This is a genomic window from Candidatus Neomarinimicrobiota bacterium (genome assembly GCA_021157965.1).
Taxonomy (GTDB): Bacteria; Fidelibacterota; Fidelibacteria; order Fidelibacterales; family Fidelibacteraceae; genus Fidelibacter.
Map to the genome: position 1 here is coordinate 1 of JAGGVO010000040.1, position 44,863 is coordinate 44,863.

38 protein-coding genes and 1 tRNA gene are annotated in these 44,863 nt (G+C 50.7%); 7 read left to right on the forward strand and 32 right to left on the reverse strand.

What is annotated here, in order from left to right; genetic code table 11:
- Positions 1–304: 304 nt before the first annotated feature.
- Together J7K63_05115 and tnpA are read right to left on the reverse strand one after the other, a co-directional pair.
- Entirely contained in the window at positions 305–1,621 is a 1,317-nt protein-coding gene (locus tag J7K63_05115) for a U32 family peptidase C-terminal domain-containing protein (protein MCD6234397.1), read from the reverse strand.
- 184 nt (positions 1,622–1,805) lie between these two features.
- Entirely contained in the window at positions 1,806–2,186 is a 381-nt protein-coding gene (gene tnpA / locus J7K63_05120) for an IS200/IS605 family transposase (protein ID MCD6234398.1), read from the reverse strand.
- A 208-nt stretch (positions 2,187–2,394) separates the two neighbouring features.
- Here tnpA and J7K63_05125 point away from each other — a divergent pair, with 208 nt between their 5' ends.
- Positions 2,395–7,056, forward strand: a complete 4,662-nt coding sequence (locus J7K63_05125) for a hypothetical protein (GenBank protein MCD6234399.1) — start codon at positions 2,395–2,397, stop codon at positions 7,054–7,056.
- A 4-nt stretch (positions 7,057–7,060) separates the two neighbouring features.
- Positions 7,061–8,545: a T9SS type A sorting domain-containing protein gene (locus tag J7K63_05130; GenBank protein MCD6234400.1), complete on the forward strand. Its 1,485-nt coding sequence runs from the start codon at positions 7,061–7,063 to the stop codon at positions 8,543–8,545.
- Between the two features lie 26 nt (positions 8,546–8,571).
- Here J7K63_05130 and tmk read toward each other — a convergent pair whose 3' ends face one another.
- The 23 genes from tmk to J7K63_05245 form a co-directional block, all read right to left on the reverse strand.
- The gene (tmk, locus tag J7K63_05135; GenBank protein MCD6234401.1) at positions 8,572–9,204 is read right to left on the reverse strand and encodes a dTMP kinase; all 633 of its coding nucleotides are present in this window, start codon (positions 9,202–9,204) and stop codon (positions 8,572–8,574) included.
- Positions 9,194–10,084: a hypothetical protein gene (locus J7K63_05140; GenBank protein MCD6234402.1), complete on the reverse strand. Its 891-nt coding sequence runs from the start codon at positions 10,082–10,084 to the stop codon at positions 9,194–9,196. Before J7K63_05140 ends, tmk begins: the two co-directional genes overlap by 11 nt.
- Positions 10,074–10,973: a hypothetical protein gene (locus J7K63_05145; GenBank protein MCD6234403.1), complete on the reverse strand. Its 900-nt coding sequence runs from the start codon at positions 10,971–10,973 to the stop codon at positions 10,074–10,076. Before J7K63_05145 ends, J7K63_05140 begins: the two co-directional genes overlap by 11 nt.
- A gap of 44 nt (positions 10,974–11,017) precedes the next feature.
- On the reverse strand, positions 11,018–13,408 hold the full coding sequence (gene priA, locus J7K63_05150) for a primosomal protein N' (GenBank protein ID MCD6234404.1): 2,391 nt from the start codon (positions 13,406–13,408) through the stop codon (positions 11,018–11,020).
- Between the two features lie 115 nt (positions 13,409–13,523).
- Positions 13,524–13,967 carry a 50S ribosomal protein L9 gene (gene rplI / locus J7K63_05155; GenBank protein MCD6234405.1) on the reverse strand — a complete coding sequence of 148 codons (444 nt, stop codon included), beginning with the start codon at positions 13,965–13,967 and terminating at the stop codon, positions 13,524–13,526.
- A 14-nt stretch (positions 13,968–13,981) separates the two neighbouring features.
- Positions 13,982–14,212 (reverse strand): 30S ribosomal protein S18, encoded by a 231-nt coding sequence (locus J7K63_05160; protein MCD6234406.1) that lies wholly within the window; start codon positions 14,210–14,212, stop codon positions 13,982–13,984.
- Positions 14,213–14,243: 31 nt separating this feature from the next.
- Positions 14,244–14,687 carry a 30S ribosomal protein S6 gene (rpsF, locus tag J7K63_05165; GenBank protein ID MCD6234407.1) on the reverse strand — a complete coding sequence of 148 codons (444 nt, stop codon included), beginning with the start codon at positions 14,685–14,687 and terminating at the stop codon, positions 14,244–14,246.
- A 118-nt stretch (positions 14,688–14,805) separates the two neighbouring features.
- The gene (locus J7K63_05170) at positions 14,806–16,866 is read right to left on the reverse strand and encodes a sodium-translocating pyrophosphatase (GenBank protein MCD6234408.1); all 2,061 of its coding nucleotides are present in this window, start codon (positions 16,864–16,866) and stop codon (positions 14,806–14,808) included.
- Complete coding sequence (locus tag J7K63_05175) at positions 16,863–17,477, reverse strand: aminoacyl-tRNA hydrolase (GenBank protein MCD6234409.1); 615 nt, start codon at positions 17,475–17,477, stop codon at positions 16,863–16,865. Before J7K63_05175 ends, J7K63_05170 begins: the two co-directional genes overlap by 4 nt.
- Before the next feature lie 9 nt (positions 17,478–17,486).
- The gene (locus J7K63_05180; GenBank protein ID MCD6234410.1) at positions 17,487–18,119 is read right to left on the reverse strand and encodes a 50S ribosomal protein L25; all 633 of its coding nucleotides are present in this window, start codon (positions 18,117–18,119) and stop codon (positions 17,487–17,489) included.
- Between the two features lie 30 nt (positions 18,120–18,149).
- Positions 18,150–19,094: a ribose-phosphate pyrophosphokinase gene (locus J7K63_05185; GenBank protein ID MCD6234411.1), complete on the reverse strand. Its 945-nt coding sequence runs from the start codon at positions 19,092–19,094 to the stop codon at positions 18,150–18,152.
- Between the two features lie 53 nt (positions 19,095–19,147).
- Positions 19,148–19,218, reverse strand: a tRNA-Gln gene (locus J7K63_05190).
- A gap of 3 nt (positions 19,219–19,221) precedes the next feature.
- Positions 19,222–20,061 (reverse strand): 4-(cytidine 5'-diphospho)-2-C-methyl-D-erythritol kinase, encoded by an 840-nt coding sequence (gene ispE, locus J7K63_05195; protein MCD6234412.1) that lies wholly within the window; start codon positions 20,059–20,061, stop codon positions 19,222–19,224.
- Positions 20,061–21,485: a glutamate--tRNA ligase gene (locus tag J7K63_05200; protein ID MCD6234413.1), complete on the reverse strand. Its 1,425-nt coding sequence runs from the start codon at positions 21,483–21,485 to the stop codon at positions 20,061–20,063. Before J7K63_05200 ends, ispE begins: the two co-directional genes overlap by 1 nt.
- Before the next feature lie 128 nt (positions 21,486–21,613).
- Positions 21,614–22,090, reverse strand: a complete 477-nt coding sequence (locus tag J7K63_05205; GenBank protein ID MCD6234414.1) for a 2-C-methyl-D-erythritol 2,4-cyclodiphosphate synthase — start codon at positions 22,088–22,090, stop codon at positions 21,614–21,616.
- A complete protein-coding gene (ispD, locus tag J7K63_05210; protein ID MCD6234415.1) occupies positions 22,062–22,784 on the reverse strand; it encodes a 2-C-methyl-D-erythritol 4-phosphate cytidylyltransferase in 723 nt (240 codons plus the stop codon). Before ispD ends, J7K63_05205 begins: the two co-directional genes overlap by 29 nt.
- A gap of 5 nt (positions 22,785–22,789) precedes the next feature.
- A complete protein-coding gene (queA, locus tag J7K63_05215) occupies positions 22,790–23,860 on the reverse strand; it encodes a tRNA preQ1(34) S-adenosylmethionine ribosyltransferase-isomerase QueA (protein MCD6234416.1) in 1,071 nt (356 codons plus the stop codon).
- Positions 23,847–24,881, reverse strand: coding sequence for a Holliday junction branch migration DNA helicase RuvB (gene ruvB, locus J7K63_05220; protein MCD6234417.1), 1,035 nt, complete (start codon positions 24,879–24,881; stop codon positions 23,847–23,849). The genes queA and ruvB overlap by 14 nt, the downstream gene beginning before the upstream one ends.
- 4 nt (positions 24,882–24,885) lie before the next feature.
- Complete coding sequence (locus tag J7K63_05225; GenBank protein MCD6234418.1) at positions 24,886–25,857, reverse strand: transketolase family protein; 972 nt, start codon at positions 25,855–25,857, stop codon at positions 24,886–24,888.
- Positions 25,854–26,708, reverse strand: a complete 855-nt coding sequence (locus J7K63_05230; protein ID MCD6234419.1) for a transketolase — start codon at positions 26,706–26,708, stop codon at positions 25,854–25,856. Before J7K63_05230 ends, J7K63_05225 begins: the two co-directional genes overlap by 4 nt.
- Before the next feature lie 71 nt (positions 26,709–26,779).
- Entirely contained in the window at positions 26,780–27,064 is a 285-nt protein-coding gene (locus tag J7K63_05235; GenBank protein ID MCD6234420.1) for a peptidyl-prolyl cis-trans isomerase, read from the reverse strand.
- Positions 27,065–27,081: 17 nt separating this feature from the next.
- The gene (locus tag J7K63_05240; GenBank protein MCD6234421.1) at positions 27,082–29,250 is read right to left on the reverse strand and encodes a cation:proton antiporter; all 2,169 of its coding nucleotides are present in this window, start codon (positions 29,248–29,250) and stop codon (positions 27,082–27,084) included.
- On the reverse strand, positions 29,243–29,647 hold the full coding sequence (locus tag J7K63_05245) for a hypothetical protein (protein ID MCD6234422.1): 405 nt from the start codon (positions 29,645–29,647) through the stop codon (positions 29,243–29,245). The genes J7K63_05240 and J7K63_05245 overlap by 8 nt, the downstream gene beginning before the upstream one ends.
- A gap of 109 nt (positions 29,648–29,756) precedes the next feature.
- Here J7K63_05245 and J7K63_05250 point away from each other — a divergent pair, with 109 nt between their 5' ends.
- Both J7K63_05250 and J7K63_05255 read left to right on the forward strand, forming a co-directional pair.
- Positions 29,757–30,539, forward strand: coding sequence for an MBL fold metallo-hydrolase (locus J7K63_05250; GenBank protein MCD6234423.1), 783 nt, complete (start codon positions 29,757–29,759; stop codon positions 30,537–30,539).
- Positions 30,540–30,642: 103 nt separating this feature from the next.
- On the forward strand, positions 30,643–31,485 hold the full coding sequence (locus tag J7K63_05255) for a peptidylprolyl isomerase (protein MCD6234424.1): 843 nt from the start codon (positions 30,643–30,645) through the stop codon (positions 31,483–31,485).
- Positions 31,486–31,537: 52 nt separating this feature from the next.
- Here the strand turns inward: J7K63_05255 and J7K63_05260 are convergent, their stop codons facing one another.
- Complete coding sequence (locus tag J7K63_05260) at positions 31,538–32,632, reverse strand: ATP-binding protein (GenBank protein MCD6234425.1); 1,095 nt, start codon at positions 32,630–32,632, stop codon at positions 31,538–31,540.
- Between the two features lie 80 nt (positions 32,633–32,712).
- Positions 32,713–33,543, reverse strand: a complete 831-nt coding sequence (locus tag J7K63_05265; protein ID MCD6234426.1) for an aldo/keto reductase — start codon at positions 33,541–33,543, stop codon at positions 32,713–32,715.
- Positions 33,544–33,836: 293 nt separating this feature from the next.
- Here J7K63_05265 and J7K63_05270 point away from each other — a divergent pair, with 293 nt between their 5' ends.
- Positions 33,837–34,202, forward strand: a complete 366-nt coding sequence (locus J7K63_05270; protein MCD6234427.1) for a helix-turn-helix domain-containing protein — start codon at positions 33,837–33,839, stop codon at positions 34,200–34,202.
- 10 nt (positions 34,203–34,212) lie between these two features.
- Here J7K63_05270 and rnr read toward each other — a convergent pair whose 3' ends face one another.
- From rnr to J7K63_05295, 5 genes are all read right to left on the reverse strand, one after another.
- Positions 34,213–36,369 carry a ribonuclease R gene (gene rnr / locus J7K63_05275; GenBank protein ID MCD6234428.1) on the reverse strand — a complete coding sequence of 719 codons (2,157 nt, stop codon included), beginning with the start codon at positions 36,367–36,369 and terminating at the stop codon, positions 34,213–34,215.
- 322 nt (positions 36,370–36,691) lie between these two features.
- A complete protein-coding gene (locus J7K63_05280) occupies positions 36,692–37,912 on the reverse strand; it encodes a hypothetical protein (GenBank protein ID MCD6234429.1) in 1,221 nt (406 codons plus the stop codon).
- 97 nt (positions 37,913–38,009) lie between these two features.
- On the reverse strand, positions 38,010–41,168 hold the full coding sequence (locus J7K63_05285) for a hypothetical protein (GenBank protein MCD6234430.1): 3,159 nt from the start codon (positions 41,166–41,168) through the stop codon (positions 38,010–38,012).
- Entirely contained in the window at positions 41,165–41,968 is an 804-nt protein-coding gene (locus J7K63_05290) for a hypothetical protein (GenBank protein ID MCD6234431.1), read from the reverse strand. The genes J7K63_05285 and J7K63_05290 overlap by 4 nt, the downstream gene beginning before the upstream one ends.
- 4 nt (positions 41,969–41,972) lie before the next feature.
- Complete coding sequence (locus J7K63_05295) at positions 41,973–42,773, reverse strand: zinc ribbon domain-containing protein (protein MCD6234432.1); 801 nt, start codon at positions 42,771–42,773, stop codon at positions 41,973–41,975.
- Positions 42,774–42,893: 120 nt separating this feature from the next.
- On the opposite strand from J7K63_05295, the gene J7K63_05300 reads away from it, so the two are divergent.
- Both J7K63_05300 and J7K63_05305 read left to right on the forward strand, forming a co-directional pair.
- A complete protein-coding gene (locus J7K63_05300; protein MCD6234433.1) occupies positions 42,894–43,403 on the forward strand; it encodes a flavodoxin in 510 nt (169 codons plus the stop codon).
- A gap of 156 nt (positions 43,404–43,559) precedes the next feature.
- On the forward strand, positions 43,560–44,594 hold the full coding sequence (locus J7K63_05305; protein MCD6234434.1) for a dipeptide epimerase: 1,035 nt from the start codon (positions 43,560–43,562) through the stop codon (positions 44,592–44,594).
- The last annotated feature ends 269 nt before the right edge of the window (positions 44,595–44,863 follow it).

Genomic DNA, 44,863 nt, shown 5'->3' on the forward strand with positions numbered 1-44,863 from the left:
CCTGATGGTCCTGTCTGTTCTATCTTTAATATGAGTTAATTGAGAGTAATTTCTGTCAACACTATTCAGGGATGGTCATTGGGCCACTCGTCACGCGTCACGCGTCACTATTAAGTCGGCAGTCATCAGTCGGCAGGATTGGTCAACTGTCACGCGTCACTTTCTTACACACCCAACCAAGCCCATGCGCCGAAATCAATGACGAAGACTTTGGGGCCACGTTGACCCAGATGTATATATTTCATGGAATTCTCCTTAAAATTTTCTGTCAGTTAATGGGTTGAAGAAGATCCCCGTTACAGATTCACTCTGTTTTCTGCCGGAGGAAAGCATAATCGCCGGGATTTTTCGGCAAAAGAATCCGGACATTCCCGGCGCCGCCGTGGGCTGTCTCCAGTTTTTCCCCTTTCAGATTTTCCATGACCTTCAGGGTGAAGGGGATGGTTTCTTCGGGCGTGACAAGCTCCAGGATTGATCCGGTTTTCATCCGGTTTTTAACTTCAAAGATTCCCATGGAGGATGTGTCGTCATATTCTTTCAGAATGCCCGTCACCTGATAGAGAAAGCCGACGGAGTAGCCATCCTCAAAATTCTCTCCGTACTGCCTGGGATTCCGGGTGTAGAAACCGGTGGTGTAGGTCCGGGAGCTGAGTGTCATGAGGTCCCGGAGGTGTTCCGGATTGAAGGATCTGCCTGCCGTCATATCGTCAATAGCCCGCCGGTAACTCCTGGCCGTCATGGCGGCATACCAGGCGGATTTGGTCCGCCCTTCCACCTTGAAACTCATCACACCCGCTTTCACCAGATCGGGGAGGAGTTCAATCGCGCAGAGATCCCGGGAATTCATGAGATAGGTTCCGAATTCATCCTCAAAAATCGGCATTTTTTCGTTGTGGCGTTTGGGTTCGGACAGGGTAAAACCATCCGGAAGCCGGGTGTTAGATTCATAGGTATAAGGGGATTGGGAATTTTCCACCTCAAGGATGGAGCCTTTTTCCCAGGCCAGTTTATATTCCCAGCGGCAGCTGTTGGTGCATGTCCCCTGATTGGCATCCCGGTGGTTCAGGTAGTTGGAAATCAGGCAGCGACCGGAATAGGCAATGCAGATAGCGCCGTGGACAAAGGCTTCCAGTTCAACATCCGGTACTTTTTGGTGCATGTGGGCAATTTCATTCAGGTGGAGTTCCCGGGAGAGGATAATGCGCCGGATTCCCAAATCCCGCCAGAAACGGACAGTGGTCCAGTTGGTGGTATTGGCCTGGGTGCTCAGGTGGATGGAAATTTGGGGATAGCGTTTCAGGGCCAGGGCAATGAGTCCCGGATCGCTCATAATGAGTCCGTCGGGTTGCCACGCTGCTACATAGTCCAGCTCTTTCAGAAAACCGTCCACCTTCAGGTTGTGGGCGTAGATATTCATTACCAGGTAGATTTTTTTGCTCAATCTGTGGGTGTATTCCACAGCTTCCCGCAGGTTCTCCCGGCGGAATCCGATTTCCCGGGTCCGCAAGGAATACTTCGGAACTCCGGCATAGACCGCATCGGCTCCAAAGGCCAGAGCTACCCGGAGCTTTTCCGGGTCGCCGGCCGGGAGGAGGAGTTCGGGAGCTTGAGTTGGTTTCATGAAAAGAATTTACATGTTTCAGCGAAAGAAAAGAAGTTTCATTCAGCAGGGACTGCCGGGAGTGGTTGGGACTCTCCTGGACTGAAGTCCCGGGTTGGGGGCGCCGCCTCTGCGCTGCTCCGGGACTGAAGTCCCGGGTTGGGTGTGTTCCTGCCTTCGAGCTGCCCGGGACTGGAGTCCCGGGTTAGGGTGGTGTAAGGGAGTGGTGTTCTTTTTGGTGAAGGATGTATCGGATAACCGTTTTTTTGTGGTGTGGACAGATTGTTGCAATGTAGTAGCCCGGTTGCCAACGAAAAGGAGCTTCAAAAAGTTTGTTCTTGTTGATCCATCGGGATGATTCTCCCTTGATAGCTTTTATGGCATCTGATACGGCTATGTAGACAGGAATCGTAGCAAAAATGTGCAGATGATCCTGATATCCGTTTATGGCATGTATTTGAATGCCTTTTGTTGATGCATATGTACGTATGTGTTGTATTAAAGCCATTAACCGTGGTTGATTCAGTCGTTTTTCACGGTACTTGGTGATTATCACAATGTGATAGAAAATATCTCTGTACGGCATTTTTACCCCGCATGTACAAAAGAATAAAAAAATTCACCAGGAATTACAATATTATTCATTAATACGTATATTCGACAATCCTAATGGGTGGCACACAACTCAACCAAGGACTTCAGTCCCGGGTTGGGTGGAACCGGGATTGTTCCTCATCACATGTCCGAAGGCATGAGTTGTTGTTTAGACAGAAAAATCTTCGGAAATTATGTAAATGACCAAATCCTGTGTAAAAAAAACCTCCATGGCGGTTTTGATGGTTTTTGCGATGGTGGCAGGACTTTTTCCTGCGCCGGTGTTTCTTTCGCCGGCGGAAGGAGAGATTCCTGTACAAGCCCGGAGAACAGCACCGGGACGGCTTCAATTGGAGATTCACATTCCCCGGCTTCGCCTGGAGTCTGTATCCGCACCGGACGGAGAAAGCTATACCCAAATTCGGATTGAAGGTGAATACACCACACGGGAAGAGGGACACCCCGAACTCCCCGTCATCCGTCGTCTGATACGGGTTCCGGCAGACCGCTTTCTAAGTGTGAGTCTGGACGATTCGTCACATACCCGCCTGTTCTTAAGCCGGTATACCCTGCCGGACAAAATCTGGCCGGTCCAGCCCTCTCGTCCCAAACGGCCGGACGTAAAACTCCTGTTTCAAAATCCCGACATCCGGGCGTACAGCCAAAAGACCCGTTTCCCGGCGGTGCGGCTGACCGATCTGGGCATCCTGCGGCAGGAACGGATTTACCGGCTGGATGTTTTTCCCGTAAATTATGATCCCAAAAACGGCAGCCTGGACCTGCGAAAATCCCTTTCGTTGACCCTGTCCGAATCCCCCGGCAAGGGAGTCTACACTCCGCCACCCTCTCCCTTCTTTTCCAAACTCACGGCGCCGCTTCCCGCTACCAGCGACAATCCTCCATCTCTTATTCAATCCCCCCCGGAATATCTGATTGTCACCCCCTCAGCCTTCGAACCGGCCCTGGAGCCTTTCATCACCTGGAAAACGCGCCGGGGCTTTCAGGTAGATGTGCTTATTTTGGAAAGCCTGGAAAATCCGGATACAGCAAGCATCCGCCAGGCCATTCACGACCGGTATCTCAATCCGCCGGCAGGGCACTTCGCCCCTTCCTTCCTCCTGCTGGTGGGTGATGAAGATTATATCCCCGTTTTTAAAGGGGAAAAAAACGACCATTTTACCGATCTGCCCTATGTGACGGTGACGGAAGGGGATTACCTGCCTGATCTCTATGCCGGCCGACTGCCGGTCCGCTCCGCCACGGAGCTGTCCCGACTTATCGAAAAAATACTGTGGGTTGATACCTACACCTATGATGATCCCGGCCATCTGAATAACGTGATGCTCATCGCCGGCTGGGATGCCAACTGGGCGGAAATGTACGGCTATCCGGCGGTGAATTATGCCCGTGATCACTACTTGAACGAGACGGCGGGTTTTAACACCTATACTTTTCTGTCCAGCCGGGCAGGAGAATTTACAACAGCCGTCCGGAACCGACTCAATACAGGATTCAGCCTGATTTACTATACCGGCCACGGGTCTGCCACATCCTGGCAGGATCCGGCCGTAAGTACCCTTGAGCTTTACGATATGCAGTCCTGGAATACCGCACCCCTGCTCATCACCAACGGCTGCCAGACCTCCAACTTTGCCATCAACAACAGCTTCAGCGAAACCTGGGTCCGCCTGGAAAACCGGGGTGCATCCGCCGCTATCGGCGCCACCAACGACACCTACTGGGATGAAGACCTGTGGTGGGCAGTGGGACTCTATACGATCGGGCCGGACGGTCGGACCCCCACGCCGGAAGAGACCGGTACCGGTATGTTTGACATCCCCTTTACACGGACGGATCTGGATAATCCTTCCGCCCTTATCTACACAGGCAATCTGGCCGTCAGCCAATCCGCTTCTTCTTTTTCCCGCTATTATTGGGAAATCTACACCCTTTTCGGCGATCCATCCATGACCCTCCGCTTCGGCGAATCAGAACCCCTTGACGTATTTTCCGAGAATTGTATCGCCTGGGGTACCGTGAATTTTCAGGTGGATGTAAACGGGGTCCCCAATGCTTTGGTGGGACTCTCCCGGGGGGATTCCCTTATCGCCGCAGCTTATACCGACGACTGGGGACTGAGCACCCTCACCTTTCCGCCGTTAAACAGTCTGGAGAATCTCCACCTCACGGTCACAGCTCCGGGATATATCCCCTATGAAAAAATTATCACGGTGATTGAACCGTCTCAACTGATCACGGATAAGGATACCCTGGCCATCCAAACGACAGATACTCTGTCCGTAACGGTCCTGGATACGGATGGCAATCCCCTGGAAAACATGGAAATCCGGGCACTGTCCCCGGGATACAGCTCGGATACGGTAATGACGGACCAGAACGGCCTTGCCATATTGCCCCTCTGTGTTCCCTACGGTCCCTCACTTACTCTGCTTGCCCGGGATCCGGCGGCCCGTTATCCTCTCAAACGGGAAACGCTGATCATCACCGGAGGTCAGGATTTTACGGCACCGGAACTGCATTTGTACTCCCGGTATGGTGTGGCGGATTCCCTTCTGCTGAGGATTCCCTTTACCCTGACAGGATCAGCTGCAAATACGGCTGTCCAGACTTGGTATTCTCAGGATGGGCTTCATTATGAAGGTGGAAACGACACCCTGAGAGTAGAGAGCGATATTCCTGAGCCCCTGTCCGCTGCCCTCACGGCGCCGGGTTATAATACACATTACCGGACATTCCCCATTGTTTCCCTTTTTACCCTCTTCTCCGGGGCGGTGACGAATACAGCCGGCAAACCCATTTCCGGTGCGGAACTCCGCTTTCAGGGAGATAATTACCGCACCTACACTTTTTTTACTGACGATTCGGGACACTTTGCATCACCGAACCCCGTACTCATGGAACCGCTGAATCTCCGGATCCGGGCTTTCGGATACGAAAAATCCGACACCCTTATCATTCCCCGCTGGCCGGCCGATTCCCTTGCCCTGGTGCTGAAAGAGAGTCCCCGCCGACTTTGGACCGCCCGGGTTTACGATATTTACGGCATGCCGCTGGAAGCCCGGTACCAGGTGTACATCGGCACCAGTGATTCTCTCTACGCCGAAGGATTCTGCAGCAACGCACCCGATTCCAACCTGCAGGTTTTACTCCCCCATTACACCTACACATTGCACCTGACCCTGCCGGGATACGTACCGGTCCGACTGGTGTTCAATACCGAAGATTCCCCCTACGCCAATATCCCCATGTCCCTCCGGAGCGGCTACCTTGTGATTAATGACGATTCAGCCAAACGCTATAAAGATAAAAACGACATCATTCCCTGGAGGGATGGGGTTTCTGCAAATTCCGCCTTCCTCATGGCAGATATCCTCCGGGATGCCGGGCTCTCTGTTTCGGTAAAAAGCAGCGCCGATATCAATCCCTCCCTCCTCTCCACCTACAATGGCGTGATATACTCCCACGGCGCCGATCAGCAGCCTGTAAGCACCACCCTGCAAACAGCCCTGGAAAATTACCTGGACTGGGGCGGTCCCCTGCTGATTGAAGGCGGTGAGCTGGCCTATGAACATTACGAGGATCATTTCGGCCGGGATGTGCTTCACATTAGCAATTGGATTATTGATAAAGGCGGAGCGGTGACCCTGACGCCGGAGGGCCGTGATTTCATGCGGGCACTATACTCTCTTCCGGATGAAATGGAACATACTTACGATGTCTATGGTGACCAGGATGTGGTTGAAGCAGCACCGGGTGTGGTTTCTTTAGGATCCTGGAGCGAACGGGATACTTACAGTTCAATGCTTCTCGTGCCGGATACCCTGGCATATATGTCCTTTCATTTCGCCTCCCTGACCCGCCCGGCGGACCGCCATCATCTTTTGTGGAACCTGATCCGTCTTCTGCCCTTTTTCAATCCTCATCAGGACTATGCACCTCATGCCTGGATAGACAGCTACGAGGTGCAGAAAAACGACTCTCTCACCGTGGATCTCCTGGCCACAACCTGGGATCCGGACGGGGACAGCCTGACACCGGGAGCGGTATACGGGAACAACCTCCATGGAAGCTACAAGACCGATTCCACCGGCGAAAAGATAATTTACAAAGCTCCGGCATATCCGGGTGTTTCCGATACCCTGTTTTACACCGTATCGGACGGGAAATACACCGATGAAGGTATGATTGTCATATCGATTACGGGAAACAACACCCCGGTTTCCGTCACCCTCCTGGATCCGCCGGATAATTACATCAACCGGGACAGCAGCTCGGTGATTCTCCTCTGGAGTGCCTCATTTGATCCGGATCCGGACACGCTTCTTTATCTGGTGGGATTGAGTCAGTACAACGGCCTTCATCTGATGGATACTCTGCTCCACACGCCGGACACTCTTCTGCGGGTTTTTCCTGCCGATCTGGGTTTTGCCCCTGATCTTTCCATCACCTGGCAGGTCTGGGTTACAGACGGACAGGATACCAGTCTCTCATCGGGAATCCGTCATTTCACCATGGACAGTTCCGCCTTCAACGCCCTGGATCCTGAAGATCTTTTGCCCGTCACCTTCAGCGCAGGTCCCAACTATCCCAACCCCTTCAATCCCGTCACATCCATCCCCCTGGCCCTACCGGAAGCCGACGAAGTTACCCTGATAATCTTCAATATCCGCGGCGCCCAAATCCGGAGCATTGGTCCCCTCTCCTTCCATGCCGGTTATCACTCCCTGGTCTGGGACGGCCGGGACAACCGGGGACACACGGCCGGGACAGGCCTTTACATCGGTAAAATCCAAACCCGTCACGGACACACAACCACTTTAAAAATGATATACATGAAATAAGGTGATGAAAAAATATTTGCTCTTAACCCTGCTTTTATTCTCTGTCCTCCGGGCAGTATCCTTCGAATCCTGCAACGCATTCAGGGATTCCCTCTTTAAAATCACGTCCATTCAGACAGCTACGGAACGAAATGCGGCGTTGGATACCCTGTGGCTCCAATTAAAAGAACAGCGGCAGATTCCCTTTAAAATGGCGGATTCCGTTATATTTCTTTATCGCGGATCGGCATCTTCCGTAGCCTGGTACGGCGATTTCAACAGCTGGTCGGACGACGCATTCAATGCCACCGTGCAGAAATTAAACGGCAATATCTGGATCCTGGAAAAAACTTTTCCTTCCAATGCCCGCCTGGATTATAAAATTGTTCTGAATGGAAGCACCTGGATTCTGGATCCTGCGAATCCCTTCCGTCAAATGGGCGGATATGGGTACAATTCCGTGCTTCGCATGCCGGATTATGAATTTCCCATGGAGGTGTTAGCCCGGGAGGATACGCGAAAAGGAACTCTTTCAGACAACATTCCCATTTACAGCAACGCCCTGGCCTACAGTCTTCACTACCGGGTTTACACCCCGGCGGACTATGAAACCTTGTCCCACTTGCCTGTTTTGTATATCACAGACGGACACGAATATGCCAACAGTCTTATGGGCAGCGTTCCCACGGTTCTGGATAATCTGATTCACGACCGGAAAATCAAGCCCCTCATCGCCGTCTTTATCAGTCCGGTCACACCGGGCGGCGGTATAAACCGCCGTATGAGCGAATATAACATGAACGCAGCTTTTGCCGATTTTTTAGCGGATGAGCTGGTACCCTACATTGATTCCACATATAAAACACAAACTGATCCGGATTCCCGGTGCCTTTTGGGGACATCCATGGGCGGGATTTGTTCCGCCTACACCGGTGCCGTGAAACCGGAAACTTTTCATTTGCTGGCCATCCAATCCCCCGCATTCTGGTACAATCCGGTAATCTACAATCTCTATTCGGATTATCCTCTTCGCCCTTTAAAGATCTGGATGTCCACAGGCACAATTCACGACATGCAGAGCGGGGCCCTGCACATGAAAGAAATTTTCGAAAACAAGGGATACGAGTACACATACATGGAGGTTCCGGAAAGCCATTCCTGGGGAAACTGGCGCGGACAGATTGATGATATCCTCACATGGTTTTGGAAGGACTCCACACAGGTATCCATCCTGCCTGAAAAGAAGGCCCGGAGTTCGACTTCTGCCCACCCCAATCCTTTTAACGGGCAAACCACCCTGCACCTTTCTCCCCTCCCCTTTCCCCGGAAAGGACAGATACGGATTATAGATCTGGCGGGACGGGAAATTTTCAGCTCATTCCTCCAGGTTCCGGCAGGCCAGGCGGTATCAATCCCCCTTGACTTCGACCACCAGGCATCCGGCATTTACATTTATACTTTTTTATCCTCAAATACACGGGAATCGGGAAAGCTTTTACATCTTAAATAAATCACATTTTTAAAATTGAAAAGGTATCAGAGAAATTTACGTCTTTGAAGTTCCCGGCGGATTTTCTCCCGGATATCTGTTTCCGGTTCATGGCCATCCAACACATAACAGCGATCCGGTTCGCGGCGGGCGATTTCCAGAAAACCCTGACGGACTCGCTGATGAAAAGCCCGTTTTTCATTTTCCATCCGGTCCGGTGATTTTCCGATGAAGGCCATGCGTTCGGCGGAAGTTTCAAGGGATATGTCAAAGATGAAAGTCAGGTCGGGGACAAGATCATGGGCGCCGATGGCATTGAGTTGAAGCACCATTTCCAGGTCAAGCTGCCGGCCGTAACCCTGGTAGGCAGTGGTGGAGTCGTAAAACCGATCTGACAGGACGATTTTCCCTGCTTCCAGGGCAGGAAGGACTTCCTCAGCCACCAGCTGGCTCCGGGCTACGGCAAAAAGGAGAATTTCCGTCGTGGCATCCATTTCGGCATACCGGGGATTCAGGAGGATTTCCCGGGCCGCTTCACCCACCGCTGTCGAGCCCGGATCCCGGATTTCCAGGACTTCAAAGCCTTTTTTCCGGAACATCTCGGCCGTATGACGCACCTGGGTGCTTTTTCCGCAGCCATCCACTCCTTCAAAGGTGATAAAGCGTCCCTTACGATCCATGGTAATAATTCACTCCGAATGTGCTGACGGTTCCCAATCCTCCATAACTGAAAAAAGAGAATTGCAGGGTTACCTTATTATAGCGGTAGCGTCCCCCCATGGCCAATCCGGCAATGTAATCCTGTCCCAAGCTGTTACTTTGCAATCCTCCCCGCCGAAAATCGAGTCCGGCCAGAAATTCCAGGGGTGAGCCGCTTCGGAAATATCCTCCCAGGGTGAGATTTTCAATGTCATGATCTCCCCGGGTGCGGTAATCCAGATTCATAGTGAGGGGCAGATAAAGGAGGGGATGGCTCAGGGAGATGCGGATTTCATCCTCCATCGGTTCCGGATAATCTGTATAGGCCAGGCTCACCCGGGTTTTATCCGCAACGGGGATAATGGTCAGCCCGTAGGTAAGCACGCTGAAATTTTCCCGGCTTGAAGCAATATTTTCCGACACATAGCGGAAAGAGGCCCCCACCTGCAGCCGTGAAGAGAGCAGGTAACTCCAGGCGCTGAAGTACTGAGTCCGTCCGGCGCTGAAATTGCCGCTACTGTAGCCTTCCGTATCCAGACGTTCAAAATCGCCGTAATTTTCGTAATTGATGCCGCCGCTGAAGACATGCTTTTTGATCTGATAGCGGCCGGTAAGCTGGGACACCCGGATATCCGCGGGCATGAGGGCCAGGTTGGCGGAAAGGGAGTATTTGAAAGTGCCGGGTATGAGAGAGGGATTAATCCAGACCTGGTCGGGCAGATCCTTTAAGGCGCCGCCGGAGCGGGCAATGCCCCAGTATTCCGGCGAGGCAAGGATATCCGCCTCAGGCACCACCTGAGCCGAAAGGGACCGTGTCAATCCTCCGAGAAGAATTATGAAAACCAATGTTTTACGCATCATGAAAATTTACATCCTTTTTATCTTCATGGGGAGGAAAGTCCGGATTTTTCTGAATTTCTTCCGCCTGCCAGGTATCCTGAATACGTGCATTGCGCCTTCGCATTTGCAGCCAGCCAAAAAGCAGCAATATCGGCAAAATACCCCACAAAAGGGTGTGCAAATCCACCAGCGCATACGCTTTATACCGTTTTGTAGCCCAGAGTTCCCAATTGGTGCTGTAATAGCGGGGTTCGTAGCCGTAAACAATCTCGAAAGCCCGGCTCCAGTCCACCCCCTCCTGCAAAAGGATCAGCAATTCCCCGATGCTTTCATAGCCGTGTTCCTCTATCAGGTATTGGACGGCGGACACACTCTGGGCATAAGCCAGATTGGCCCGGTTCTGTTCAAATTTGAGCACATCGTCGATTTTGTGCAGGTCCATAAATTTACCGTAGAGAGCTGCCTGTCCCAGTAAAACTTTTTGATGCCATTCAAACTGTCCCGCCTCATGCTGAGCCAGGCCTTCATTGAGCCACCGGGGCAAATAAGTGAGTCGGTCGATGGGTTCCAGGGCCAGGTGGATCATTTCATGGTGAAGGGTGGCGGACAGTTCGGGAAAGCTCTGGCGGCTGAAGCGCGGACTCTTCAAAAGGATTTTTCGTCCCCGGTACAGGGCGGCAGCCACACCCCAATGGGGAAAATCTTTACCGGAGGCTTCTTTGAACTCTTTCTCACGTGCCGTGAGGATAATTTGAAAAGGCATCATTTCGAGTCCCAGCTTGTTCCGGATTTCCAGGCGAAAAATTTCGGCCCGTTCGGCAATAAACTCCGCTGTTTTCCGGTCTTTGGGCTCATATTGGATGGTAAAATCCTTTTCCGCCAGGATATTCCCCGACAGCATGTGCGGCATGAAAAGCGCAATCCACAGTATCCATTTTAAATAAAAACACCTCATCAGTTCATACTCACAGGGTCGACATTCATGGTAATTTTCAGTCCGTACATACGGTTTCGCCGGTCCTGAAGAATGCGAATCATGATGGTTTTCATCCGGTTCAACAGCTCGTCCCCGTTCCGATTAAATTTCAGGAGGATTTGCCAGCGGTATAATTCCTTTACTTTCTCCACCGGCGCGGATGAAGGGCCCAGGACCTGTTCAGGCGGCATCTGTTGTTTACAGATATCCGCCAGTTGTTTCACGGCACTCATGACCCTGTCCCGGTCTTTCCCCGTCACCCGGATCAGAATCAGCCGGCTGAAAGGTGGATAAAGGAGGTTTTTCCGTCGTTCCAGTTCCTGTTGATAAAAGGCATGGACATCCAGCCGGGCTGCCAGATTCACGGCAGGATGTTCCGGTTGCCAGGTCTGGATAATCACCCGTCCGGGCAGGGCTCCCCGTCCGCTACGGCCCGATACCTGAGCTACCAGCTGCCAGACCCGCTCTGCACTGCGGAAATCGGGAATACCCAGTCCCGTATCGGCATTCACAATACATACCAGGGTCACATTGCTGAAATCGAGTCCCTTGGAAACCATCTGGGTCCCCAGCAGAATATCAAAATTCCGGTTTTCAAAAGTATTGAGGATTTTCACGTGGGAGTGGCGGCTCCGGGTGGAATCCAGATCCATACGGATCACCCGGGCATCTTTGATGCGTTTGATCAGCTCATCCTCAATCCGCTGGGTACCGCTTCCGGCGACCCGGAGGGAAGCTTTGCCGCAGGAGGGACACTCGGCAGGAATGGGTTCCTGATGGTCACAGTAGTGACAGACCAGTTTTTGCCAGGGTTTGTGCCAGGTCATGGAAACAGAGCAATGGGGGCACTCCACCGGTTGTCCGCAATATTCACAACGGACAAAAGTATGAAAGCCCCGTCGGTTATGGAGTACAATGGCCTGTTCCCCCCGCTTCAGGCAATCCCGGAGAGCTTCCAGCATTTCTTGTGTAAAAAGGCTTTCGCCGGGATTTTTGGTGCGGAGGTCAATCACATCCACCCGGGGATATCCTGCGCTGCCGAAGCGTTCTTTGAGAGTGAGAAGGTGATATTTCCCCCTCTGTGCCAGGTACCAGCTTTCCACGGAAGGTGTGGCAGATCCCAGGATTACGGGAATCCTGAGAAGACGGGCGTAATAAATGGCTGCATCTCTTCCGTGATAGCCCGGACTCTGTTCCTGTTGTTTGAAGGAGGCGTCGTGTTCCTCATCCACCACAATCAGACCTGGACGTGGAAAGGGAGAAAAAAGGGCACTGCGGGCACCCACCACCACCTGGATATCCCCCCGCCGGATGCTCTGCCAGGTCCAGATCCTTTCCCCGGCACTCATGCGGCTGTGCCAGATGGCCACTTTTTTTCCGAAGACACTCCGGAAACGACCGGCCACATGGGGAGTAATGGCAATTTCGGGAACCAGAATCAGGGCCTGCTTCCCCCGTTTCAGGGCTTCACTGGCCAGATGAATGTAAACCTCCGTCTTGCCGCTGCCGGTCACACCGTGGAGCAATACCGGATAAAAACGATTAAAGTGTGCCGTTATCTCTTCAATGACCTGAATCTGTTCGTCCGTAAGGATAATATTCCGGCTTTTGGGCACATAGGCTCCGGAAAAGGGATCGGAGGGAATTTCCTGATCAAAGCTTTCCACCACGCCTTTTTTTTCGAGGGTTTGGAAAACGGAGCGACTTACACCGGTTTCCCGCATCAGGTCGGACAGGGTGGCTTCAGGGATAGCCCGGCTTTTCAGTGCCGCCAGGATTTTTACATGGGAAGGGTGTTCCCCTTTGGCAAACACATCTTTCAGGCGAATGGCCTTCACACTCCGGGTGGAACGTTCCACGGAAAAAACATTATCAACCACCAGCATCCGGCGCTTCAGGAGAAATTGTATATTCTTCTGCTCCTCCGGTGCCATCTTCTTCAGGGCGGAATCAGACAGGCCGTCCGGAGGAATATTCAACAATTGAATTTCCGGGTGATCCTTCATACCCGGTGCGGGAAAATAGCGAATCTCTTTTTTGAATCCGGCCTCGGAGGGATGGGCCGCCTTAAATACCAGTCCCGGCGCTGCCATGTAATAAAAGGCCATCCATTGAAAAAGCTGTATTTGTTCCGGAATGAAAAGGGGTTTCTCATCCCGGATTTCAGATAAGAATCTGAGTCCTTTCGGCAGGGCGGACAAATCCGATTCGGACACGCTGACGCAGTATCCGGGCTGATGCCGTCTGCCGAAGGGGGCAATCACCCGGCATCCGGGCTTCAACCGGTCTTTGAACCGGTCCGGAATCCGGTATGTGAAGGTTTGCATCACATCCACCGGAAAAGCGATTTCGCAGACGGGTACTATCATGGATAAAGTTATTCCCGTTAAAAAATATCCTCAACAAAAAAGGTCCTGCCAAAAACGGACAGCACCCTTTATGTATTGAAAAAAGGCTGTGCGCCCGGAGGCGTTCACATCCCGATTATTCTTTCACCACCCAGAGTTTGACTTCGGCGGTCACATCGCTGTGGAGTTTAATGGGAATATCATACACACCCAGGGCTTTGATGGGTTCATTCAGGACGATATGCCGTTTATCCACGTCGTAGCCTTTTTCAGCCAGAAGCTCAGCTATAGTCTGGGAGGTGACGGAACCGAAAATTTTGTCATCTTCGCCGGCTGCGACGGATGTGGTCAGCGAGATATTTTTCAGCTTTTCAGCCAGACGGCGGGCTTTATCTACAGCCGCAGTCTTTTTCCGTTCCTCAATTTTTTTCAGCTCTTTGGCTATTTTCATATTGGAGCGGGTTGCCTGCACAGCCAGTCCTTTGGGAATGAGAAAGTTCCGGGCATATCCGTCCTTTACCGTCACAACATCCCCGGCAACGCCGACATTCTCCACATTTTCTTTCAGTATAATTTTCATAACGGATATCTCCCTCAGTTTTGCGTTACGTCATAAGAATAAGGCAGGAGGGCAATATTCCGGGCCCGCTTGATTGCCGTCACGAGTTCACGCTGATGTTTTGCACATGTCCCCGTTACACGCCGGGGAATAATTTTTCCCTGCTCTGTGATAAAACGGCGAAGTGTCTTATAGTCTTTATAATCAATGCTTAACTTCTTGTTTTCACAGAATTTGCAGACCTTTTTTCTTGAAATGAAAGCCATTTCACTTTACTCCTTTGCTATCTGAAGCGGTTTACACCGTTTCTTTTACAGCTTCTTCAGACGTTTCTTCCGAATCGTCTTCTACTTCTATTTCTTCTTCCTCGTCATAATCCTCATCGGATCCATCATCTGTTATCTCGTCCTTAACTTCATCGTTATCTTCATGATGGGACGGGACACCGGCCGGTTTTTCATCCAGCCGCACAATCAGCTGGGCGAGGATTTGTGCCTGAAGTTCAAACCAGGTTTGCAATTCAACCACGGCCGAAGGTTCGGCATCAAAATAAATCAGAACGTAATTTCCTGATTTCTGTTTTTCGATGGGATACGCCAGTCTGCGTTTTCCCCAATCATCCACAGCCAGAACATGTCCGCCAATATCGGCAATATGGCCTTTCACCATCTTAATAACCGAATTCAGACGATCCTGTTCGTAGTTTGGATGCACAATGAAGAGTGTTTCATAATACCTCAAGAGTGTAACTCCTTTTTTTTATTTAATTCCGAATGATGAATTCTGAATTTTGTTGGGTTTATCAACAGATACTTCCATTCTTTCAATTCTCAATTATTCATTCTCAATTCTCAATAACCTAAGTAATCAGCGGTGCGATCACCAGGGAAACGACGGACATCAATTTAATGAGGATATTGAGGGATGGGCCGGCGGTATCCTTGAAGGGATCGCCGACGGTATCTCCCACGACGGAAGCTTTATGGGCATCACTCCCTTTGCCTCCCAGGTGTCCGTTTTCAATATATTTTTTTGCATTATCCCACACGCCGCCGGCATTGGCCATAAAAATTGCCATAAGGACACCGGTAATAGTCGTCCCTGCCAGCACACCGGCCAACATGCTCGGGTCGTAAAAACCCACAGCCACCGGCACGCCCACAGCCAGGAGCCCGGGAAGGACCATTTTGCGGATGGCCGCTTGAGTGGAAATATCCACGCAGCGTTTGAAATCGGCTTTCGCTTCACCGGCCATGAGTCCCTTGATTTCCCGGAATTGCCGCCGCACTTCCGTAATCATGGAAAAAGCCGCATCACCCACAGCCTGCATGGCCAGGGATGTAAAAAGAAAGGGCAGCATGCCGCCGATAAAGAGTCCGGCCATTATCCGGGGTTCAGTCAAATCAATTTGATCAATCCCGGCTGTGGTTTTATAGGCATTGAAGAGTGCCAGGGCCGTTAATGCGGCAGATCCCACGGCAAATCCCTTACCGATAGCTGCCGTTGTATTTCCTACCGCATCGAGGGCATCAGTCCGCTTACGGACAGATTTTTCCAGTCCGGCCATTTCCGCAATCCCGCCGGCATTATCGGCAATGGGGCCAAAAGCATCCACGGAAAGCTGAACACCGATGGTTGTCAGCATACCCATTGCCGAGATGGCAATGCCATAGATTCCGGCAAAATGATAGGCAATCATGATAGTCCCGGCCAGCACCACAATGGGCAGGGTCGTACTTCTCATCCCCATGCTCAGTCCGGAAATAATATTGGTTGCTGCCCCGGAGGAAGCTGCATTGGCGACTCTTCGTGCCGGGGATCTACTCTCTGACGTAAAGTATTCGGTAATGAGTCCGATAAGAGTTCCGGCCAGAATCCCGAAAAGGGTGGCAATATAAACACCGGAGGCGGACAAACCCTCCCTTTGTCCCGATTCAAAGGTTCCGGAGGGCAAAACCCGGGTAATAATAAACCAGGAAAGGATAATCATGAGGATGGCGGCGCCGTATTCGCTGATATTCAGGGCGGTTTGTGGTTTAATCTTTTCATTCTCCCGGACAAAAAACACAGCCACCAGGGAAACAAGGGCTCCCGCGGCGGCCAGAATCAGGGGCAGCATGACAAAACTGCCGGAAAAACCGCCTCCCACTGAGACGATGGCTCCCAGCACCATGGCTCCAATGATGGATCCCACATAGGATTCAAACAAATCGGCACCCATGCCGGCCACATCCCCCACATTGTCCCCCACATTGTCGGCAATTACCGCCGGGTTCCGGGGATCATCCTCGGGGATACCGGCTTCCACCTTTCCCACCAGATCTGCCCCGATATCGGCGGCTTTTGTATAGATGCCGCCACCCACGCGGGCAAAAAGGGCAATGGAACTGGCGCCCAGACTGAATCCGCTCAGGATGGGCAATACCGTATTTTGAATCGTCGCGGGATCACTGCCCAGATAACGGACATAAACCCAAAAGAGAGAACCCAGTCCCAGGAGTCCCAAACCCACAACACTGAGTCCCATCACGGACCCGCCGGAAAAGGCAATCACCAGCGCTTTGGCCAGACTGGTTTTTGCTGCCTGAGTTGTGCGGACATTGGCGGCTGTTGCCACCCGCATGCCGATAAATCCCGCCAGGGCACTGGCCAGGGCTCCGGTGATGAACGAAAGAGCCACAAGCCGTAAAATCCCGCTGTTGCTCAGAATCAGTAAAAAAGCCACAATCACCACAAAGAAGCTCAACACCCGGTATTCCCGGACGAGAAAAGCCATGGCACCTTCCCGGATATGATGGGAAATTTCCACCATCTCCTTTTCACCGGAATCCTGTTTTGTAATCCAACCGGAACGAATCAGGGCATAGATCAAAGCAAGAGCTCCCACCGCAGGGACCATGATAAGTATCCAGTTGATCATGGCGACATCTCCTTGGTTTCATCATTTGAAACAGATTCCGTATCTTTTCCCTTTTCCGAACGGTTATAGCGATTCATGGCAGTGTTCAGATCCTCCTTTAAAAAGAGTTCAACTGCATCGGCGGCTTTTTGCACCATCTCCTTCACCGTTTCCCGTTCTTCGGGCAAAAAGGGTTTAAGCACGTAGATTTCAGCATCCATTTGCCGCCGCTCCGGGGTATTGATGCCAATTTTAATCCGCGGAATATTCTGAGTCCCCAAAACACTGAAAACGGATTTGAGTCCGTTATGCCCGCCGGCAGAACCGGTCGGACGGATTTTCAGACGCCCGAAGTCCACATCCAGGTCATCATGGACCAGGAGTGTCTCTTCAGGGTTCAGGGGATAGCGTCTGGATACATCCGCCAGAGCCTGTCCGCTCAGGTTCATAAAGGTCATAGGTTTCACCAGAAGGGATCCGTCGGGCATCCGGGATTCCAGGAATACACCCCGGCCGGATTTGAATGTTAATCCGTGGCGGTCTGCCAGCTCATCCATGACCATAAAACCCAGGTTGTGGCGGGTTTGGGTATATTTTTTCCCGGGATTTCCCAGTCCGACAATCACCTTCATGACTCCGCTTTATTCCTCTTCAGATTCTTCTTCGGCTTCTTCACCTTCCAGTTCTTCTGCTTCTTCAGCCTCTTCTTCAGCCTGTGCAGCCTTGGACGGCGGCGTGACGGCAACAATCAGAGCATCGGCAGGGGTCACAATATCAATTCCCTCAAAGGTCAGATCACCCACATGCAAACTCTCATTCATGTGCAGACCGCTGATATCCACATCCAGCTCGTGAGGAATTTCACCGGCTTTACAGCGAACCAACAGTTCATAAAGGTGGGTATCCATTACACCACCCTCTTTGAGTCCGAAAGGTGTTCCCAGGAAATTGATGCGGACTTCCACTTCAATCATTTCCTGAAGGCTCACACCCTGAAAATCGATATGAACAATCTCGTCCGTTACGGGATGGTACTGCAGTTCCTTAAAAATGGCTTTCTTGGGCTTTTTGGCTTTATCCACATAGAGGTCAATAAGCCGTTCGCCGGTTTTCAGTACTTTATGCAATTCCAGCAAATCCACACTTAACGGAATGGATTTTTCCGAATGAGTGTAGTAAATCGCGGGAATCCGTCCGGTGGCCCGGAGTTTTTTCATTTTCTCTTTTCCCCGTTCTTCCCGTTTTGAAACATTCAGTTTTACTGCTTCTGTCATGTTATTTTATCTCCTGTTATCCGTTGATTTCTATTTGAAGAGAACACTGATGGAATCTTCATTGTTCGTTCTCTGAATGGCTTCCGCAAAGATATCCGCCACGGAGACCACTTCCATTTTGGGAATCCGTTTTTCTTCCGGAAGGTAGATGGTATCTGTCGTGATCACCCGGCTGATGGGTGAATTCTTGATCCGTTCGATAGCCTGACCTGACAGGACCGGATGAGTAAACATGGCATAGATGTCCAGGGCTCCCAGATCTTTCAGTTTTTGGGCTCCGGCCACCAAGGTCCCGGCTGTATCACACATGTCGTCCACGATAAGGGCCCGTTTGCCTTTCACTTCTCCGATCAGGTGCATCACTTCGGACTGGTTGTGGCCGGTCCGCCGTTTGTCGATAATGGCCAGACTCCGGTTCAGCACGCCGGCATAGCTGCGGGTCCGATGGACACTCCCCATATCGGGGGCCACAATCACCAAATCGCTGCTTGTATCCTCGCTCAGAGAGAGGCAGTGTTCCAGAAGAGCCGGCCGGGAATAGAGGTGGTCAAAGGGGACATCCACATAGCCCTGAATCTGCGTGGAGTGGAGGTCCATAGCCATAATCCGGTCCGCACCGGCCTTGACCAGCAAATCCATGAACAGCCGCGCCGAGATGGGCACCCGGGGTTGGTCTTTCCTGTCCTGCCGGGCATAGCCGTAGTAAGGGAGGACTGCCGTAATCCGGCTTGCCGATGCCCGTCGTGCCGCATCCAGAATCAGCAGAAGCTCCATGTAATTTTCTGCCGGGGAATTGGTGGACTGGATAATAAAGATATCCTTACCGCGGATGCTTTCTTCAAAGCGGACCCAGATTTCACCGTCACTGAACCGTTTAATGGTCAGGGGGCCTACTTTTACTCCCAGTTTTTCACAAATTTTTTCCACCAATGGCCGGTTGGAACTGCCGGAAAAGACTTTTAATTCACCGTACATGGGCTTACACCTCTGATTTGGGTTAATAAAAAACTGTTGTATGTATGAATGAGCTCAGGGGAGAGGAGTCGAACCCCTATTGACGGGACCAAAACCCGCTGTCCTGCCATTAGACGACCCCCGAGTATCATGTCAAACCCCGCGGCTGACACAAAGCAATACGGCCATAATCCTGCAGTTTTGGTATGCAGGTCCGGGCCTTGTCGTCAGAGCAGAATATTCCATACACAGTCGAGCCGGAACCCGACAAAGCGGAGATTTCCGCCCCCGCTTCAAGCAGCGCGGACTTTATCTCTCCGATTTGTGGATATGCCGGAATAATCACCCTTTCAAAATCGTTTTCAAAAAACCGCCAGGCAAATCCCTGACGCAGAAAGCTTGGAATATTAGTTTTTTTCACCGTATCAGTCAAGGAAATTCTCAAATCCCGGTAAGCCTGCTCTGTTGAAACGGAAAAAGGCGGCATAACCAGCACAGCGGTCCAGTCCAGGGGAATGGAGACCGGTTCCAGTTCATCCCCGATGCCTGTGGCATAAGCCGTTCCTCCTGTCAAAAAAAAGGGAACATCCGCTCCCAGGGAGAGGGCCAGGGATTTGAGGGGTGGTTCCCGGTGGCAGAAAGGTCGGAAAAATTTGAGGATAGCCGCTGCATCGGAAGATCCTCCTCCCAATCCTGCACCCGGCGGAATCTGTTTATCCACGAAAATGTCCGCTCCCAGATCTTCAGGCAGCCAGGGCTTTAACGCGGTCACGGCTTGAAGGATGAGGTTGGATTCATCCAGGGGGATATCATCCCTGTTGGAGACCAGAGTATAACGACCGGAGCGATTTACCCCGATGTGGATATCATCGGCAAAATCCATCTCCTGAAAAATGGTTTCCAGCAAATGGTATCCGTCTGATGGCCGGCGGCCCAAAATCCGCAATCCGATATTGATTTTCGCATAAGCCTGAATGGATGTTTTCATTATGCCTTTTCCAGGGCTGTATCCAGTCGTCGAATCATTTCATCATTCCCCAGATAATAAGCAATCACCCCCAGTTCAGGTCCGTGGAATTCACCTGTCAGGGCAATACGGACAGGCATCCAAAGGTTTTTGCCTTTCACACCGGTTTCCTTTTGTACCCCTTTCATAAGGGAGAAAAACCCGGCCGGTTCATCCAGCGATTGTGTCCGGAGTTTTTCTTTTAATACCTTAAGGACCGTGCGGGTAGATTCTGCAACCATAAGTTCGACTCCCTCCCCTTCCCGGGGAAGGGATACCCCGGAGACAAAGGGACCCAGTTTTTTCGGGATTTCGTTAAAGCGTGTGAGTCCGGATTTTACTGCCAGTAGAGCTGCATTCCCCCGTTCATTCAGCACAATGCCGGACAGCCACTTGCGTGCTTCTTTCAGGTAGGCCTCATCCTCCATGGACTGGATATACTGCTGGTTCATCCAGTCCAGTTTTTCCGTATTGAATACTGCCCCCGCCTTGTTCACGCGGTCCAGTGAAAAGAGTTCAATCAGTTCATCCATAGAAAAAATCTCCCGGTCGTTGCCGGGGTTCCAGCCCAGGAGAGCCAGGAAATTATTCAGGGCCTGAGGCAGATAGCCTTTGGCCAGATAATCTTCCACTGCCACATCGCCCTGCCGTTTGGAGAGCTTCGATTTATCCGGGTTCAGAAGAAGGGGCAGGTGGGCAAAGATCGGTGCTTCCCACCCCAGGTAGTCATATAAAAGCAGATGTTTGGGGAGGGAGGGCAACCACTCTTCCCCGCGGATGACATGGGTGATGCTCATGTAGTGATCATCCACCACATTGGCAAGGTGATAGGTGGGAAAACCATCCGATTTCATCAGCACCTGATCGTCCAGGCGGTTGAATTCCACCGTTACATCTCCACGGATTTCATCGTGAAAAGTCATGGCACCTTCATCGGGGATCCGCATTCGGATGACATGGGGCTCGTTTTGAGCCCGTTTTTCCGCCTCTTCAGGATCCAGATGCCGGCAGTGCCCGTCATATCCCGGAGCTTCACCGGCAGCGATCTGTCTTTCACGGAGCTTTGCCAGACGTTCAGGCGAACAGAAACAACGGTATGCCTTGCCGGAAGCCAGAAGACGGGTGACTTCTTTGTCGTAAATCTCCCGGCGTCGGCTCTGAAAGTAGGGACCTTTTGCATCTTCCCTATCCGGCCCCGCATCCCAATCCAGTCCCATTGCCCGAAGGCTTTTCACCAGATTTTCAACGGCGCCTTCCACATAGCGGGACTGATCCGTATCCTCAATCCGGAGGATAAAGCGTCCCCCGTGCTTCCGGGCGAACAAATAATTGTATAAAGCGGTTCTGTGTCCTCCCACATGCAAGTACCCTGTGGGACTGGGTGCAAAACGAACAATTACGGTCATTGGACTCCTTTTTTCCTTCCCCCGGACTGAAGTCCGGGGTTGCTTTTTTTCACTCCCCCGGATTGAAGTCCGGGGTTGTTTTTCCCGGACTGAAGTCCGGGGTTTTCACGGACTGAAGTCCGGGGTCATCACCTCGTTATCAAGCAAATCGCCAGCGCTGCCACTCCTTCTTCCCGACCGGTGAACCCCAATCCTTCTTCGGTGGTGGCTTTTACAGAAACGGCATTTGTGGGGATGTGCATCGTTCGGGCGAGGTTTTCGCGGATTTGGGGAATGAAGCGGGCGATTTTCGGTTTTTGAAGGATCAGGGTTGCATCCACGTTTACGACGGCATATCCCTGTTGTTCCAGCAGGGCAAGTACCTTTTCCAGCAGTTTCAGGCTGTCTGCATTTTTATAGGCGGGATCCGTATCGGGAAAATGGGTCCCGATATCCCCAAGAGCGGCGGCACCCAAAAGGGCATCCATCACGGCATGGGTCAGCACATCGGCATCGCTGTGGCCGGCAGGACCTTTTGAGTGGGGAATGGTCACTCCTCCCAGAATCAGAGGCCGTCCTTCCGTCAGGCGATGGACATCATATCCCTGACCAATACGAAGATTCATAATTTTCCACCAGCATTTCCGCCATTTGCAGATCAAAGGGCGTGGTTATTTTAATATTTTCAGGCGTATCGGGAATCACGGCCAGCTTATAGCCGTACCGTTCTGCCAGCATACACTCATCAGTCCCGTAAAAATGTTCGGAAAAGGCCTTTTCATAGACGGTTCTCAAGACGGATGCATGAAAAAGCTGAGGGGTGTGAATCTGAACCAGGGAATCCCGGGGCACCGTACCTACAATTGCCTGTCCTTCCGTTTCTTTTATGGTATGAACCACCGGCACTCCGGCGGCGGCACCGTGAAAAGTTTTTAGAAGCGCCATACCGTCATGAAGCACAGAGGGGGCAAAAAAGGGGCGGACTGCATCATGGACCGCCAGCACGCTGCTGTCAGGAGCCGAAGCCTGAATGCCCTGCCATACCGAATCCTGCCGTTCTTTTCCCCCTTCCCGGATTTTTATCGGGATGGGGGATTCAAAGGATGCGGCAAGCGCTTTGGCATCCTCCCAAATGGTAGGAGAAACCACAAGGATAATTTCGGATACTAAGGGATTGGTCAGAAAGCGGGCAAGGGTATACCAAAGGACGGGCCTGTCTTTAATCAGAAGAAAGGGCTTGGGAGTTGAAGCGCCCATCCGTGTTCCCTGACCGGCGGCGGGAATGATGACAGAGACACTTTCACGGAATAAAGTCTGCATAAATATCAGAGAATCAGCATGGCATCGCCGTAAGAGAGGAAACGGTACTTTTCATTCACGGCATGCTTGTAGGCCTTTAACAGAAAATTGCGGTCCACAAAAGAGGCCGCCAGAATCAACAAGGTGGATTTCGGCTGATGTAAATTGGTCAGCAACACATCCACCACCTTGATTCCCTGGGGCGGAAAGATGAATTTATCGGTCCAGGCCTTCTTCGGATTTACATCGGTGCCTGTTATAAGGGAGGATTCCAGGGCCCTCACCACCGAGGCTCCCATAGCTACAATACGCTTCCCTTTTTCTTTAACGGCATTGATGGTTTTGGCCGATTCTTCGGAAATTTCAAAGTATTCCGAATCCATGTGGTGGCGGTGCAGGTCTTCCACCATCACCTGCCGGAATGTCCCCAATCCGATATGGAGGGTAATGGGGACCATCTTCACCCCTTTTCCCCGGATTTTTTTCACCAGTTCCTCATTGAAATGGAGTCCGGCTGTCGGTGCCGCTACAGCACCGGGCTTTACGGCAAAAATGGTCTGGTACCGTTCCCGGTCCATGGGTTCACTGTCCCGGGTAATGTAGGGCGGAAGAGGTGAGTGTCCTTCTTTCAGGACGAATTCCATAAATTCTTCATTGGAGCAGTTATGCCGGATGACCCGCCCGCCGGAGACGGTATTGTCGATGACATCGCTGTAAATATCCTTATTGAAACGGAGTTTATTTCCAATGCGGACCTTCCGGGCCGGTTTGACCAGGATTTCCCAAATCTGATTTTCCAGTTCCCGCAGGAGAAAGACTTCCACGGTGGCGTCGGTTTTGTCCTTTTTGGCAATCAGTTTGGCCGGAAAAACCCGGGTATCGTTATAAACCAGGCAATCCCCCGGTTCCAGGTAATCCACAAAATCCTGAATGTGTTTATCTTCCATTTTCTCCGCTTTGGAGTGGACGACCAGCATCCGGGAATCACCCCGTTTTTCCGTCGGGTACTGAGCTATGAGTTTCTCCGGTAACTCATAATCAAAATCCGACAACCGGTACGTTTTTGGCTGGGTATCAAAAATTTCAAACTTCGTCATTGAAGAGTGTCTCCTGTTTCTTTGGGTTCGAAAGTTCCAGATTCAGGTGCTCATACGCCCGCAACAGGGCAATCCGTCCACGGGATGTGCGCTTCAAAAATCCTTCCTGAATCAGGTAGGGTTCATAGACTTCCTCGATGGTTTCCGCTTCCTCGCCGATGGCTACTGCCAGGTTCTGAAGCCCAACCGGTCCCCCTTCAAAGGTTTTCACCAGGGTCCTCAGAATACGGATATCCATTTCATCGAGTCCCAGATTATCCACCTCCAGCATTTCCAAAGCATCCCGGGCGGTTTCCAGGGTAATCACGCCATCAGCCCGCACCTGGGCGAAATCCCTGCATCGCCGGAGCAAACGATTGGCAATCCGGGGGGTACCCCGGGAGCGCCGGGCAATTTCGGCAGCCCCTTCCGGTGTAATGTCTATATTCAATATCCCCGCAGAACGGGTGATAATGCGTGTCAAATCCTCAAAATTGTAGTAATCCAGCCGGAGGACAATCCCGAAACGGGCCCTGATGGGAGAGGTCAGAAGTCCTGCCCGGGTTGTGGCTCCCACCAGCGTAAAGCCTTCCAGATCCAACTGAATACTCCGGGCGCTTGGACCTTTATCGATCATGATGTCGATGCGGAAATCCTCCATGGCGGAGTACAGATACTCTTCAACCACACGGTTGGTCCGATGGACCTCGTCGATGAAGAGTACATCGGAAAAGTTCAGATTGGTCAGCAAACCCGCCAGGTCACCCGCCCGCTCCAGCACCGGTCCGGACGTGACCTTGATCCCGGCATTCAGCTCATGGGCGATAATGTGAGCCAGAGTGGTTTTTCCTAGTCCAGGTGGTCCGAACAGAAGCACATGATCCAGGGGCTCTCCTCGCTTTTTGGCTGCCTCAATATAGATTTTCAGCTTTTCAACCAGGCGTTTTTGTCCGACAAATTCTTCCAGGACAGCAGGCCTGAGGGTGGTTTCCAGTTCTTCTTCCTGTTCCTGCCAGGCAGGATTGGTAAATTCTGTTCTCATCATATCATTTACGTTTGAGAACCTTCCGGACAGCCTGAACAATATCAGAAGCCCTGAGATGATAGTAATCGAGGAGCTCATCGGCCTTTCCGGACTGGCCGAACTGATCTTTCATGCCCACCATTTCGATAGGCACCGGTTTATTTTGCGTACTCCACACCGACACGGCACTTCCAAGTCCGCCCAGGCACTGATGTTCTTCCGCCGTTACAAAGGCGCCTGTTTCCAGAGCGGCCGCCATAAGGGCTTCATGATCCAGGGGTTTGACCGTATGCATATTCAGCACACGGACGGAAATATTTTCCTCTGCCAGGATTTGGACCGCCATGAGGGCTTCATAGACCAGTACGCCGTTGGCGATAACCGTTACATCTTCGCCGTCCTGGAGCATCAGGGCCTTTCCCAGCTCAAAGGGGGCATCTTCCGATGTAACAAGGGGTGCACTCTGCCGTCCCAGGCGGATATAAAAAGGTCCCTCCATTTCTTTCACTGCCGTCAGGGCTTTGACGGCTTCCCGGGTATCACAGGGGACAATCACCCGCATGCGGGGCAATACCTGCATCAGGGCCACATCTTCCAGCATCTGATGGGTGACTCCGTCTTCACCTACCGTAACACCGGTATGGGTTGCCACCAGTTTGACATTGGTATTGGAATAAGCCAGCAACACCCTCACCTGATCATAACAACGACCGGTAATAAACACCCCGAAGGTGGATACATAGGGCAGGAGTCCCTCCCGGGCCATTCCGGCAGCCACCGCTACCATATTCTGTTCGGAAATCCCCATATTGTAAAAACGTTCAGGAAATTTATCGGCAAACCAGTTCGCCCGGACCGACCCGGATACGTCGGCAGTCAGGACCACAATCCGGTTATCTGTTTCACCCATGGCAGATGTAGCCAGGCCGAAGGCATCCCGGGTTGGTTTCTTTTGAACATTTGTGAAAACGTCTTTATCCAGATAACGTGTCATTTCTTGTTTCCCCCCTGATAATTGGCTTCAATTTCCTGAAGAGCTTTTTCCGCTTCCTCATCCTTGGGCGGGGTGCCGTGCCATTTTGAAACACCATCCATAAAAGATACGGGAAATCCCAGTTTTGTGCGGAAAAGAATGATCGAGGGTTTTCCTTTATAATTTTGTGCCATCTCAAAGGCTTTGAAAATATCATCAAAATCGTTGCCGTTGGCTTCAATCACATGCCAGCGGAAGGCTTTCCATTTATCCGCCATGGGTTCCATCGTGAGGATATCTTCCGTATTGCCATCAATCTGAATGAAATTCCGGTCCATAAATACCGTCAGGTTATCCAGTTTGTGGTGACCGGCACTCAGGGCTGCTTCCCAGATGGAGCCTTCCTGTGACTCGCCGTCCCCGATGGAACAATAGATCCGGTGGGACTGTTTTTTCTGTCGGGCGGCAAGGGCCATCCCTACAGCCACACCCAGACCGTGTCCCAGGCTCCCGGTGGATATTTCAATCCCCGGTAAATTGGTCCGGCTGGGGTGCCCCTGCAGACGGCTGTTCAGCTTTCGCAATGTCATGAGTTCTTCCACGGGAAAATATCCTGCATGGGCCATAGAAGCATACAGAATAGGCGCCACATGTCCGTTGGACAACACAAAACGATCCCTCCCCTCCCAGTCGGGATTGGATGGATCATGATTTAAAATCTTGAAAAAAAGAGCGGTAAAAATATCCGCCAGTCCGAGAGAACCGCCGATGTGGCCTGATTTCGCATGATGAATCATGTGGACACAGTCCACGCGAAGTGTATGTGCTTTTTCCTTTAAAACCCTGAGGGTCCTGCTATCTGGATTGGTCATTCAAATTCTCCGGATATGATTTTACGTTAAGACATGAATGAAATTTACTGATATTTCAAAGGATAGGCAATTCAACTCTCTTGCCGTTCACCGGTCTTCCGGATGATATGATATCCGAATCGGGTTTTCACCGGACCCAAGATCCGGCCCTTACTACCTTTTTTTACGGCATCTTCAAAGGGTTTCACCATCTGTCCTTCAGAAAACCATCCCAGATCACCCCCTTTACTTTTGCTGGGACACGTTGAGAAATCCCGGGCCAGGGCTTCAAAGGAACCGCCGGATTTCAATCGTTTGATAATAGCTTCGGCCAATGATTTATCCCGGACAAGAATATGGCTTGCTCTCCATTCCATATCTGTTTCCTTTCTGATTATTCTTCACTTTCAGTAAGATATTGATAAACCGCCTGGGGCGTTTTGCAATCCAGAATTTTCCGGATAGCGTTTTTCTTGCTCATGACGGCTGCAATATGGGCCAGTATCTGGATATGGGGGACTGTCTTATGTTTGGGAGAAAGGAGAAGAACAAAAACCCGGGAGGGCTCACCGTCGAGGGAGTCAAAATTCACACCTTTCCGGTGAATTCCCACAGCCAGGGTAATGGTCCCCACATGATCTGTCCGTGCATGAGGGATGGCCAGGCCGTTTTTCATGCCTGTGCTGATAGACACTTCCCGCTCCCAAACGGCATCAAATACTGCTTTTTTCTCCGTAATCTGATACTGGGAATCCAGGATGTCCACTAATTCTTCAATGATTTCTCTTTTGGTTGATCCCTTCAAATTCAGGCGGATACAGCCCGGATCCAGCACCCGCCGAAGGTCCACCCACCTGTCGTCATTCCCCTCTATGAAATCATTTTTCAGGAATTCGGGCCTGGTGATGTCCTTCAGATCATTGATAATTTCATTAAGTTCCACAAAGGATTCATACATGAGGGTTTTCACGTAATGAGTATCATCGGGAGAGGATTCAAAATAGATGCCGTTAGGCTTACAGATCATGGTGATGGAGATATCATTCTTCCGGATATGATAATATTTATATCGCATCTCCATCTGATTGATAAAAAAGCCCTCATCTCTGAAGAGCTGGAGACTTTTAGCAGAGACAAACTCTACAGTTTCGAGAGACGGAAGAGGAAACTCCGTCACGACACTTTCTGTGGGGAGCAATTCTTCCGTTGTCCCTTTTTTTTCTTTTTTAAAGAGGTAATCCACAAGAGGCGGAGTCGAAATGGTCGTCAGCATAGTCATAAAAATCACCATCCCGAATACATCCCGGCTAATGAGTCCGTCACTGAGACCGACACCGGCAATAATCAGGGCCACTTCGGCCCGGGGTGCCATGCCGAATCCCACACGAAGGGCACCTAAAAGATTGAATTTCCTGAAAAGCAGGGGAATGCCGCATCCTAAAACCTTGGACAGAATAGCGCCGAGAGTGTACACGAGCCCTAAAAAGATAATCGTTCTGGAGCTGAGGACACTCAGATCCACCATCATGCCGGATACAACAAAAAAGACGGGGACGGCAAAGAGGTAAAGGCTTTTCAGGGATTCCTGGATCACATAGTTCAAATCGGTTTTGGACAGGCTGAGTCCCATCACATAGGCTCCGATAATCATGGCCAGACCGGCTTTTTCAAAAACACCCGCCATAAGCAGTGCAAGACCGAAGGCCATCACGGCGGGAACGTTGATTCCTTTGAAAATCTTCAGGAAATTGCCGGTTTGTTTGGAAAGGGCAAGCCCGAGGGTGGTAAACAACAGCCACACACCAACGGCTTCTGCCCCCAGTCGGACCACATTCCCCCAGTGCAAAGACTGTCCGGAGTCATTCAGAACGGGAATCATTCCCAAAATCACAGCCAGCAGGACAATACCCAGGACATCGTCAATGACAGCAGCCGCCAGAATGGTAACTCCTTCGGGTGTATCCATTTTCCGCCGTTCCGTCAGGATTCGCCCGGTTATACCGACAGAGGTGGCCGTACTGATCACGCCCAAAAAGAGGGTTTCAGGATGGAGAAAAGGCAAATCCAACAGCAGCATACCGACCCACACTCCCATAAGAAAAGAGACGACCACTCCGGAAATCCCTACAATCAAACCTGTGGCCGATAAACGGAGAAAAAGGGAAAAATTGGTTTCCAGTCCCACCATGAAGAGGAGTAAAACCGAAGCGATAGTGGCAATTCCGTAGAGTTCGGGAGAGACCGGAAGGGTTGCTTCGGGATTCAGGGCAAGAAAAGTCCCGAACAAGCCATACTCAAAACCGGGAAGGGGAATGCCGCCCAGGAGGTAGGGGCCAATGATAATACCGGCTGTCAGTTCACCGACAACACCGGGAATCTTCATTTTTTCAAAGAGGATGGACATGCCCTTTGCTACAAAAATAATCACACCCAATTGCAAAACCAATAATTCCATCTTATGCATCATGGAATGAGAAGGTCCGCTGACCTCGGCAAAAAGGATGATTGGTATAAGAAAAAAGAAAAAAAGCCTGCCGATCAATTTCCACGGGGATTTAACCATTATCTTCTCCTTTTCCATTGGAAAACAAAGCGCTGTGTGTCCGACATATTTCCAGTTTCAGCCATAGAATCAGGGACACCTGATGGAGGAGGAAAAAGAGGATAAAGGAGACCATAAGGGGGATGGAGTCAAAGCCGGCTTTCAGGATGAGGAGAAGCAGAATCACCACCAGGGCAACCAGGCGAAAGGCAATGCTGCCCATCAACCGTTTGAATGTCCCCTCTTTCCCGCTGACGGCAAACCAGGCTGCCGAGCTTGTATTCAAAAAACTCAGAACAGCCGGCCAAATCCAGGATGCCGGCAAACCGTGAGATAAAAAAAGACGGACCCCTCCAAGGAGAATCACCGTGATGAGAAGGAGAATGAATGAAAAAAACCAGAATGATCGAATTGTCATTGCATGAAACATGATTTAAAATTTAATGAATTTCCCGTGATTTTATTAGGGAAAACTCCTGTTTCATGGCGTGAAAATCGATAAATTCCCGTGTTGAAAAGGATGATTCATGATACTACAGGTTTTGGCCAGCGGCAGTAAGGGAAATGTAACGTATATTGAAGAAGGGGGACAATCCATCCTCATTGATGCAGGATTATCCTGCCGGGAGACAGTCCGCCGTATGAGAGTTGCCGGGCGGGAACCGGAAAAGCTGAGAGGTATTTTCATCACCCATGATCACAGGGATCATATTGCCGGAGCCCGGGTTTTAAGCCGGACTTTCGGGATTCCCGTGATCCTGAGTGAAACTCTGTATGCTGCTGCAGGGCACAAATGGCTGAAGGATGTAAGCCGGATCTCCCTCTATCCCCGGGGAAGCAACATCCAGCTGGAATCCATGTTCATCCGGCCTGTTCCTGTAAGTCACGATGCCACGGAAACAGTGAGTGTAATCGTATCCAACGGGCAATACGCTGCAGGAATTTTTACCGATTTGGGAACTGTTTCCCTGCCGGTGAGCACCTGTGCCGCCGATGTGGATCTTTTAATGGTTGAGGCAAATCACGACCTGAAAATGCTGAAAAACGGCCCTTACCCCTTATGGCTTCAGCAGCGAATCCGGTCCAATCAAGGCCATTTGTCCAACGACCAGTGCGGAGAACTTCTGGTGAACTCCTGTCGGAAAGGACGGGTTAAAAAGATGATCCTGGCCCATATCAGCGAAGAAAATAACCGGTATGATCTGGCGTATACATCTGTCAACCGGTATTTAAACAGGGAAAAGATTGATTTGCCGGTTTATGTCGCAAAGCAGAAAAACATTTTGGGGGAATTGGGAATTGGGAATTGAAAATTCGAGTGGTGAATAACAAGAGTTCGAAGGATGAGCAGCAAGGGAGAAACGGGGTAACATGGCCCCGGATTTCAATCCGGGTGAAAAGAAGGAGGAATCCATGAAAATAAAACACATCGTACTTATCATTTTAGTCCTGACGATAGCTGTTTCCTGCGGCCGGAAAGGCGGAGTGCTGGAAATTCAGTCGGACCGGGAATCAGCGGATGTTTATCTGGATGAAACGCTGATTGGTCAGACACCTTTAATGCTTGAAGAGGTGGAGTCCGGGAAACATGTTTTGAAGATTCAGAAAAAAGAGGACGGACACATTTACGAATACCAGGAGGTTTTTACCATGCCGGAGAAAGAAGATATAAACATTGATGCCATTTTGACACGCTTGCTGACAAAAGAAGAAATTAACGATATCCTGATTGAAGTCGCCCAGACCCACCCCCAGCCGGTCAAAGAAGATGACCGGGCTGTGATTGAAACGCCGTACGGACGGATTGTGATTCAGTTTTTCCCCGAAGAGGCCCCTGTTCATTGCGCCAACTTTAAACGGCTGGCCAAGGCCGGTTATTACAACGGTACCACCTTTCACCGGGTGATACCGGGATTTATGATTCAGGGAGGGGACATTCTTTCCCGGGACGACAATCGGTACAACGACGGGACCGGCGGACCGGGATACACCATTCCGGCGGAATTCAATGCCATTCATCATGGTCCGGGAATCGTCTCCATGGCACGGGCCCAGGATCCCAACAGCGCCGGGTCCCAATTTTTTATCTGTCATAAAGATGCCGGATTTCTGGATAAAAAATACACGGTCTTCGGAAAGGTCACCGAAGGTATGGATGTGGTGGATAAAATCGCCAATGCCGAACGGGATAAGCGGGATAATCCCCTGATTCCCATCCGGATGAAGGTCACAATGACAACAGTCGATTCTTTATAAAAGACAAAGAAAGCAGATATCACAAGATCCCCGCCAATAAGCGGGGATTTTTTTATTCCATCACGGGAACCGGTCCGGTTCTGCCTTCCAGATAGTACTCCGGGAAACGTCCCCGGCGCCAGATTCTGCCACTTCCCCGGAAATCACAGAGGGAATACATCTGGAATGTACCCTCCCGGTTTGCATGGAGCAGCCACACCTGATCCCGGCGGGAGATTTCATAAGATACACTATAAGGACTGAGGGTAGTCACAATCAGCTGACTGCCCAGGGGATTGGTGCGGGGATTATTGAAACGTTCCAGAATGGCCTTCCGGATGAGGGGATGAAACAAATCCCAATAGCCGTGAAGGATAATCACGGAGTGGAAACGAAGGGCGTAAAAAAGTTCGGCAAGAATGAGTGTCTCTTCACGGAACTGAAGGGGCAATGAACCGAAGGGGATTTCCGGCTGGCGTTTCCACCGAAAGGCCAGATTGTCCACGTGCCCCGAATCCCCGATGATCTGCTCAAATGAAGGGTCTGCCTTTTGTAAAAATTCATTCAGATCCGTTAAGACATTCTCGGGGATTTTCCGGATAATGATTTCATGATACCGGTTCCTGTCCAGACAGCGCATAAAGGCATGGGGCAGGATATCCCGAATCCCCCGGGGGAAAAGTTTTACCGCCGTTCCCAGGAGAAATTTTTTAGGTCCGGCCAGATGCCGCCGTACCAGTTCGGTCAAATCCGTAAAACGGCTGTTCACCTCGAATATGTCTTCCCGTTTGGAAAAAATATAGGTTTCCCGTTTTTCCTTATAATAGAGCCATTCGGCGGTGATGCGCCCCTCCCGGATTTCAAAACCGTAGCGGTAACGGATACCGTCCCTGAGCCAGATCAGTTCACGTTCCCCTTCAATACCCGGCAGGAGCCGTTCGGATTGCATGGCTTCAAGGAAACGTTGGAGGGCATTGTAGCTGATGGCCGTAATCCGGCTGTTGGAGCCCAAAAGGGCTGAAAAACGCAGGAGAGGACCTGCAGGTGTCTCCGGTATCAGTCCCGTCCCTGCATCAAGATGCAACGCTTTAATCGATGAGGCAGACAGACTGAATGCCCGCAATCCCTCAGTCACTCCGGGAATATTGAAGGTAAACTGGATAAACATGACAAATCTCCTGTATCACGTAACATCAATATAACTTGTGTCACAGGGAAATTCCAGTCTTTTTACCTTGCCACCTGCCTTCAAAAATCAAAACTCTCCGGATCCGGCCCCATGTGCTTTCCCCGGTCCAGAGCATCAAAGCGTTTCATATCGTCCGGTTCAATTTCAAAGGAGAAGATGTCCGCATTACTGATAATCCTGTCCTTTTTAACAGATTTGGGAATCGGGAGAATATTTTTTTGCCTTGCCCAACGGAGTGTTATCTGAGCCGGGGTCCGGTTGTATTTTTGGGCCAATTCTAAAATTTCCGGGACTTCCAGAAAAGCACCTTGCATCAGGGGACCCCAGGACTCAAATACGATCTGATGTTCGGAACAAAAGGTCCTCAGTTCGTTATGCTGCAAATAGGGATGACATTCCACCTGATTCAGGGCCGGTATTACTTCCGCTTCTTTAAGAAGGTCCTGAAGATGGTGGACATGGTAATTACTGACCCCAATAGCCTTCACCTGTCCCTCTTCAAGGAGATTCTCCATGGATTTCCAGATGGAGACATACTTGTTGGGAACCGGCCAGTGAACAAGATACAAATCCACGTAATCCAGTCCCAGCCGTTCCAGACTCTTGTGCAGGGCTTCCCCGGCTTCTCCCTTTCGGATATCGTCATTCCAGATTTTCGTAGTGACAAAAACCTCTTCCCTGGGAATACCGCTTTCACGGATGGCTTTTCCCACGGATCGTTCATTCTGATATATGGCTGCCGTATCTATCAGGCGGTAACCCGCTTCAAGAGCCCAGGAAATCGCTTTCCGGGTCTCATCACCCTCTTTGGATAAAAAGGTCCCCAATCCCAAGACCGGAATATCGGGACCATGATTCATCGATATTCTGCTTTGCAATGATTCTTTCATTTTTCCTCCTCATCAGACTTTTTATTTAGAGGTAACGCAGGTTGCAGGTTACAATTTACGGGCATAAAACGTATAGCGGCCCACCCTGGGAGTTAGACGTTATGTGTCTTGCGGGGGGCCGCTATAACTATGTATAGTTTACAAAAATGTTTTAATTAATTCAAATTTATCGCATGTCCGGACATTCTTTTTTGAAGTTCCCGTACATATCACTATATTTTCAAAATAAGAAAACATAATAAATATGTACACAATACACCCAACTTACCGAAAAATAACTACATATTGTCAACATGTCAAGAAATAATTTACAATTTGTCAACACAATTCTGGATCGGATCAAAGAATACTACACTCTGAAGACAGATTTTGATTTAGCAAATTTTCTGGAGGTCCACCGGAGTACGGTTTCAGCCTGGCGCCGGCGGGGAGCCATGGATTACGGACTTGTTTTACAAAAATGCACGGATCCGGACCTGAACTGGCTCATATACGGAAAGAAGCCCCGGGAGGATGCCTATCCCCTGGCCTACGGCCGGGATCAGTTCCGGGAAAAAACGGAAAGTGATAACGATCCCGAAAAAATGAAAAACCTGCTGGATACGTACCGGGAAGTCACAAAAGCCATGCGTGAACTGCTATCCCGGTTACCTGAATAAAACCCTGTTTTTATTTATTTTTTAATTTATTATTCTTTTTGCCGGATTCTTCGTGATCCTCATCTTTCCCTTCCACCAGATGAAAATCCACCTCCATGTGTTCCAGGGAAACCCTGGCCACCCGGACCTTTACATGATCCCCCATGCGGAAACGCCGTTTTGAACGCCGGCCCGTCAGGGTATAAGCCACAGGGTTAAATTCCCAGTAGTCAGAAGGCAAAAATTTCCGGTGGACCAGTCCTTCCACCAGAGTCTCGGGAATTTCTACATAAAATCCGTACTGAACCACACCGGAAATAATCCCGCTGAAAACATCTCCGAGATGTTTTTCCAAGAATTTGACCTGTTTTATCTTGTGGTACTCCCGTTCAGCATTTTGTGCCCGGATTTCACAATCGGTGGATTTTTTCGCTGCAGCATCCAGGGATTCCTTCAGGCGGTTCCGGTCTTTGATCCTCTCATTTTTCAGATACTTTCGTAAAAGCCTGTGAACGATCAAATCGGGGTACCGGCGGATGGGAGAAGTGAAGTGGGTATACTCATCAAAAGCCAAGCCAAAGTGTCCCAGCGGCTTCGTGTCGTACCGGGCTTTCATCATGGTCCGCAGGGCAATTTTTTCCAGAAAGTAACGGGCATCCGTATCCTGTACCGCCAGCAGGGCATCCCTGAAATCTGCAGGCCGCACAGAGCGCCCCTTCACGGCTTTTTCAAAACCAAAGTTCCTCAACAACTTGAAAAATGCCAGGGCGTCGTCCGGCTTGGGTGTTTCGTGGACACGATAAATAAAGGGCAGTGGATCCTGTCGGCTCTGAATAAAGCGCGCCACGGTTTTATTGGCAATCAACATGCATTCTTCCACAATCCGATGGCTCCACAGGCGTTCCCGGGGGTAGATTTCCGTGGGAAAACCCGAATCATCCAGGATGTATTTCGGCTCGGGAATGTCAAAATCGATGCTTCCCGCCTGATTCCGCACATCATTGAGAATTTTAGCCAGTTTAAAAAGGGCGGATATTTCAGTGAAATACTCTCCCTTTCCCCGGTCCAGTATCTGTTGAACCTCTTCATAGGTAAAACGCCGCCTGCTGTGAATCACCGAAGGGGTTATCCGGCTTTTAATGACCGCCCCTTTGGGATTGATGGTCATCAGGGCTGAAAAACTCAGACGGTCTTCATTCGGGTTCAGGGAACACAATTCGTTGCTCAATTTCTCCGGAAGCATGGGGATCACATAGCGGGTGAAATAGACGGATGTCCCCCGCTTCAGGGCTTCTTTATCCAGTGGAGATCCTTCCGGTACATAATGACTCACATCGGCAATGTGAACCCCAAGTTCGTAAGTGCCGTCTTTATTCACGGCAACAGAGAGAGCATCGTCAAAATCCCGGGCATCCTCAGGATCGATGGTAAAGGTGACAAGATCCCGCAAATCAGCACGGCCGTCCGGAGTGATTTTTTGAGATATGGCCTCGGCCTGTTCCAGAACCTCAGCCGGAAAACGGTCCGGAATGCTGTACTGATTCGCCACCAGCACCGCATCAAATTCTTTTGTCTCACGGCTGCCGATCAGACGGGTGATACGCCCGTAAGGTCGTCGTGAACTATCCCGCCAATCCGTGATTTCCACCGAGATAATGCTTCCGTCATCGGGTTTATAGCCGTTGAAATCGGTGATGACTACATCCTTCCGGAGCTGTGCCGTTTCGGGAATACCCAGGGAATAACCCCGTACCTCCCGGTAAATGCAGACAAATTCATTCCGGCCCCGCTTGACAACACGACGGATAAAGCCTTCCGGATTATCCCCTTTTTGTTTTTTAAGGATTTTTACACTGACCGTATCCCCGTGACAGGCATTGCCCAGGTCATCGGCATGAATGAAGATTTTTTTGCCGTCAGTCGTATTGACAAAGCCAAAACCTTTGGCATGGATATCCAGTACTCCCACCGTTTCAGAGGGTTCTTCATGTCCCGGCAGTCCGTAAACATTGCCCTGATATTGCTTAAGCCGGCCGGCCCGGGCCAGGTTTTTTACTGCATCCCGCAGCAAGGGATAATTCCGCTGGGACACATTCAAAGTAGTCCGGAGTTTTTTAAGTTTCATCCGGGTGGATGGATTCTCTTTGAAAAAAGCCATCACCCGCTGTGCATAATTGTTTTGTTTCATTTATTCGTCCGCATAGAAATATGCAGCTCCTTATTTTTGTTTTGAGTGTATGTGTGTTTTAAAGGTTTCATCCATGAGGATTTCATGATTCTGTGGTTTCAGATATCAGGTGGTTACAATTCTCTTCCACCCGGATTTTCACATAATTGATCACATATCCATCACCCCTATGGTCCCCGGTGAAGTTCCCGCTTTTTCACCTTCGATACAGAGATCACATTCCCCGTAATGCAGAATAACCCGGACCTTTTCACAGCTTTTAGAGGTTTTCATCATTGCTTCATATAAGCTTTTTTAATTTAAATATCAAATACATTCTGAATCAAAAAGTCCATCCCACATGGATCTTTCCCTGATTCAGAGGTTCTTTTATATCAAATCCCAGGAGAATTTTCAACCGGGTTGTCCCGGTCGGCAACGAAAGGCTTGTCCCCACGTGGATCAGGGGCGTTGAAATTCCCTCAATAAAAGCCCAGTCGGCAAAGAGTCCTGCTCTGAGGAGCCCGTCTTCCACACCCCCTTCCAAAATACCACCGGTGTACCAATCCACCCGGTACTGCTCAAAAAGGGCACCTCGCAGGAACATCCCCCCGCCCAGGCGGAACTGCTGATATCCGGCCGGATCCCCCTTTGAAAAAATACGACCCCCCAGAAGTTTTCCCTGAAAATACCAGGGTTTGGAATGAAAGAGAATCTCTGCCTCGTAATCCACGGGATACTGGAGACTATCCTCCCCGATCCGGACACCTCCTGTCAGTGACACGTGATACTGCCATGCCGCCCCGATCAGATCCTCCAGCCGGACATTCAGGGCGGAAATATGGCGTGTACCGGGAATCACACCGGCGCTGTCTCCCGCTTCGGTGGTGTACACATCCTCCCGGGAAATCACCACTCCCACATCAGTTATCCTGTTTTCCCAGATGAGTTCAAACCGGCTTTCCCGGGTGACGTAGAGCGTATCCTCGTGTTCCTGTTTAAAACGAAGACCGGCGGAAAATCCTGTATTGATAAGGTAGGGCTCATACCAGTTCACGGTGACCCGGTTGGTTCTTTCTGAAGGATGATACCAGGAAAAATCCGCCCGGCGTCCCAATCCCAGAAAATTGATTAAAGCGATATCGGCCTGCCCCACAAGTCCACCGGCCCGGCTTTGATAACTGAGAAGGACATTAAAGGAAAAATCTTCCACCCTTTCTGCATAAAAACGAAGGGCAGAACCGGAAATGTCATGCCGGTCCGCAGTATTCAGCCAGGAGCTTTCCCTGAGACGGTTCTGAGCCTTTCGAATCCGGTTACCATGGTACGGACCGGTCAGGTCATCCCGGATCAGTCGCTGTAAACGGCGCACTTCCGCCGGTGAAAATTCCCCAAAGACAACTGTATCAATGGATACCGACTCACCCGGAATCAAGCGGTAAGTGACAAATGCGGTGTCGGAGCTGTTGTGATATTCGGACAGAACCAGTTCAGCAAATGGATACCCGTTATCGGTCCATTTTACCAATACACGATCCAGGGTTGTGAGGATATTTTCCGGCATTATCACTCCGAGCGTGTCTGGGCCGATAGCCAGGCAAACCGACCGGCTCCCTGAAGCCATCAGGGGAGAAAAAAGCAAGATCATAAGGCAGATGTATTTACAGGTACGCACGGGCCTCCACGCGGATGAGGGTTACAGATTGACTGTCTCCCCGTTTTCTGTACTGAAAGGTTCCATTCAGGGAGACCATATCACTGAGCCGTCTTTCATACCGGAACATGAACTGCAGGGTATATCCGGCCGGAAGACCATCCGCCACTTCATAAGGCAGTGGCCGGTCATATTCCGTACTCACCGAGATCAGATTAAATCGGCCATTTACAAATTCTCCGGGGATCCGGCTCCAGGTTCCGCTGATTTCCCCTTCAAGTCGGCGGGTGGAAAAATCCTCCGTGAGAAAGGTGCTGGCAATGGCAGAAAAGGCGGCGGAAATGCCCAGGTCCAGGGACTGTCCGGGTGTCCGATGGAATGCTGCCTGAATACCCCTCCGGTTATTTTTCACGGAATAGGATCCCAGGGGAAAGCGTTCACGGCGGTCCCGGCCCAGGTTAAGTGTATATTCCTGATATCCCTTCTCTCCCCGGCGCCGCCATATCATTTCTCCTTTGTCCTTCCCTGACAGACTTTCACTGTGAAGATCCCGGGTGTTCTGGGTGCGGAAATGGTTCGTTGCCAGACGAAGGGACCGGCCCTGGTCGGGCGATGTAAGGGTCAGGTCGTTCCGGGCCCGGATATTTGCCAGAAGGATGTTTTTCCGGGGCCGGGTCAGGGAAAGAGATTGATAGACTATCAAATCATCACTCCTGTATTCCAGATCTCCGTTGAACTGGTAACGGAGGGAAATCCGGCCGAACCGGTGCTGCCAGCGTGTAGTGAAAGCACTGGAATGAATCACCTGATCCAGGCGGTCATTCGTCTGTTCGCGGCGGAGAACGTAATTCCCCAGGAGGTCGGGGACATACTCATTGTAAACTTCATCCCATCGGTATTGTCCCATGCCGTCGGCAACCCGGATAAAGAGTGCCTCCCGGCGATATTCGGACGTCCGGTTAATCCGGGTAGTTAACTGACCGGAAAGATTAATGGACGGTACATTCCACTGAAGCCGGTTGCTGGTAAGCATGGTAAAGCTCTTTTGAGTATCCCGCCGGTCCAGACGGCCGGTCAAATCTCCCTGCCAACGGATGTAATCCCTGAAATCAAAACGCCCTTTCAGTTCCAAATCGTGTTTTTGTGAATAGCGGTCAAACTGTGAACCGCTCCATTCATAATCTTCCCGGTAGCGGTATTCAACACCCATGTTTTCCTTAAATCGGATTCCTCCCCGTAAAATATCATTCCGCTCGGCATAGGCACGCCCCAGGGGTTCAAACAAAGTTCTTTTCCATCCGGCATACAGGGCGTGGATTTTCCCTGACACTCCTGCCTGATAATAGGGCAACCAGTGGGAATTTCTCAGGCGAAACCCTTCCCATGAAAGGGCGACCTTTTTTCCTACAGAACCGGAAAAAGAGAAACGGTGGCGTAGAGAATCGGGACGGATGCCGGCACTCTGCCAGGTCAGGATCGTGTGAAATTTGTCTGAATCATACACCAGGGCATTCCGGATATTTATACGAAGGGTATCCCCGGGATGAAAACCCATGTCCCGGGAAAGAGAGACGGATTCGGGCGCTTCGTAGCTGATAAAATGTTCCGAGCGATTCCAGCCGTCGCTTTGAAACGTAAAACGTGATATCGGCAGCTCAGCCTGCCAGTTCCCTCCAATGCCGTTGTACATAGTGCCTGTGCCGAATCCCCTTTCAAATTGTGAGAGTGTAACATGTCCCGACACCATACCCTTCAGGAGTTCCCATCGGAAATCCCCGCCCAAATGGGAGAGTGTTTCGGGATAAACTACAGGCCTTCGGGGGAAATACTGGGATAAAGGATCCTCCGGAGCATATTCATAATAAGGCAGTCCGTCAGCATCATAGCGCCGGATATATCCACCGTTTTGATTTTCCCGGAAAAACCGTACCCGGTGCGTGCCCTGTTTCTCCCCGGCATAGAGCCAGAAACCCTCATCCGACCAGACATAACTGCCGGTCGTATCTGCCTGAGCGGTGGAAAGAAAATCACCTTCCATGAGGGCAGATAGTGAATCAGAACTGAGATTGGCCATGCTTTCATCCAGGGGACGGGAACTGTCATCTGATTCCCGGAGGGCGTAAAGATGCACCCTCCACCGGTTTCCGGTATATCCCACACGTCCCCCGGTACTCAGGCGCGGAAACCATTCATTCCGGTACCGGTATTCCACAAACACGCGGTCCTCTTTCGACAAAAGGTATCCGGTGGAAAATGTAAGCTCGGCGGCGGCATAATCCACCAGATACCGGGAAGATTCCAAGCGAATCCCGTTCAGAAAAACCCGTTCCGATCCGGGGACAATCATCACAGAAGAAAGTGAGCCTGAAAGAAGGCGGTAAGGGCCCTGATCCCCTTCACGGACAGTTATTTCCCGGCGGATAAACCTGCCGGATGGACTCCCGGCAAATCCTTCCCACGACAGGGCTCCGTGGGATTCGGGTGATGATGCAGCGGTAACACCCGTCAGGTGACCGGAATAGCGGCTGAAAGGGCTCCAGTCCGTACCGATTCGCAGATCCCCCAAACGACCCTTTCCCCCCGGGGTTTCCAGTTCCAGATAAATCTGATCCAGTTCCTCAAGACTTTGGGACGACATGGCGGCTTCAAAGGGTGTTTCATGATCCGAGATCACACCGCTCAACATCACATTCGGTAGAAGTTCACCCCGGATCTGCAAATCCATCCCGCCTGATACACTGCTTTGTCCGTTGGTACTCACCTGCACAGAGCGGAAAAGGGTCCCCCGGGTTCGGACACCGGATGATGGGACGGCCGACCGGTCTGACGTTTGAGGTCTGTTTTTTTCATCAGGAAAGAGATCGGGCAAATAGCGAACACCGGACGAATACCGGAGGGGCAAAGACCAATCAGGTGTTGAATAGAAAATCTTCACTGTGTCGGGTGCATCGGGATTATCCAAAACCACCCAGCGGCCTTCCACGGGATCCAGAGCCCAACGGAGAGTGTCGGCAGGATTTTCCCAGCGAATGGAATCAAGAGTCACCAAAGGATGGGAAAGAGAAAAAACCGTTTGCCCCGGCCGGACAATAAAATCCTCCTGATAGGAAACGGCACATGTCAGTGTGACGGCTAAAAGAAGAGTTGTAAATATGCGGAAAATCACGGTGTGGTGGCCCCTTTGGGCAGATGGGGGTAAAATCCTCCGGGAATAGGCGTTCCGTCCGGACGTACCCGCCGGTCTTTCCAGATTCTCAGACAAGGTTTATCATCGATTTTTTCAGGAGGATTCCCCGGTATCAGCATCCATGTGCCTCCCGGACCGGAGATAAAAAGAAAGTCCTTCCATCCACCTGCAAGATGGCGGATATCCAGTGAATCGGGTATATGAATCTTATGAAGAAGCCGTCCCTGAGTATCGGTAATCCAGGCAAGGGATTCTGCCGGAGAAAGACAATAGACCCTGTTTCCGTCACCCATGAGGGACAAATCGGGCGGTATCACGGCAAAATCCTGTCCGGTGCCCCAGGGGACGGGTGTAGTGAATCCCGGACTAAACTGCCAGATTTTTTGATTCAGAGCATCGGCTAAAAGCCATCGGCCGTCGGATAAAATGAGAAAGGCCATGGGATCCTCAATCCGGGAAGGAAGAGAGAGGGAACCAAGATAATTCAGGGCGGCATCAAATTCCAGGAAGGATTTACCGGATCTATCCAGCACCCATACGGACGAGGGGAACTGAAGCTGAAGGCCCGCCGGTTCCTGCAGGCGGGACATAAGTGCCGGACCATCCCCCCGTTTCAGCGTTCCTTCGGGAGCATGACGGATGATAACACCTTCCCGGACAGAAAGCATGTACAGACGGTTCATGGGGTCGATTTCGGCATAATCATAACTTATGCCCGGTAAAACGGCGGGGATAAAAAAAAGAAAAAAGGCAAATAGACAGGACTGTATTCTGGACATACACCTAATACTTTTTACCACAGAAGGGACAAAAAAGGTGTCCGGTTGTTCTGGGTGCACCACAATAGCCGCAAAAACGCATGGCATGGGATTCCCTTTCCGTGTCGTCATGGACAGGCCGGACAACCCGCCGGATCAGAAGGGCCAGAATCAGCATGAGGATAAAGAGGCCGATGCCGATTCGCCGGACGGCGGGTGAAAGTTGACGCCGGATGGGTTCCGGCGGTTCCATGGTTCCCGGAGCCGTCAGCTGTCCGCTGGGATTGGTGTAACGAAGAGAAACCATAAAGGGTTCCTCCGGGCGAATCCCGGCAAATTTTGTGATGCTGTAAACCAACCCACTCCTGTCCTTCACTTCCCGGGTAAATGCCGTGGCATCCATAAAATCAAAATCACGGGCTGCCGAAGGTTTCTGAATCCGGATGAAAAGAGTATCTACAGCTAAATTTGAGTAGAAAAAATAATCATAGGACCGGTAGGATGTATCGGGAAAAATATCGTAATAGGTCATGGTGAAATGATCCCCCCGGGGAGTAAAACGGATCATGTTCATGGCATCGACGGTGATGATCTTCTGGAAATCAAGGTAACCTTCACGAATCCGCACATGTTTGACAGATTCGGGGATGACAAAAACAACAGGTGCCGCGCTATCCATGGACATTTCCATTATCACCAACATGGCTGGCTGGTCATAATCGGGCCAGAGATCCACCCTGGCTTCCGTGAAACGGGCAGCAGAGAGTGATTCCGCACCGGTAAACAGAAAAAAAAGACAGGCCGAAAAAAGAATCCGCAACTTCATGGTGAAATTTAATGGTAAGAACCATATAATATCGAGTTATTTCATGGATAAAGAGCGCCGAGATTGTATAATATCGTGACCTTTGGGGCCGGGAAGAGACAAAACCACGAAGGAGGTACTATGAATATCGGCATATTCTACGGATCATCAAGCGGAAATACGGAAAAGGCGGTGGAGAAAATTCGTCGAAGACTCTCCCTCCCGGAAGAAAACATTCATGATATCAGCGAAACGGAAGCCGAAACCTTTGAGAATTACGATGTCATCATCTTTGCCAGTTCAAGCACGGGGACGGGCAACATGCAGCCGGACTGGGCGGAGTTCCTGAATAAGCTGGAAGAAATCGATTTTTCCGATAAAACAGTAGCCTTTGTGGGGATGGGAGATCAGATGATGTTTCCCGACTCCTTCCTGGGCGGCATCAGTTACCTCTACAGCCTGGTAGCAAAAAAAGCGGAACGGGTCATCGGCGGGAACTGGCCGGCAGACGGCTATGAATTTGAACACTCCGGATTTTTTAAAAAGGGAAACTTCCGCGGCCTCGCCTTAGACGCAGACAACCAGTCCGAACTGACAGATGAACGGATTGAGCGCTGGGTTAGACAGATTCAGGAAGAGCTGCGGAAGTAGAAAAAACCCTCCCCGAACTTATGCCGGATTAAAGTCTGAGACTGTTTTCTCCCTCTCTCTATCGTACCCTCATACCCCCGCATCTTCTGCCTGCAATTTCCCCCACGAAATATTATATTCCATCGCTTGAAAAGAGATAATCAAAGAGGATTGATCATGGAACTGAAACTGCACGAATTTGATTTGCCCCTGAAATATAAATTCGGGATATCACGGGAAACCCGGACGGTTCAGAAGACGGTGATTGCCGAAGTCATTCAGGACGGCGTGAAGGGATATGGTGAAGCGGTAGCCAACCATAAGTATTACGGGTTTACCGTGGAAAAAATGTTTTCCGATCTGAATGGTCTCCAGGAGGACTTAAAAACGCGGAATCTCCTGGAAATCACACCGAATGCCCTGTGGTCAATCTACCATCCCAAGCTGAAAGACAACCCCTTTGCCCAGTGTGCCCTGGACATGGCCTTGTGGGATCTTTACGGAAAACTGAAAGGGAAAAAGACCTGGGAATTGTGGGGACTGGATGCGTCCAAACGGCCGGTGACGGATTATACCATTGGTATCGACGAAATCGATGTGATGAAAAAGAAACTCCTGGAATTCAGGGACTGGCCTGTCTTCAAAATCAAACTTGGGACAAAACATGACATGGAAATCATGCAGGAACTGCGGAAAGTAACGAATGCCACCCTGCGGATTGATGCCAATTGCGCCTGGACAGCCGGGCAGACCATTGAATTTTCCAAAACCCTGAAAGAACTGGATGTGGAGTTTATTGAACAACCTTTGCCCGCCGGGGATTGGATGGGGATGAAACAGGTTTATGAACACTCGGTTTTACCGGTCATTGCCGACGAAAGCTGTGTCCATGAGGAAGATGTGGACCGCTGCCACGGATTTTTTCACGGGGTGAACATCAAGGTGGTCAAATGCGGAGGACTCACACCGGCTCTGCGGATGATTCACCGTGCCCGGGAACTGGAGATGAAAGTTATGGTGGGCTGTATGACCGAATCTACAGTGGGCATTTCCGGCATTGCTCAGCTGATGCCTCTCCTTGATTATGTGGATGCAGACGGACCTCTCCTTTTGGCAAAAGATATTGCAACAGGTGTTACTATTGAAAAGGGTGTTGTCTCTTTTTCAGATGTGCCGGGGAATGGAGTTGTTCTGAGTGCTGGAATGATTTGAGAATTGAGAATGGAGAATTGTACCTCGAATAGAACCCGCCAGGCGGGTTCTATTCGATGATCGGGAGTGGTATATTATCTCTGGAATGAATCCATTGATTTATTCGCCACATCATATATACGAATAACAATATTATCTTGCGTGATGTTAAAAAACGGTGTATTTTACCCCCGGGGTGGGGGGCGTTACCTAAGCGAAATCATATATCAAATTTGACTTATTATCTTGGTGTTAAACCGTTGATTATTTTGAAGTTAGAAGTTTGAAGC

Excerpts from the sequence above, each read along its gene's own strand:
- J7K63_05115 (MCD6234397.1), bottom strand. The coding sequence starts at position 1,621 with ATGAAACCAACTCAAGCTCCCGAACTCCTCCTCCCGGCCGGCGACCCG.
- tnpA (MCD6234398.1), bottom strand. The coding sequence starts at position 2,186 with ATGCCGTACAGAGATATTTTCTATCACATTGTGATAATCACCAAGTAC.
- J7K63_05125 (MCD6234399.1), top strand. The coding sequence starts at position 2,395 with ATGACCAAATCCTGTGTAAAAAAAACCTCCATGGCGGTTTTGATGGTT.
- J7K63_05130 (MCD6234400.1), top strand. The coding sequence starts at position 7,061 with ATGAAAAAATATTTGCTCTTAACCCTGCTTTTATTCTCTGTCCTCCGG.
- tmk (MCD6234401.1), bottom strand. The coding sequence starts at position 9,204 with ATGGATCGTAAGGGACGCTTTATCACCTTTGAAGGAGTGGATGGCTGC.
- J7K63_05140 (MCD6234402.1), bottom strand. The coding sequence starts at position 10,084 with ATGATGCGTAAAACATTGGTTTTCATAATTCTTCTCGGAGGATTGACA.
- J7K63_05145 (MCD6234403.1), bottom strand. The coding sequence starts at position 10,973 with ATGCCGCACATGCTGTCGGGGAATATCCTGGCGGAAAAGGATTTTACC.
- priA (MCD6234404.1), bottom strand. The coding sequence starts at position 13,408 with ATGATAGTACCCGTCTGCGAAATCGCTTTTCCGGTGGATGTGATGCAA.
- rplI (MCD6234405.1), bottom strand. The coding sequence starts at position 13,967 with ATGAAAATTATACTGAAAGAAAATGTGGAGAATGTCGGCGTTGCCGGG.
- J7K63_05160 (MCD6234406.1), bottom strand. The coding sequence starts at position 14,212 with ATGGCTTTCATTTCAAGAAAAAAGGTCTGCAAATTCTGTGAAAACAAG.
- J7K63_05170 (MCD6234408.1), bottom strand. The coding sequence starts at position 16,866 with ATGATCAACTGGATACTTATCATGGTCCCTGCGGTGGGAGCTCTTGCT.
- J7K63_05175 (MCD6234409.1), bottom strand. The coding sequence starts at position 17,477 with ATGAAGGTGATTGTCGGACTGGGAAATCCCGGGAAAAAATATACCCAA.
- J7K63_05180 (MCD6234410.1), bottom strand. The coding sequence starts at position 18,119 with ATGACAGAAGCAGTAAAACTGAATGTTTCAAAACGGGAAGAACGGGGA.
- J7K63_05185 (MCD6234411.1), bottom strand. The coding sequence starts at position 19,094 with ATGTACGGTGAATTAAAAGTCTTTTCCGGCAGTTCCAACCGGCCATTG.
- ispE (MCD6234412.1), bottom strand. The coding sequence starts at position 20,061 with ATGAAAACATCCATTCAGGCTTATGCGAAAATCAATATCGGATTGCGG.
- J7K63_05200 (MCD6234413.1), bottom strand. The coding sequence starts at position 21,485 with ATGACCGTAATTGTTCGTTTTGCACCCAGTCCCACAGGGTACTTGCAT.
- J7K63_05205 (MCD6234414.1), bottom strand. The coding sequence starts at position 22,090 with ATGAATCTTCGTATTGGTCAGGGATATGATGTCCATCGCCTGACGGAA.
- ispD (MCD6234415.1), bottom strand. The coding sequence starts at position 22,784 with ATGCAGACTTTATTCCGTGAAAGTGTCTCTGTCATCATTCCCGCCGCC.
- queA (MCD6234416.1), bottom strand. The coding sequence starts at position 23,860 with ATGACGAAGTTTGAAATTTTTGATACCCAGCCAAAAACGTACCGGTTG.
- ruvB (MCD6234417.1), bottom strand. The coding sequence starts at position 24,881 with ATGAGAACAGAATTTACCAATCCTGCCTGGCAGGAACAGGAAGAAGAA.
- J7K63_05225 (MCD6234418.1), bottom strand. The coding sequence starts at position 25,857 with ATGACACGTTATCTGGATAAAGACGTTTTCACAAATGTTCAAAAGAAA.
- J7K63_05230 (MCD6234419.1), bottom strand. The coding sequence starts at position 26,708 with ATGACCAATCCAGATAGCAGGACCCTCAGGGTTTTAAAGGAAAAAGCA.
- J7K63_05235 (MCD6234420.1), bottom strand. The coding sequence starts at position 27,064 with ATGGAATGGAGAGCAAGCCATATTCTTGTCCGGGATAAATCATTGGCC.
- J7K63_05240 (MCD6234421.1), bottom strand. The coding sequence starts at position 29,250 with ATGGTTAAATCCCCGTGGAAATTGATCGGCAGGCTTTTTTTCTTTTTT.
- J7K63_05245 (MCD6234422.1), bottom strand. The coding sequence starts at position 29,647 with ATGACAATTCGATCATTCTGGTTTTTTTCATTCATTCTCCTTCTCATC.
- J7K63_05250 (MCD6234423.1), top strand. The coding sequence starts at position 29,757 with ATGATACTACAGGTTTTGGCCAGCGGCAGTAAGGGAAATGTAACGTAT.
- J7K63_05255 (MCD6234424.1), top strand. The coding sequence starts at position 30,643 with ATGAAAATAAAACACATCGTACTTATCATTTTAGTCCTGACGATAGCT.
- J7K63_05260 (MCD6234425.1), bottom strand. The coding sequence starts at position 32,632 with ATGTTTATCCAGTTTACCTTCAATATTCCCGGAGTGACTGAGGGATTG.
- J7K63_05265 (MCD6234426.1), bottom strand. The coding sequence starts at position 33,543 with ATGAAAGAATCATTGCAAAGCAGAATATCGATGAATCATGGTCCCGAT.
- J7K63_05270 (MCD6234427.1), top strand. The coding sequence starts at position 33,837 with ATGTCAAGAAATAATTTACAATTTGTCAACACAATTCTGGATCGGATC.
- rnr (MCD6234428.1), bottom strand. The coding sequence starts at position 36,369 with ATGAAACAAAACAATTATGCACAGCGGGTGATGGCTTTTTTCAAAGAG.
- J7K63_05280 (MCD6234429.1), bottom strand. The coding sequence starts at position 37,912 with ATGCCGGAAAATATCCTCACAACCCTGGATCGTGTATTGGTAAAATGG.
- J7K63_05290 (MCD6234431.1), bottom strand. The coding sequence starts at position 41,968 with ATGTCCAGAATACAGTCCTGTCTATTTGCCTTTTTTCTTTTTTTTATC.
- J7K63_05295 (MCD6234432.1), bottom strand. The coding sequence starts at position 42,773 with ATGAAGTTGCGGATTCTTTTTTCGGCCTGTCTTTTTTTTCTGTTTACC.
- J7K63_05300 (MCD6234433.1), top strand. The coding sequence starts at position 42,894 with ATGAATATCGGCATATTCTACGGATCATCAAGCGGAAATACGGAAAAG.
- J7K63_05305 (MCD6234434.1), top strand. The coding sequence starts at position 43,560 with ATGGAACTGAAACTGCACGAATTTGATTTGCCCCTGAAATATAAATTC.